This is a genomic window from Streptomyces sp. NPDC059832 (genome assembly GCF_042731715.1).
Lineage (GTDB): Bacteria > Actinomycetota > Actinomycetes > Streptomycetales > Streptomycetaceae > Streptomyces.
This window is the reverse complement of sequence record NZ_JBHWIY010000003.1, coordinates 248,148-298,279: the sequence shown is the minus strand read 5'-3', so window position 1 is coordinate 298,279 and position 50,132 is coordinate 248,148. Positions and strand designations below refer to the sequence as shown.

The following is a 50,132-nucleotide window of genomic DNA, read 5'->3' as shown; positions in this document are numbered from 1 at the left end:
GGAGGCCCTAGACCACAACGGCGGAGAAAAAACACCCCCACCGGTTTTGGCCCCTCCCTCCACGCCCCCGGGAACCCCCCCGGCCGACTGCTTGCGCCGTATCGTTGTGTGAGTACGCCGCAGACATCACCGTTCGATGCAGTCCGATGCAGAGAGGCGCCGCGCAATGGTGCAGATCAAGACCCCCGAGCAGATCGCGAAGATGCGTGAGGCGGGGCTGGTGGTCGCTGCCATTCACGCGGCCACCCGCGAGGCGGCGGTGCCCGGCGCCACCACGCTCGACCTGGACCAGGTCGCCCGCAAGGTGATCGCCGACCACGGTGCGAAGTCGAACTTCCTCGGGTACGGCGGGTTCCCCGCGACCATCTGCACCTCGGTCAACGAGGTCGTCGTCCACGGCATCCCGGACGACAAGACCGTCCTCAAGGACGGCGACATCATCTCCATCGACGCCGGCGCGATCGTCGACGGCTGGCACGGCGACGCCGCGTACACGGCCTTCGTCGGCACCGGTCACGCTCCGGAGCTGGTCGAGCTCTCCCGGGTGACCGAGGAGTCCATGTGGGCCGGTATCGCCGCGATGAAGGTGAACAACCGCCTCGTCGACATCTCGAAGGCGATCGAGTCCTACATCCGCCGCCAGCCCCGCCCCGCCACCGGCAAGTACGGGATCATCGAGGACTACGGCGGCCACGGCATCGGCACCGAGATGCACATGGACCCGCACCTGCTGAACTACGTCGCCCGCAAGCGGGGCAAGGGCATCAAGCTCGTCCCCGGCGTATGCCTGGCCATCGAGCCGATGGTCTCGCTCGGTACGGCACAGACCGAGGTGCTCCAGGACGACTGGACCGTCATCACCACGGACGGCACCTGGTCCTCCCACTGGGAGCACTCGATCGCCCTCACCGAGCAGGGTCCCCTGGTCCTGACCGCCCCCGACTGCGGCAAGGAGAAGCTGGCGCAGTACGGCATCGAGGCGGCTCCGGACCCGCTGGGCTGAGCGCGCACCGCCGGGCGGAGCCCGGCGCAGCCGGCCGAAGCCTGTGAGGCGCTCCGGCGCCGAGCCCGCGAGGGCTGTGGGGTGGAGGGGCCGGCATCGAGGCGGCTCCGGACCCGCTGGGCCGAGCCGGCGTACCGCGGCGCCGAGCCCGAGGGGGGATTTGGGCTGCTTGTGGAGGTCTAAGGATCTCCTCGGGTGGGCAAACTTGACGGATTCGTCTTTTGGGGTTCGCTGACGTAGACTGACTCGTCGGCTGTCGTGCATCAGTGTGTCCGCATGCGATGCCGAAAGTCGATCAAGGTAGCCGATTCGAAAGGCGAAGCGTGGCCAAGAAGCAAGGTGCCATCGAAATTGAGGGCACCGTGATCGAGTCCCTCCCGAACGCCATGTTCAAGGTGGAACTCCAGAACGGTCACAAGGTCCTCGCGCACATCAGCGGCAAGATGCGGATGCACTACATCCGAATCCTTCCGGATGACCGGGTCGTCGTGGAGCTCTCCCCGTACGACCTGACGCGTGGCCGGATCGTCTACCGCTACAAGTAGATCTTGCCTCCACCCCGCTTCCGCGCGGTGACGGCACTGACCCGGAGAACCTGACATCCCATGAAGGTCAAGCCGAGCGTCAAGAAGATCTGCGACAAGTGCAAGGTGATCCGCCGTCACGGTCGGGTCATGGTCATCTGCGACAACCTGCGCCACAAGCAGCGCCAGGGCTGACGCACGACCCCCTGCATCTCGCAGTACTTCGCGCGACGCACGTAAAACGTACATACGCAGAGTCCGTCCAAGCTTCGGCTGACGACACCTCCGGCGGGGGCCGGGGACCCGGGCGTACCACCTCTCGTCACGAGCGGTCGGCGATCGGGAGCGGCACTGCGGAAGACCCCCGAATTAACAACTGGAGCCATTGAATGGCACGCGTTTCAGGTGTTGACATCCCGCGCGAAAAGCGCGTGGAGGTTGCCCTCACCTACGTCTTCGGTATCGGGCGCACCCGGTCCAAGGAGATCCTCGCCACCACCGGCGTGAACCCGAACACCCGCGTTCGTGACCTGGCCGAAGAGGACCTGGTCAAGATCCGCGAGTACGTGGACGCCAACCTCCGCACCGAGGGTGACCTTCGCCGCGAGATCCAGGGCGACATCCGCCGCAAGATCGAGATCGGCTGCTACCAGGGCATCCGCCACCGTCGCGGTCTGCCGGTCCACGGCCAGCGCACCAGCACGAACGCTCGTACCCGCAAGGGCCCGCGTCGCGCGATCGCCGGCAAGAAGAAGCCGGGCAAGAAGTAGTCCTCAGCGGACGCACTGCGGGCGTCCGGGCCACCGGTCATCCGCAGCAACCAGCGGTCTTCGCTGTAGGACCGATCACCTCCCCTCTCCATCTGGAGTCAAGACATGCCCCCCAAGGGTCGTCAGGGCGCAGCCAAGAAGGTGCGTCGCAAGGAAAAGAAGAACGTCGCTCACGGCCACGCGCACATCAAGAGCACGTTCAACAACACCATCGTCTCGATCACGGACCCCTCGGGCAACGTGATCTCCTGGGCCTCCGCCGGCCACGTCGGCTTCAAGGGCTCGCGCAAGTCCACCCCCTTCGCCGCGCAGATGGCCGCCGAGTCGGCCGCCCGCCGCGCGCAGGAGCACGGCATGCGCAAGGTTGACGTCTTCGTCAAGGGTCCGGGCTCCGGCCGCGAGACCGCGATCCGTTCGCTCCAGGCCACCGGCCTGGAGGTCGGTTCGATCCAGGACGTCACCCCCACTCCGCACAACGGATGCCGGCCGCCCAAGCGTCGCCGCGTCTGATTCCGTCTGAAGCAACGGAGACAACTGGAAAATGGCGCGATACACCGGGGCCGACTGCAAGCGTTGCCGTCGGGAGAAGCAGAAGCTGTTCCTCAAGGGCAGCAAGTGCGAGAGCGCGAAGTGCCCGATCGAGATCCGTCCTTACCCCCCGGGTGAGCACGGACGCGGGCGCACCAAGGACAGCGAGTACCTGCTTCAGCTTCGTGAGAAGCAGAAGTGCTCGCGTATCTACGGTGTTCTTGAACGACAGTTCGTGAACTACTACAAGGAAGCGAACCAGAAGACCGGCAAGACCGGTGAGAACCTTCTGCGCATCCTTGAGACCCGCCTCGACAACGTGGTCTACCGGGCAGGCTTCGCCAAGTCCCGCGACCACGCCCGTCAGCTGGTGCGTCACGGACACATCGCTGTGAACGGCACGAAGACCGACATTCCGTCGGCCCGCGTCGCCGTGAACGACGTCATCGAGGTTCGTCAGAAGTCCAAGGCCCTGACCCCCTTCCAGGTGGCCCAGGCCGAGGCCGGCGAGCGCACCGTTCCGGCGTGGCTCGAAGCCGTGCCGTCGACGATGCGGATCCTCGTGCACTCCCTGCCCGAGCGCCAGGTGATCGACACCCAGGTGCAGGAGCAGTTGATCGTCGAGCTCTACTCCAAGTAGCAGCTCGTGGGTCCGGGCGGTACGGCTCTTCGGGGTCGTGCCGCCCGTACCCTTGTCGGTATCTGGGGGCGTCAAATAGTGGGCGCCCACGACTGAAGGAACGCAACATGCTTATCGCTCAGCGTCCGTCGCTGACCGAAGAGGTCGTTGACGAGTTCCGCTCCCGGTTCGTCATCGAGCCGCTGGAGCCGGGCTTCGGCTACACCCTCGGCAACTCTCTTCGCCGCACGCTCCTCTCCTCGATCCCCGGCGCTGCTGTCACCAGCATCCGGATCGACGGTGTCCTGCACGAGTTCACCACCGTGCCGGGCGTCAAGGAGGACGTCACCGACCTCATCCTCAACATCAAGCAGTTGGTCGTCTCCTCGGAGCACGACGAGCCGGTCGTGATGTACCTGCGCAAGCAGGGTCCCGGCCTGGTCACCGCTGCTGACATCGCCCCGCCGGCCGGTGTCGAGGTCCACAACCCGGACCTGGTCCTGGCCACGCTCAACGGCAAGGGCAAGCTGGAGATGGAGCTGACCGTCGAGCGCGGTCGCGGCTACGTCTCCGCCGTCCAGAACAAGCAGGTGGGCCAGGAGATCGGCCGTATCCCGGTCGACTCCATCTACTCGCCGGTGCTCAAGGTCACGTACAAGGTCGAGGCGACCCGTGTCGAGCAGCGCACCGACTTCGACAAGCTGATCGTCGATGTCGAGACCAAGCAGGCCATGCGTCCCCGTGACGCCATGGCTTCGGCCGGTAAGACCCTGGTCGAGCTGTTCGGTCTGGCGCGCGAGCTCAACATCGACGCCGAGGGCATCGACATGGGCCCGTCCCCGACGGACGCCGCGCTCGCCGCCGATCTGGCGCTGCCGATCGAGGAGCTTGAGCTCACGGTCCGTTCGTACAACTGCCTCAAGCGCGAGGGCATCCACTCCGTGGGTGAGCTCGTGGCTCGTTCCGAGGCCGACCTGCTCGACATCCGCAACTTCGGTGCGAAGTCGATCGACGAGGTCAAGGCGAAGCTGGCCGGTATGGGCCTCGCGCTGAAGGACTCGCCTCCCGGCTTCGACCCGACCGCCGCCGCCGATGCCTTTGGCGCCGACGACGACGCGGACGCCGGTTTCGTGGAGACCGAGCAGTACTGATCCGCCTCCGGCCGGGGTGCCCGGGATTTCTGGGCGCCCCGGACCGGGGTGAGGCTCTGGCCTCGATCGCCGGACGGGCTCGATTTTCGGGCTGAGGCCCGATGTCGGGTGAGTGCGGCAGACGAAGACTTCCGTGTGGCGTCCGCCGCGCGGGAACTGACACCGGTACCTGATACGGCCGGTGCAGCACACAAGGAGAAAAACCATGCCTCAGCCCGCCAAGGGTGCCCGTCTGGGCGGCAGCGCTGCGCACGAGAAGCTTCTTCTCAACAACCTCGCGAAGTCGCTGTTCGAGCACGGCCGCATCACCACGACCGAGGCCAAGGCCCGTCGCCTGCGTCCGGTCGCCGAGCGTTTCATCACCAAGGCGAAGAAGGGCGACATCCACAACCGTCGCCTGGTGCTGCAGTCGATCACGGACAAGGGCGTCGTGCACACGCTCTTCACCGAGATCGCCCCGCGGTACGAGAACCGCCCCGGTGGTTACACCCGCATCACCAAGATCGGCAACCGTCGTGGCGACAACGCCCCGATGGCGGTCATCGAGCTGGTCGAGGCGCTGACCGTGGCCCAGCAGGCCACCGGTGAGGCCGAGGCCGCCACGAAGCGTGCGGTCAAGGAAGACGCCCTCAAGAAGGACGAGGCTCCGGCCGAGGCCGTCGAGGACGCCAAGCCGGCCGACGACGCCGAGTCCAAGGACGCCTGAGCGTTCTGAGACCACTGGACGGGCCCGCATCACCCTTCGGGGCGGTGCGGGCCCGTTCCGTATGTACCTGCGAGTAGCTGCGGGAAAGGACCCTTGGGTGAGTGACGAAGTGGAGCCCGGCTTCGTACGGGTGCGGCTGGACCTGGCGTACGACGGCAAGGACTTCTCGGGCTGGGCGAAGCAGACTTCCAGGCGGACCGTCCAGGGGGAGATCGAGGACGCGCTGCGGACCGTGACGCGCTCCTCGCGGACGTACGACCTGACCGTCGCCGGGCGCACCGATGCCGGGGTGCACGCCCGGGGCCAGGTCGCGCATGTGGATCTGCCGGACGAGGTGTGGGCCGAGCACGCGGACAAGCTGCTGCGGCGGATGGCCGGGCGGATGGCGCCCGATGTACGGATCTGGCGGATCGCGCCGGCGCCCGCCGGTTTCAACGCGCGGTTCTCGGCGCTGTGGCGCCGGTACGCCTACCGCGTCTGCGATCGTCCCGGCGGGGTGGATCCGCTGTTGCGCGGTCATGTGCTGTGGCACGACCGGCCGTTGGACGTGGCGGCCATGAACGAGGCGGCGGCCCGGATGGTCGGGGAGCACGACTTCGCCGCGTACTGCAAGAAGCGCGAGGGCGCGACGACCATCCGTACGCTGCAGAAGCTGAGCTGGGTACGGGACGGGGCGACCGGGATCCTGACGGCGACCGTGCAGGCGGACGCGTTCTGCCACAACATGGTCCGCGCGCTGATCGGCGCGGCGCTCTTCGTCGGGGACGGGCGCCGTCCGGCCGAGTGGCCGGCCCAGGTACTGGCGGCCCGGGTGCGGGACCCCGGGGTGCACGTGGTGCGTCCGCACGGGCTGACGCTGGAGGAAGTGGCCTACCCGGCCGACGAGTTGCTGGCCACCCGCGCCGTGGAGGCGCGCAATGTGCGCACGCTCCCCGGGAGCGGTTGCTGCTGAGTCATCTACTCCCGGGCCGCTGCCGCCGCGGCGGTGTGTGCCCGCCGTTGGCGCCAGGCGCGCCTCAGGCCGGCCGCCGTGAACAGGGCCGCGAGCGTGTACGCCGTCGCGAGGGACGGGGTGATGTCGGGGGCCGCCCAGCCGTACACCGCGGCCGCGGTGAACAGCAGCAGGCTCAGTACGCGCAGCAGCCACCAGCGCGGCCGGCGGGGCTCGTACGCGTCCGGGGACGCCGGGTGCTCGCCGTCCTGGGTGGTCATCGTGGAGCGCATGCCGGCCAGCAGGCCCCGCCGGGTGAGCACCCGGGCGCCCGGCAGGGTGTCCAGGACGTCCGGGCGGTCACCGAAGCCCGGCGGGAGCGGGGGCAGGGCGAGGGCCGCCAGGAGGTCCGACTGGTGGCGGGGCGGGTTGCCGGTGGAGCGGAGTATGTGCGTCAGCGGGCGGGGGTCCGGGAGGGCGAAGGCGTGGGCCAGGGCCTCGGCCGTGGCGGTGACCGCGGCGTGGTCGGGGGCCGGGGACGTGGCGTTCCACTCGTGGGCGGCCAGCGGCCTGCCCTTGCGGAACAGCGTGAGCCCGCAGCGCTCGGGGGTGCGGCGCAGGACCAGCGTGGGCCACTTCTCGCCGGTGGTGAAGTTGTCGGCCGCCGTGGTCAGCGGGTCCTCCGTGGACAGAATCGAGCGCTTGGCGGGGCGTGCCCCGGCGACGGCCTCGACATAGGTGTGCCTGTCGGTCGCGGGGGCGGTGCGGAGCGAGACGCCGCACATCAGCGCCGCCTGCGCCACCTCCGCCGGGCGGGCCACCGCTATCGCCACCGCGCAGGGGGCGTCGGGGGCGGGGGCCGGCGCGGTGCGGGGCTGCGGGGGGCGGCCGAAGAAGGGGGTCAGGGACGCCAGTTGGATACGGGTGCCGGAACGGGTTTCGAGGAACTCCTGGCGCGGGTCGTCGCCGAAGTACGCCCAGGGGAACTCGGTGGCGTGGGTGCCGATGCTGCGGAAGGCGTCGAGGGCTTCGTCCCAGCGCTCCGTGCGCAGCAGCATCAGGGCCAGGCAGTTGCGGAAGCCGGCCGCCTCCTGGCTGCCCGGTCCGTACGCCTCCGAGAGCTCCAGGGCGCGGGTGACCGCGGCTGCGACGCGGGGCGCGTACGGGTCGGGGCCGGGCGGTGCGCCGGGGGACCGAACCACGTACTCCAGCGCCGCGAACAGCGGCAGCGCGTGCAGCTTCGAGCCGGGCGGGGCGGTGTCGGCCGCGCGCTCGGCGAAGTCGAACATCTCCGTGTGCGAGCCGTGCCATTTCGCGCAGAGGTAGGTGAGGGCGGCGGTGTGGCATCCGTAGTGGTGCGGGTCGCGGGCCAGGGCCTGCGCCCAGTATCCGTCGAAGACCTCGCGGGGGGCCTGGCTGCCCAGCGCGTGGGTCAGGGCGATGCGCCAGGGCACGGGGTCGGCGGGGTTGAGTTCGGCCGCTCTGCCGATCACCGGTGCGGCGTCCTCCAGCAGTGCGAAGAAGGCCCGGAACCGGTCGCGCGAGACCTGCCCGGCGCTTTCCGTGGAACGCATCTCCCACGCCTGGTGGATGCCGAGATCTGCCCTGACCAGGGCCGCGTCCGGGTCCTCGGGGTGTTCGGCCTGCCAGGCGTCCAGCCAGCCGGGGTTGTGCAGGGCGGCCCCGGCGAGCCGTGCCGCGTAGCCGTCCCTCAGCTCCCACTGCCTGTGCTCGCGGGTCCCGGCGAGCAGCTCCCGGGCGGGGCCGTGGTCGCCGTCGGCGGCCGAGGCCAGGGCGGCCCGGAGCGCGGGGTCCGGCGCGTCGACGGACACGGCCTCGTCCGGCGGCAGATCGGCGCCGATGGCCGCGCTGTGGCGCAGCACGCGGGGAAGGGCGAGCAGGAACGGAAGGCGCACGGATCCCCGGTACCCGTCAGCCGGTCTGCGCGGTGGCCGCGGCCGAGGCCTGGAGCTCGCCGCGGTGGCGGATCTGACGGAACGTGAAGTTCGTCAGGTCGTCACCGGTGGCGTAGGCGTTCTTGTCGGCCGTGGTGACGTTCTTGCCGTTGGTGTACCCGCTGATGGCGAAGTAGGCGTAACGGCCGTAGGAGTTGGCGGTACGGCGGCAGACCGATCCGGGCAGGCAGAAGGACGGCACGCCCGCGCCGCTCAGCGTGGCGATGCTGCCGCTCGCCTGCCGGGCCGCCTTCTTCGCCTGTGCTTCCGTCCGGAAGACCGCGAGGCCGACGGTGACGGCGACGCCGTCCTTGCTGTACGTGGCCCGGACGACCTGGTCGCAGCCGTTGTTCACGAGGATCGGGCCGAGGGCGCCCTTCGTGGTCGCGGCGCAGTTCTTCGTCTGCTGGGTCGCGCCCTTGACGTAGACCCGGTTGCCCATCGTCAGCTTCTTGCCGGGGAAGAACGCGTCGACGGTGATCGGCGCCCGGTCCTTCTTCGCGTCGGAGATGTAGTCCTTCGGGTCCGGCGGGGGCGGCGGGGCCACCGAGGAGAAGGACGGCTCGGGCTCGGCGGTGTCGTTCGGCAGATCGCTCGGCGCGGGCAGCTCGCTCGCGTTCTTGCCGGAGTTGTTGCTGTTGTTCTTGTTGGTCGAGATGACCGCCGTGGCCACGATCGCGCCGATCGCCGCGGTGGCGAGCACGCCGCCGCCGATCAGCAGCCACCTCTTGCGGCGGTTGCGCGCGGCGGACTCGTCGGCCAGCGCTGCCCAGTCCGGAGTCTGTGTGCCCCCGGGCCCCCCGGAGGGCCCCCCTTGCCCAAAGCTCATGCGGCGAATCCTAGAGGAGACGTAAACCGGTTGGGCCAGGGCTTCGCGGGCCGTGACAATGCTGTGCATGGGACATCTTGAAGCGGGCCACCTGGAGTACTACCTACCGGACGGGCGGGTGCTGCTCGGCGATGCTTCGTTCCGGGTGGCGGACGGGGCCGTGGTCGCCCTCGTGGGGGCCAACGGCGCCGGGAAGACGACGCTGCTCAGGCTGCTCGCCGGGGACCTCCAGCCGCACGGCGGTTCCGTCTCGGTGAGCGGCGGGCTCGGGGTGATGCAGCAGTTCGTGGGCTCCGTGCGCGACGAGCGCACCGTCCGGGACCTGCTCGTCTCCGTGTCCCAGCCGCGTATCCGGGAGGCGGCCCTGGCGGTCGACCGGGCCGAGGAGCTGATCCTCACCGTCGACGACGAGGCCGCGCAGATGAAGTACGCGCAGGCCCTGAGCGACTGGGCGGAGGCCCGCGGGTACGAGGCCGAGACCGTCTGGGACATGTGCACCACGGCCGCGCTCGGCGTCCCGTACGAGAAGGCGCAGTGGCGCGAGGTGCGCACGCTGTCCGGCGGTGAGCAGAAGCGCCTGGTGCTGGAGGCGCTGCTGCGCGGTCCCGACGAGGTGCTGCTGCTCGACGAGCCGGACAACTATCTCGACGTGCCCGGCAAGCGCTGGCTGGAGGAGAAGCTCAAGGAGACCCGTAAGACGGTCCTCTTCGTCTCCCACGACCGCGAGCTGCTGTCCAGGGCCGCCGAGAAGATCGTCAGCGTGGAGCCGAGCCCGGCCGGCAGCGACGTGTGGGTGCACGGCGCCGGCTTCGACACGTACCACCAGGCCCGCAAGGACCGGTTCGCCCGGTTCGAGGAGCTGCTGCGGCGCTGGGAGGAGGAGCACGCCCGGCTGAAGGCGCTGGTCCACCGGCTGCGGCAGCAGGCGGCGATCAGCCCCGACATGGCGTCCCGCTACCGGGCGATGCAGACCCGCTTCAAGAAGTTCGAGGACGCGGGCCCGCCGCCGGAGCCGCCGCGCGAGCAGGACATCAAGATGCGGCTGCGCGGCGGCCGGACCGGGGTACGGGCGGTGACCTGCAAGAACCTTGAGCTGACCGGGCTGATGAAGCCGTTCGACCTGGAGATCTTCTACGGGGAACGGGTCGCCGTCCTCGGCTCGAACGGTTCGGGGAAGTCGCACTTCCTGCGGCTCCTCGCGGGCGAGCAGGTCGCGCACACGGGGGAGTGGAAGCTCGGGGCACGCGTCGTACCCGGGCACTTCGCGCAGACCCACGCCCATCCGGAGCTGCTGGGCAAGACGCTGGTCGAGATCCTGTGGACGGAGCACGCCAAGGACCGGGGCGGCGCCATGTCCGTACTGCGCCGCTACGAGCTGGAACGGCAGGGCGACCAGCCCTTCGAGAAGCTGTCCGGCGGGCAGCAGGCGCGGTTCCAGATCCTGCTCCTGGAGCTGGCCGGCACGACCGCGCTGCTGCTGGACGAGCCGACGGACAACCTGGACCTGGAGTCGGCGGAGGCGCTGCAGGACGGTCTGGAGGCGTACGAGGGGACTGTGATGGCCGTCACGCACGACCGGTGGTTCGCGAAGTCCTTCGACCGCTATCTGGTGTTCGGCTCGGACGGCGTCGTACGCGAGACGACGGAGCCGGTGTGGGACGAGCGGCGGGTGGAACGGGCGCGGTAGCGCGCGGCGTGACCTGGGCGGGGTGCGCCTTGTCCGGGCGGGTGGGGGTGGTGCCCCTCCGGGGAGTCTTCCCGGAGGGACCCCGGACCCCCACCCGACGGCCCAAGGCGCACCCCCGCGGGGAACCCGCACCGACCAGCCCGTCCGGCGATTGAGGACGGAACCCCCGGCAGCGGGGCCGGCCAGGCCGGGGAACCCCGCTGCCGCCCGCCCGGGGGCCACGCGTTTTGACCCGTCCGGGGCGGGGCGGGTAGTCTCGTTGATTGTTATGCGTATTGGCTTCGTCGTTCTCACGCGTAGGGCCCTTACGTAGGTTCTCTGGAGCAGTTACCAGTGGCTCGCATACGGGCAGCGTCCCCGGCATTGTGAGCCCCAGCTGCATGATCGCTTCAGAGGTGCCATGTGTCTGGACCCCATCCACTGAAGAAGCGAAGGCTACGAAGTGCGTACGTACAGCCCCAAGCCCGGCGATGTGACGCGCCAGTGGCACATCATTGACGCGCAGGACATCGTCCTGGGCCGTCTGGCCACCACGGCTGCGAACCTCCTCCGCGGCAAGCACAAGGCGATCTACGCCCCCCACATGGACATGGGCGACTTCGTCATCATCATCAACGCCGAGAAGGTTCACCTCTCCGGCAACAAGAAGACCCAGAAGATGGCGTACCGCCACTCCGGGTTCCCGGGTGGTCTGCGCTCCGTCCGTTACGACGAGCTGCTCGCCAAGAGCCCCGAGAAGGCCGTCGAGAAGGCCATCAAGGGCATGATCCCCAAGAACAGCCTGGGCCGTCAGATGCTCTCGAAGCTCAAGGTCTACGCGGGCGACCAGCACCCGCACGCTGCTCAGCAGCCGGTCCCGTTCGAGATCACCCAGGTCGCGCAGTAGTTCCGGCCTCCCCCTAAGACCAAAAGAAAGATCTGAGGAGAATCGTGGCCGAGACCACTGTTGAGAACCCCGTCGAGGGCACCGAGGGCGAAGAGGTCTTCGCCGAGGTGACCACCTTCGAGTCCGAGGTTCCCGTCGAGGGCGAGTACACCAGCGAGTCGCTGGCCTCCCGCTTCGGCGACCCGCAGCCCGCCGCCGGCCTTGGCCGTCGGAAGAACGCCATCGCCCGCGTCCGGATCGTTCCGGGCACCGGCAAGTGGAAGATCAACGGTCGCACCCTTGAGGACTACTTCCCCAACAAGGTGCACCAGCAGGAAGTCAACGAGCCCTTCAAGGTGCTTGAGCTCGACAACCGCTACGACGTCATCGCCCGCATCTCGGGTGGCGGCGTCTCGGGTCAGGCCGGCGCCCTGCGTCTCGGCGTGGCCCGTGCGCTGAACGAGGCGGACGTGGACAACAACCGCGCCCCGCTGAAGAAGGCCGGCTTCCTCTCCCGTGACGACCGTGCGGTCGAGCGCAAGAAGGCCGGTCTCAAGAAGGCCCGCAAGGCCCCGCAGTACAGCAAGCGCTAATCCGCCTGCTCATCTGCTTTACACGTTCGCCCCGGCGGCACACCTCGTGCTGCCGGGGCGTTCGTTTATCGACACCCTCGGGCGTATAACGGCATAAGACGCTCATAGGCTTGTTGCGCTGCTTTGGTTGATTTGGTTTTGCGGTTTCGGAGCATCTTCGGAGGACACCAGTGGGACGACTCTTCGGCACGGACGGTGTGCGCGGTGTCGCCAATGCGGATCTGACGGCCGAGCTGGCGCTCGGTCTCTCGGTCGCTGCGGCGCATGTTCTCGCCGAGGGGAGCACTCTCGACGGGACCCGGCCGACAGCCGTGGTGGGCCGTGACCCACGCGCGTCCGGAGAGTTCCTGGAGGCCGCCGTCGTGGCCGGTCTCGCCAGCGCCGGCGTGGACGTCCTGCGCGTCGGTGTGCTGCCCACCCCGGCGGTGGCGTACCTCACCGGCGCGCTGGGCGCCGACCTCGGTGTGATGCTCTCCGCGAGCCACAACTCCATGCCGGACAACGGTGTCAAGTTCATCGCCCGCGGCGGTCACAAGCTCTCCGACGAGCTGGAGGACCGGATCGAGTCCATCTACCAGCAGCACCGCACCGGTGAGCCGTGGGAGCGCCCGACCGGGGCCGGTGTGGGACGCGTCACCGAGTACGCGGAGGGCTTCGACCGTTACGTGGCCCACCTCGTCGCGGTCCTGCCGAACCGGCTCGACGGGCTGAAGGTCGTGCTCGACGAGGCGCACGGGGCGGCTGCCCGGGTCTCGCCCGAGGCCTTCGCGCGGGCCGGTGCCGAGGTCGTCACGATCGGTGCCGACCCGAACGGCCTGAACATCAACGACGGCTGCGGCTCCACCCATCTGGAGCCGTTGAAGGCCGCCGTCGTGGAGCACGGCGCCCACTTCGGCATCGCGCACGACGGCGACGCCGACCGCTGCCTGGCCGTGGACGCCACGGGCGAGGAGGTCGACGGCGACCAGATCCTGGCCGTCCTCGCCCTCGCCATGCGCGAGGCCGGACAGCTGCGCAAGGACACCGTGGTCGGCACCGTCATGTCCAACCTCGGCTTCAAGATCGCGATGGAGCGGGAGGGCATCCAGCTCGTCCAGACCGCCGTCGGCGACCGCTACGTACTGGAGTCGATGAAGGCCGAGGGCTACGCACTGGGCGGCGAGCAGTCCGGCCATGTCATCGTCCTGGACCACGCCACGACCGGCGACGGCACGCTGACCGGCCTGCTGCTCGCGGCCCGGATGGCCGCCACCGGCCGTACGCTCGCCGATCTGGCCGGGGTCATGCAGCGGCTGCCGCAGCTGCTGATCAACGTCCGCGACGTCGACAAGTCCCGGGTCGCGACCTCCCCCGAGGTCGCCGAGGCCGTGGCCGAGGCCGAGCGCGAGCTGGGCTCCACCGGACGCGTGCTGCTGCGCCAGTCGGGCACGGAGCCGCTGGTGCGGGTCATGGTCGAGGCGGCCGACATCGAGCAGGCGCGGGCTGTCGCCGAGCGGCTGGCCGATGTGGTGAAGTCCGCGCTGGGATAGGACGGGCCCGCACGCGCCGTCAGGTGGACGGCGGCGCGGTCGCCACGCCCGGTCCACCGGACCGAAGCGCTCCACCCGGGGACGGCCGGGTGGGTGCCGGCGTCACCGGGCTCACGTACCCCTGAGGCGTTCCGGTCGTCCGGGCCTCAGCAGGTCTTGACCCGGTGGGGTTCCGGGGCCGGTGCGTTCGCACGGTGCTGCGGGTGGCCGCCCTTGGTGGGCCGTGGGCGGACCGGCCACCAGATGCTCCGGCCGAGGAGGGCGGCGAGGGCGGGGACCAGCACCAGCGAGAGGACGAGCGCGGAGAGCATGATGCCGAGCGTCATCGCGAAGGCGATCTGCTCGTTGCCCGGGGTCGTGGCGAGGGTGGCGAAGGAGCCGGCGAGCACCAGCCCGGCCGTCGCGATGGCCGGTGTCGTGTGCCGTACCGCGCGGGCCACGGCGGCGCGGGCCGGGCCCGGTCGCCGCATCTCCTCCCGGATCCGGTCGCTGATCAGGATGTTGTAGTCGGTGCCCAGGGCCACGACGAACAGGAACAGCACCAGGGGCAGGGTGAAGTCGACGCCCGGCCTGCCGAGGGCGTGCTGGAAGAGCAGGGTGGCGGCGCCGAGGGTGGCGGCGAAGCCGAGCCCGACGGAGAGCATCAGGACCACCGGTGCGAGCAGGCTGCGCAGGAGCAGCAGGAGGATCAGCGCGATCAGTGCGGCTGCGACCGGGAAGACGGTCTTCAGGTCGTGGTCGACGGCGGTGGAGATGTCGGCGTGGATTGCCGCCGTCCCGCCCACGTGTGTCGTCGTTCCGGCGGGTGTGTGCTGGGTGACCGCGGCCCGGATCGGTCCGGAGGCCAGGTCGCGGGCTTGTTGGCTCTGTGGGTCGGCGGTCGGGTAGAGGTCGATCCGGGCGGCGCGGTGGTCCTTGTTCAGGGCGGTCGGTGCGACCTTGCCCACGCCGTGGACCCGGGTGAGTGCCCGGGAGAGGCCGTCGAGCCGGCCGGTGGTGAGGGTGTCGCCGTCCTTGGCGGTGACGAAGACGCTCGTCGGGTCCGACACTCCGGCCGGCAGTGTGCGGGAGATCTCGGTCGCGGTGCTCGCGGCGGGGGTCGCGTCGTCGGAGCCGCCCCGGCCGTAGTCCATGCGGATGCCGGTCAGCCCGGCGGCCAGCGCGGCGAGCAGGGCGACGGAGGCCGTCAGCATCGTCAGCGGTCGTCGCGTGACCAGCGTGCCGAAGCGGGCGGCACGTCCTTCGCCCGGCTTGTGGCGAAGGGTTCGGGAGGGCCAGAACATCTTGCGCCCGGCGGCCGCGAGCAGCGCCGGCAGCAGGGTGAGGCTGCCGAGCAGCATCACCAGGACCGCGACGGCGATGGCGGGGCCCAGCGAGCGGAACTGCCCGAAGGTCGCCAGGCCCAGCGTGGCGAACGCGGCCACGATGGTCAGCGCCGCCGAGGTGATCGCGGTGCCCACCCGGCCCGAGACCTCCTCGGCCGCCTCGCGGGCGGACTGTTCGGGCCGGGCGCGCAGTTGCTCGCGGAAGCGGAACAGCAGGAACAGCAGGTAGTCGATGCCGATGCCGAGCAGGACCACGTTGATCAGCCCCGGGGTGCTCGCGTCGAGCTTGCGCCCGGTGAGCAGCGCCGCGCCCGCCACGGTTCCCGCCGCCACGGAGCCGATCATGGCGACCGCGAGCAGCGGCAGCAGGGCTGCCAGCACGCTGCGGAACACGAGCACGTTGAGCAGGATGATGAGCGCCGTGAGGAGGGCGCCCCCGACCTTCGCGGCGGTTTCGTGGGCGTCGGTGGTGTCGACGGTGTCGGCGAGGCTCCCGGTGAAGCCGGTGCGCATCCCCGCCTCGGAGAACTGTGTCCGGGCGGCGTCCCGGAAGGCCCGGTAGACGCCCTGGACCCCCTGGTCCGCGGGATTCCCCGTCAGCTGGACGGAGAGCAGTTCGAAGCTCCGGTCGGGTGCCGTCATCGACGGGGCGATGCGGGGTGTCTGGGAGCGGTCCGGGACCAGGAACCGAGGCATGTCGTCCTCCCTGGGCATGATCACCCGGTGCCGGCCCAGCTTCGCCGCCCCGGCCTCGACCCGCTTGTGGTCGGCGGCGCCGAGGGCCTTGCCGTCGGACCGGGCGACCAGCACGGTCACCGTGGTGGCGTCGGGGTTCACGCCGAACTGTTCTTCGGCGATCCGGAGCGCGGCGGCCGAGTCGTAGGAGCGGGGCAGGAAGTCCCCGGTCCGGTGCTGGGTGACGCGGCCGATCAGGGTCGGGATCAGGGCGCTCATCACGACCCCCAGCACCGCCCAGAGGGCGATGACCTTCCATGGGTGTCTGGTGGAATATCCGGTCAGGGCGCGGATCACGAGGTCCTCCGGCGGACGGACTTGAATGCGGACGGCTGCCGGGGGCTCCCGGCCGGTCTCCAGACCATCACCGCGAGGGGGCGCCGGGCGTCGTGGCAGCGGATGATCCGGATCGGGGCCCTGGGTCCCTCCCGAGCCCTTGACCAGGACCCTGGTCCCGGTCCTGGTCAAGGGCTCGGGAGTGCCACCGCCGGTGCTGTGCAACCCTGTCCCGGGGGGCCGGGAAGCCGGGAGGCCGAGATGCCGGACACAGGGGGGAACGGACATGCCCAGGAGCCGACACATCGCGCCCGACGATTCCCGGACGCCGCTGCACATCGACGGCGCCGAGCCGCCGTGGACCCGCAACGACGCGCTCGTGACCGGCGGGGCCTGCGCGATGAACCTGCTCAGCTACGTGTTCTTCAACGACCCCGACGGCCGGCACGACGTGAGCGTGGCGGGGTTCCTTCTCGTCGCCCTGGCGGCCATGCCGCTGCTCGCCCGGCGCAGCCACCCGGTGGCGGCGCTCGCCGCCGTGCTGGCACTCGACGCGACGGCCGCCCTGACCGTCCCACTGCCCAGCCACTTCGGCGCCGTCCTGGTGGTGGCCCTGTACACGGTCGCCAGGGCCTGTTCCGGCCGGGTGACGGCGGTCGCGGCTGTCGTGACGATGTCGCTGACACTGCTGAGCCAGAGCAACGGCCGGATTCCGCCCTGGCAGGAGGCGGTCACCCCGCCGCTCTCCACCTTGATCGTCGTCGGCACCGCCATGGCGGTCAACCGCTGGCAGCGGGAGGTGGCGGCCAACCGCAGACTCCTCGCCGACCGTGCGGTGGCCGACGAGCGCCGCCGCATCGCAAGGGAGTTGCACGACATCGTGGCCCACCACATCACCACCATGCAGCTGATGGCCGGCGGAGCCAGGGCCAACCTCGCCCGACCTGAGGTGGTCCTGGACGCCCTGGTCACCCTGGAGTCCTCCGGGCGGCTCGCGTTGCGCGAGATGCGCCAGCTCCTCGACGTGCTGCGGGCCGGTGACGAACCGGAGGCCGCGCCGTCGCTGCCCCAGCCCGGCGTCGAGGACCTCGACCGTCTGGTGGCCGAGTCCCGCCTCGCCGGACTGCCCACCGAGTTCGGCGTCCGGGGGCCGCGGCGCCCGCTGCCGCCGACCGTCGGCCTCACGGTGTTCAGGATCGCCCAGGAGGCCCTCACCAACACCCGCAAGTACGCGGGGGACGCCCGCGCGTCCGTGCGGCTGACGTACCACCAGGAGCGGATCACCGTCGAGGTGCGGGACGACGGCGGGGGCGCACCGCCGCGGGAGGGGGCGTCGGTGGACTCGGGCGGTTACGGCCTCATTGGCATGCGCGAGCGCGTCGCCCTGCACGGCGGCACCCTGACCGTCGGCCCGCAGGCCGATGGGGGGTTCGCCGTGGTGGCCGACCTGCCGCTGAGCACGGACGAGGCGGCCGAGGCGGCCGTCCAGCACGAAGGAGCACACCGATGAACGGGACCGGGCCGACGCCGCGGACGATCAGGGTGCTGATCGCGGACGACCAGCCGCTGGTCCGGCGAGGTCTGTCGCTGATCCTCTCCCCCGACCCGTCCTTCGAGGTGGTGGGCGAGGCCGAGGACGGCGCGCAGGCCGTCGCCCTCGCCCGCCGGCTGCGCCCCGACGTCGTGGTGATGGACATCCGGATGCCGGTCCTCGACGGGGTCGGCGCGACCGGGGAACTCGCCGTCACCGTGCCCGGCTGCCGGGTCCTGGCCCTCAGTACCTTCGACCTCGACGAGTACGTGGTGGGCGCCCTGCGCGCCGGGGCCTACGGGTTCCTGCCCAAGGACAGCTCCCCGGAGGACCTGAGCGCGGCGATCCACACCGTCCACGCGGGCGAGGCCGTCGTCGCGCCGCGCCTGCTCACCCGGCTGATCTCCACCCACGTACGGGCATCCCGCGCTGCGCGGCCGGTCCCCGCCGGCCCGACCGGCCCGGGTGAACTCACCCCCCGCGAGGTCGAGGTGTGGCGCCTGATGGCCACCGGCCTCGACAACACCGAGATCTCCCGCGCCCTGGACATCAGCCTCTCCACGGTCAAGAACTACATCACCAGCATCTTCGGCAAACTCGCCGTCCGCGACCGCGCCCAGGCGGTCATCGCGGCCTACGAATCGGGCCTGGTCACCGCCCGCGCGGACTGACTCCGCGCCGCCCGCGGGGCCTGGCGGACGATCAGGCGCAGATGCGGCACGTGGCCACTCCCGGGAGGCTCGCGGACTCAGAGTTTGCGCAGCGACAGCCGCTGGACCTTGTGGTCAGGGCCCTTGCGCAGCACCAGGGTGGCACGGCCCCGGGTGGGCGCGACATTCTCCACCAGGTTGGGCTTGTTGATGGTCCGCCACATCGTCGCCGCGTACTCCATGGCCTCCTCCTCGGAGACCTGGGTGTACTTGCGGAAGTACGAGAACGGGTTCTGGAACGCGGTCGCGCGCAGTTTCCGGAACCGGTTGAGATACCAGCTCTCGATGTCCTCGGTGCGCGCGTCCACGTACACGCTGAAGTCGAAGTAGTCGGCGAGACCGACCCTGGTCCGGCCGTCCTTGCCGGGCATCGCGGGCTGCAGCACGTTCAGCCCCTCGACGATCAGGATGTCGGGGCGGCGTACGGTGAGCCGCTCGTCCGGCACGATGTCGTAGATCAGGTGCGAGTAGACGGGCGCCGTCACCTCGTCCTTGCCCGCCTTGATGTCGGCGACGAAACGGGTCAGGGCGCGCCGGTCGTACGACTCGGGGAACCCCTTGCGCGACATCAGGCCGCGGGCCTGGAGCTCCTTCATCGGCAGCAGGAACCCGTCCGTGGTCACCAGCTCCACGCGCGGATGCTCGGGCCAACGGGCCAGCAGTGCCTGGAGGATGCGCGCGGTGGTGGACTTGCCGACCGCGACACTGCCCGCGACGCCTATGACGAACGGGGTGCCGCGCTGCTCGCCGTGGCCGTTCCCCGCGTCCCCGAGGAAGGTGTTCAGGGCGCCGCGCAGACCCGAGGTGGCCTGGACGTAGAGGTTGAGGAGCCGGGAGAGCGGCAGGTAGACGTCGCGTACCTCGTCGAGGTCGATGACGTCCCCGAGCCCGCGCAGCTGCTCGACCTCGTCGGCGGTCAGCGGCAGCGGCGTCTTGTCGCGCAGCGCGCTCCACTCGGCGCGGGACAGATCGACGTACGGCGTCGCCGCGTGCTCGGCGCGTCGGTGGGTGCTCCGTGGCGGCGAAGAGATCACGGGTTCATTGTTGCGGGAGTTCGAACGGAGTGGGGGGTGGGCTCGGTCACGTGGGGGAGGGCCGGGCCGGTGCCGCCGCCGTCGTTCACGGCTGTGCGCCCGCCTCCGTGCCCGCCTTCGTGCCGACGTCCGTGCTCACCTTCCTGAGCACGCAGAGCTCTCCGCTGTCGGGGTCGCCGATGAACGTCCACAGGACGGCGGAGTCGGTCTTCCCCCTGGCCGCGAGTTGGCCGGTGACCTTGCCGGGGGCGAATGCGACGGACAGTTCCGTCGCGCCCTCCTGGGTCGCGTACACGTCGGACTCCCAGGTGCCGGTCCCGGTCATGATGGACGGGAAGCCGAATCCGGAGCTGTCGCCGGTGGTGGCGTCCGTGTAGTCGCCGCAGACGTTCGTGGCGCTGAAGGTGCCGTCCTCGGCGAGGACGAGCCGGCCGCCGTGCTCGTCCTGCCAGGTGCCGCGCAGCTGACCTTGCGTCAGTACGAGCGGCGGGCCGTCGGGCTCCGGGGGGATGTTCACGTAGCGCAGGACGAACAGCAGGACGAACAGCCCCACGGGGACGAGCACGACGAGGACCGCCCCGATGCCCAGCCCCAGCACGACGGCGGCCTTGTTCGACATCCGGCGCTTCGGCCGCGGAGGGGGCACGGGGAACGGCCGGGAGGGCCGGAGATCCCGGGGTGGACGTTGCGACGACGTGACTGGCCCTTCGGCGCCGGACATGCGCCCCACCCCCCGGTTCTCGGCCGACCGGCCGGAATCGGTGCCGGTCGGCGGCGACGCCATGATGCACCCGGGGGCACCTGCCGCCGTCGGCAGGGTCCGGTGTCCGCACCCCTGTGGCGGACACCGGACCCGGTTCAGGGGCGCCCGGTGACGGCGGGGCGCCTCGCCCGCGGCCTCAGGGCTTCTCGCCCTTGGCGTCGACGACGGCGGCTTCGACCCGGGCTTCGCTCGTGAGGACCTGCCCGGCCTTGAACTTGATCGTCCGGCGCTTCACCTTGCCGTCGGAGAGCGCGTACTCGTAGTCCTCGGTGACCACGAAACGCAGACCGACGTAGCTGAAGTCGTGCGGGTCGAGCAGGATCTCCCGCTGCTCATGGAGGCCGTCCTCCTTCCGGGTGATGGCGATGGCCTCGCGCCCGGCGGCGTCCTTCACCAGGTGGTCGGTGACGTGCACGCCGGGGATGGTGGCCATGGCCCGGTAGATCCGGGCGAGGGCGGCCGGTGCGATCGGATACGCCTCGACCATCAGCCCCATCGCCCGGAAGCTGTGCTGCGCCTCGGCCTCGGGCGGGCTGTCGGCCGTGTTGCCGGTCGGATGGAACGAGCGGACCTTCGCCAGCAGCCGCGCCGGGTCGTCGGGCAGCGCCTCGGTGGCCCGGTAGACCTGGCGGGCCGTGCGGTAGTCGGAGTCCTTGCCGTTCTTGGCCGCGGCGGAGTTGTCGTACGGAACCCAGGCGTCGGGGTCGTACGTGACGCGGCCGGCGGCCATGCCGTTCTGGTCGCCCTGCGCGGCCTGCACCGTCCTGGTGTAGATCCACTGGTCGTCGCGCGGCTCCGGCCCGGCCGGCTGCTTCTCCAGCGCGTCGGCGGCCCGGTTCAGCACCTCGGCCGGGCTGTCCAGCCGCAGGGTCCCGGCGGTCGAGGCGGGTCCGGAGCGGTCGGGCGCCGCGGCGTCCCCGAGCTGGGTGCCGAGCACCGCCGCCACGGTGATCGCCGCGGCCGCGCCGACCGCGGCGACCCGCCAGTCCGCCCGCAGGCGGTGGACGCGACGACCCGGGGCCGCGGCCTCGGTGAGCCGCTGCCGGCCCGGGGCGAGCGCGCCGCGGTCGGGAACGGGCGCGTCCGCGCGGAGCTCGCGCAGCTGGGTCATTTCGTCCATGACGGGGTCAGCTCCATGGCGTCGGGCGTGAACGAGGGGTCCATGCAGAGGGCCTCGCGGACCTTGCGGCGGGCGCGATTGAGCCGGGACCGCACGGTGCCGAGCGGGATGCCCAGCGCCGCGGCGACCTCCTGGTACCCGAGGTCGGCCCAGGCGACGAGCAGCAGCACATGCCGGTCGCCGGGCGAGAGCGCGGCGAGCGCCACCGCCAGGGGTGCCTGGGCGGCGATCCGGTCGTCGGAACGCTCGCTCCAGGAGGCGGCCACCGGGTCCTGGCCGGTACGGGCCAGGGCCCGCAGCCCCCGCTCCTCGCTGCGCCGGTGCTTGCCGATGAGGTTGGCCGCGATGCCGTACAGCCAGGGGCGGGCGCTGCGGTGGGAGCGGTCGTAGCGGCGCCGGGAGCGGAAGGCGATGAGGAAGGTCTCCGCCGTGATGTCGTCCGCCGCGCCCTCCCCGAGGCGGCGGGCGGCATAGCGGTGGATGTCCGGTGCGTGACGGTCGTAGAGCCCGGCGAAGATCTCGGGCTCCTCCAGCGACTGCGCGATGACCTCGGCATCGTCGTCGGGGCTGGCCGGCGGTCCGGTCACATCGGCTCCTGGGGCTCGGCGGGTGAGTGTGTCACCCCTTGTTCCCCGCTGGGGCCGGAAAGGTTCACAGGGTATGCGGGGCGGCCACCCCCGATGCCGCCCCGCGCGCACCGGGCGGCTCGCCCCCCGGGGCGCCGTCCTCCCTGCCGCCCCGTTCCCCTTCTGCGACGATGCGAAGAAGAGGGGCGGGTGACCACGAAGGGAACGATATGTGCGGAATCGTCGGTTACGTCGGTGGACAGTCGGCCCAGGACGTCGTCGTCGCGGGTCTCAAGCGCCTTGAGTACCGGGGCTACGACTCGGCGGGCCTCGCCGTGCTCGCGGACGGCGGTCTGGCCGCCGCCAAGAAGGCCGGCAAGCTCGTCAATCTGGAGAAGGCCCTGGCCGAGGCGCCGCTCCCGGCCGGGACCACCGGGATCGGACACACCCGCTGGGCCACCCACGGCGCCCCCACCGACACCAACGCCCACCCGCACCTCGACAACGCGGGCCGCGTCGCCGTCGTGCACAACGGAATCATCGAGAACTTCGCCGCCCTGCGCGCCGAACTCGCCGAGCGCGGCCACGACCTGGCCTCCGAGACCGACACGGAGGTCGTCGCCCATCTGCTCGCCGAGGCGTTCTCCTCCTGCGCCGACCCGGCGGAGGCGATGCGGCAGGTCTGCCGCCGGCTGGAGGGCGCCTTCACCCTCGTCGCCGTGCACGCGGACGCCCCCGGCACGGTGGTCGGGGCCCGGCGCAACTCACCGCTCGTGGTGGGGGTGGGGGAGGGGGAGTCGTTCCTGGCCTCCGACGTCGCCGCGTTCATCGCGCACACCCGCTCCGCGATCGAGCTGGGCCAGGACCAGGTGGTCGAGCTGCGCCGCGAGGGGGTCACCGTCACCGACTTCGACGGGCGGCCCGCCGAGGTCCGCGCGTACCACGTGGACTGGGACGTCTCCGCCGCCGAGAAGGGCGGCCACGACTACTTCATGCTCAAGGAGATCGCCGAACAGCCCAAGGCCGTCGCCGACACCCTCCTCGGACGGATCGACGGCTCGGGCTCGCTCCGCCTCGACGAGGTACGCATCCCGCCGTACGAACTGCGCGAGGTCGACAAGGTCGTCATCGTGGCCTGCGGCACCGCCTTCCACTCCGGGATGATCGCCAAGTACGCCATCGAGCACTGGACCCGCATCCCCTGCGAGACCGAGCTGGCCAGCGAGTTCCGCTACCGCGACCCGATCCTCGACCACCGCACCCTGGTCGTCGCGATCTCGCAGTCCGGCGAGACGATGGACACCCTGATGGCCCTGCGGCACGCCCGCGAACAGGGCGCGAAGGTCCTCGCCATCTGCAACACGAACGGCTCCACCATCCCCCGGGAGTCCGACGCCGTGCTCTACACGCACGCCGGCCCCGAGGTCGCCGTCGCCTCCACCAAGGCCTTCCTCACCCAGCTGGTCGCCTGCTACCTCGTCGCCCTGTATCTCGGACAGGCCCGCGGGACGAAGTGGGGCGACGAGATCCGCACCGTCATCCGCCAGCTCTCCGAGATCTCCGGCGCGGTCGAACGGGTCCTGGAGACCATGGAGCCGGTACGCGAACTCGCCCGCTCCCTCGCCGGTCACGACACCGTGCTCTTCCTGGGCCGCCATGTCGGCTATCCCGTGGCCCTGGAAGGCGCGTTGAAGCTCAAGGAGCTCGCGTACATGCACGCCGAGGGCTTCGCCGCCGGTGAGCTCAAGCACGGCCCGATCGCGCTCATCGAGGACGGCCTCCCGGTCGTCGTGGTGGTGCCGTCGCCGCGCGGCCGGTCGTTGCTGCACGACAAGGTCGTGTCGAACATCCAGGAGATCAGGGCCCGCGGTGCCCGCACCATCGTCATCGCCGAGGAGGGTGACGAGGCGGTCGTCCCGTACGCCGACCACCTGATCCGGATCCCCATTACGCCTACGCTGCTCCAGCCGCTGGTGTCGACCGTGCCGCTGCAGGTATTCGCCTGCGAACTGGCCACGGCCCGCGGCAACGACGTGGACCAGCCGCGCAATCTGGCGAAGTCCGTGACCGTGGAGTAGCGAGGGATGAGGGAATACGCGTGATCATCGGGGTCGGGATCGACGTGGCCGAGATCGAACGGTTCGACGCGGCGCTGGAACGCACGCCGCAGATGGCCGAACGGCTCTTTCTGGAACGGGAGTTGCTGCTGCCCAGCGGCGAGCGGCGCGGTATCGCCTCGCTCGCCGCCAGGTTCGCCGCGAAGGAGGCCCTCGCGAAGGCGCTCGGCGCGCCCGGCGGACTGCACTGGACGGACGCCGAGGTGTACGTCGAGGACAGCGGACAGCCCCGGCTGCGGGTCAGCGGCACCGTCGCCGCCCGCGCCGCCGAGCTGGGCGTACGGCATTGGCACGTGTCGCTCAGCCACGACGCGGGGGTGGCGTCCGCCGTGGTGATCGCGGAGGGTTGAGCACATGCGTACCGCCTACAGCGTTCAGACCGTACGGGCCGCCGAGCGGGCCCTGATGGCCCGGCTGCCCGAGGGCGCGCTGATGCAGCGCGCCGCCGCGGGACTCGCGGCGGCCTGCGCCGATGTGCTGCGGCGGCGCGGCCGGGTGTACGGGGCCCGGGTCGTCCTCCTCGTCGGCAGCGGCGACAACGGGGGCGACGCGCTGTACGCGGGCGCCCGGCTCGCCCGCCGGGGCGCCGGCGTGCGCGCCGTGCTCACCTCGCCGGACCGCGCCCACGAGGGCGGCCTCGCGGCCCTGCTCGCGGCCGGCGGGCGGGTCGCGGAGGGCGCGGACGCCTGGGGCGGCCACATCGATCTCGTGGTGGACGGGATCACCGGCATCGGCGGCCGGGGCGGGCTGCGTCCGGGCGCCGCCGGGCTGGTGCGGGCCTTCGCGGCGACCGGCGCGCCCCTGGTCGCCGTCGACCTGCCCAGCGGGGTCGAGGCCGACACCGGTGAGGTGCCCGGCGAGGCGGTGCGCGCCGACGCGACCGTCACCTTCGGCACGTACAAGCCGGGCCTGCTCGTCGACCCGGCCGCCGAACGGGCCGGCGCGCTGCGCCTCGTCGACATCGGGCTCGGGCCCGAACTGCCGGACGTACCCGACCTGGAGGCGCTCCAGTACGCGGACGTCGCCGCGTTGCTGCCCGTCCCCGGCGCCGAGAGCGACAAGTACCGGCGCGGGGTCGTCGGCATCGTCGCCGGTTCCGCGCGGTACCCGGGCGCGGCGGTGCTGGCCGTCTCCGGGGCGCTGCGGGGCGGCGCGGGGGCCGTGCGGTACGTCGGTCCGGGCGCGGGCGCGGTGATCGCCCGTCATCCGGAGACGCTGGTCCACGCGGGGCCGCCGTCGAAGGCGGGGCGGGTGCAGGCCTGGGTCGTCGGGCCCGGACTCGGTGACGGCGCGGAGGCCGCCGAGGGGGTCCGGGACGTGCTGGCGGCGGACGTCGCGGTGCTGGTGGACGCGGACGGGCTGCGGCTGCTGGACGCCGGTGTCGTACGCGCCCGCACCGCGCCGACCGTGCTCACCCCGCACGCCGGTGAGGCCGCCGCGCTGCTCGGCGTGGCGCGCGAGGAGGTCGAGGCGGGGCGGCTCGCCGCCGTACGGGAGCTGGCCGCCCGCTACCGCGCCACGGTTCTGCTCAAGGGGTCGACGACCCTGGTCGCCACCGACGACCCGGACACTCCCGTACGGGTCAATCCGACCGGCACCTCCTGGCTGGCCACGGCCGGCAGCGGCGACGTCCTCTCCGGACTGACCGGCTCCCTGCTGGCCGCGGGCCTCGCCCCGCGTGACGCCGCGTCGGCCGGCGCCCATCTGCACGGACTCGCCGCCCGCCACGCCTCCGACGGCTCGCCCGTCGCCGCCCAGGACGTCGCGGAGGCGATCCCGGCGGCGTGGCGGGACGTACGGGCCTGAGCGATCCTGGGCCCAGGCAGCAGCCGACCGCAGCCGACAGGAGGGCCGACCGTGGGCAGCAGCGAGGTACGCGTACGCCGGGTGTACGAGCCGAAGGAGGACGGCGACGGCACCCGCGTCCTCGTCGACCGGCTCTGGCCGCGCGGCGAGTCCAGGGAGAAGGCCGCGATCGACAAGTGGCTCAAGGACATCACCCCGTCGAACGAGCTCCGCGACTGGTACCACGAGGACCGCACCGCCACCCGCTACGACGAGTTCGTCGACCGCTACCGCGCCGAACTGGCCGACCCCGTCCACACGGCGGCCGTCCGGGAACTGGTCGAACTGGTCCGGGAGGGCGGCCCGGTGACACTGATCACGGCGGTCAAGGACGTACCCCACAGCCATGTCCCGGTCATCGTCGACCATCTGGAACACGAGCTGCGCCATCACTGAGGTGCGCACCCGGCACCGGGCGGACGCCCCCTGCGGCGGGCCCCTTCCGACCCGCCGCCCGAAGGCCCTGCCGTACGCCTCTGAGAGACTGGGCGCGATGAACGAGACAGCGTCCTTGAGAGCCCGTGCCGAGATCGACCTCGCCGCGCTGCGCGCCAACGTGCGGGTGCTGCGCGCGCGGGCGGGCGGCGCGCAACTCATGGCCGTCGTCAAATCCGACGCGTACGGGCACGGGGCGGTGCCCTGCGCCCGCGCCGCGCTGGAGGCCGGGGCGACCTGGCTGGGCACCGCGACGCCGCAGGAGGCGCTCGCCCTGCGGGCCGCCGGACTCGGCGGCCGGGTGATGTGCTGGCTGTGGACCCCGGGTGGTCCCTGGCGCGAGGCGATCGAGGCCGACATCGACGTGTCGGTGAGCGGGATGTGGGCCCTGCGCGAGGTCGTCGCCGCGGCCACGGACGCGGGCGTCCCGGCCCGGATCCAGCTCAAGGCGGACACCGGCCTCGGGCGCAACGGCTGCCAGCCCGCCGACTGGCCGGAGCTGGTCGCCGCCGCCCGCGCCGCCGAGGACGCGGGCACCGTCCGGATCACCGGCCTGTGGTCCCACTTCGCCTGCGCCGACGAGCCCGGCCACCCCTCCATCGCCGCCCAGCTGGCCGTGTTCCGGGACATGGTGGCGCATGCCGAGAAGGAGGGCGTCGAACCCGAGGTGCGGCACATGGCCAACTCCCCGGCGACGCTGACCCTCCCCGAGGCGCACTTCGACCTCGTACGGACCGGGATCGCGATGTACGGCATCTCGCCCAGTCCCGAGCTGGGCACCCCGGCCGACTTCGGGCTGCGCCCCGTCATGACGCTCATCGCGTCGATCGCCCTGGTCAAGCAGGTGCCGGCCGGTCACGGCATCAGCTACGGCCACCACTACACGACCTCCGCCGAGACCACTCTGGGCCTGGTGCCGGTCGGCTACGCGGACGGCGTCCCGCGCCACGCCTCCGGCCGGGCGCCCGTCCTGGTCGGCGGCGTCACCCGGCGGATCGCCGGCCGGGTGGCCATGGACCAGTTCGTCGTCGACCTCGACGGGGACGAGATCGAGGTGGGCAGCGAGGCGGTGCTCTTCGGCCCGGGGGACCGGGGCGAGCCGAGCGCCGAGGACTGGGCGCAGGCCGCCGACACGATCGCGTACGAGATCGTCACCCGGATCGGCACCCGCGTACCGCGTGTGCACCTGCACGTGACCCCGGCCGAGTCCTGACCGATCATGCGCCCCTGACCAGGCACGATCTGATCACGACCGGAACAGACCGGCCCTGACCTGACGGATACGACCGACGAGGAGCGCGGCACGGTGAGCGAGATCAGCGCGGGGGACGCGGTGACGACGGCCGCTACGGCGGTCGGCTGGCGCCGGGCGGGTATCGCGGGAGCCGCCATAGGTGTGATCGCGGCGGGCGCGGCCGCCGGTGTCGCGGTCGAGCGGCTCACGGTCGGCCGGGGCATGCGCAGAAGGGCCAGGCTGGCCCTGGACGCCACCGGGCCGTACGGCTCGCTGCGCGGGCTGCCGGGCCGGGCCACCGCCGACGACGGCACCGAGCTGTACTACGAGGTCGACGAGGTCGAACCGGACGGCGGCACGGGCGGCTCCGCGGGCAGCGGGGGCGCCGCCGCCGGCTCCGGCACGCGCCGCCGTCGGCTCTTCGGCCGCAAGGACCCCGCGCCCGTCACCGTGGTCTTCAGCCATGGCTACTGCCTCAGCCAGGACTCCTGGCACTTCCAGCGGGCGGCGCTGCGCGGTCTGGTCCGCACCGTCCACTGGGACCAGCGCAGCCACGGCCGTTCCGAGCGGGGCCGGGACCAGGCAGAGGGCGTCCCGGTCGGCATCGACCAGCTCGGCCGCGATCTGATGGCCGTGATCGAAGCGGCTGCCCCCGAGGGGCGGCTGGTGCTCGTGGGGCACTCGATGGGCGGCATGACGATGATGGCGCTCGCCGACCGGTACCCCCGGCTGATCCGGGACCGGGTCGCCGCCGTCGCCTTCGTCGGCACATCGAGCGGGAAGCTCGGCGAGGTCAACTTCGGGCTGCCGATCGCGGGCGTGAACGCGGTGCGGCGGGTGCTGCCCGGGGTGCTCCGGGCGCTCGGCTCCCAGGCGGAGCTGGTGGAACGGGGCCGCCGGGCGACCGCCGATCTCTTCGCCGGGCTGATCAAGCGGTACTCGTTCGGTTCGCGGGACGTCGATCCGGCGGTCGAGCGGTTCGCCGAGCGGCTCATCGAGTCCACCCCGATCGATGTGGTCGCCGAGTTCTATCCGGCCTTCACCGAACACGACAAGAGCGGCGCGCTGCCCGCCTTCCTCGACGTCCCGGTGCTGATCCTGGCGGGCGACAAGGACCTGGTGACGCCCAGCTCGCACAGCGAGACCATCGCGGACCAGCTCCCGGACGCGGAGCTGGTCATCGTCCCGGACGCCGGCCACCTGGTGATGCTGGAGCACCCGGAGACGGTCACGGACCGGCTGGCGGACCTGCTGGTACGCATCGGAGCCGTGCCGTCAGCGGCTAACGTTGGCGGACATGGAAGCACCGCACAACAGCCTGGCGACTGAGGCCACCGAGGGCGCCGCGCCGGGCGCCGTCACCCTGGGCCTGGCCGTCGAATCCCCCGAACAGATGCAGGCGCTCGGCCGCCGGATCGCCGCGGTCCTGCGGCCCGGCGACCTCGTGATGCTCACCGGCGAACTCGGCGCCGGGAAGACGACGCTGACCCGGGGCCTCGGCGAGGGCCTCGGCGTGCGTGGCGCGGTCACGTCCCCCACCTTCGTGATCGCCCGCGTCCACCCGTCGCTGACCGGCGGTCCGGCCCTGGTCCACGTCGACGCGTACCGCCTGGGCGGCGGGCTCGACGAGATGGAGGACCTGGACCTCGACGTGTCGCTGCCGGACTCGGTGGTGGTCGTGGAGTGGGGCGACGGCAAGGTCGAGGAGCTGTCCGACGACCGGCTGCAGGTGGTGATCGACCGCGCGGTCGGCGACACGGACGACGAGCGGCGCGAGGTGACGCTGGTGGGGATCGGCGCGCGCTGGGCGGGACTGCGCGAGATCTGAGCGCGGGGCCGGATTCCGACAGGCTGTCGGCAAATTGTTGCGCCGGGCGGTGCGGGCGTGGTCACATGGATGACGAGAGCTGGTTAGGTCTGCCTAACCACGCCTTCCACCGGAGCCTCAGGAGGCATCCATGACGACGTCCGCAGAACGTGAAGTGCCGCCGCCGCCATCGATGAAGGACCTGCTGGCGGCCTGTGCCGCGGCCACGGCGGTCTCCACCCCGCCGCCGTCCGCGGACGAGGACGACGGAACCGGCGACGGAGCTCCGGCCGCACCCGCGCCCCGTTCCGAGCCGGACCTCGAACGCCGGGCGGGCTGAAAAGCCGGGCGGGGCGAAACAAGAGCCGGACGAAACGACGGCCGGGCCGAAACGCCGGCCGGGGGCGTCCTAGCGGACGACGACCACCTTCGTGCCCACCAGCGCGAAGTCCCACATCGCGTCCCCGTCGGCCCGGGACATCCGCACGCCACCCGTCTTCAGCGTCGGGTCCGGGCTCTCCATCGAGCCGTCGACCGCCGCGCTGAAGCCCACGGCCACGTCGTCCACCATCGCGAACCGCACCACGTGCTCGATCATCACGCCGTCCGAGCCCTTGGAAGGGGCTCCCGAGCGCGGGGTGTTCACCCGGTAGGTGCCGGGGAGCGGATTCAGCGCGCTCGGCATGACCTCGAAGGTCCGGGTCACCTTCCCGTCCCCGTCGACGAGCCACACCCGGCGGTCGGCCAGGGCGTACACGACCCGCGTCCCGGTGCCGGAGCCCTTGGGGAGCGCGGCCGGGCGCGACTTCTCCTTCGGCTTCGCGTGCTCGGTGGCGGTGGCGGAAGCCTTCGGTTTGGGGGCAGCGAGGTTGTCGGGGGCGTTCGCCGATGCCTGGAAGGCCAGGACGCCGACCGCGACGAGCGCCGCCGCAGTGAGCCCGGCCACGATTCCCGAGCTGCCCCTAGACACCGTGCGCGCCCCTTTCGCTTCCGTATGTCGTACAAGCGTTTAGCGTTTACGTCGTACCCGCGTGAACACGCTGACGGTAGCAGCCGGGACCGGTCGCACCGGGACGCCGTACGGGGCGCCGTGCCTCCCTCGGCGGAGCCGTAGGCTGTTTGCGTGCTCTTGCTCGCCGTGGATACCGCAACCCCCGCCGTCACCGTCGCCCTTCATGACGGGACCTCCGTCGTCGCCGAGTCCGGACAGGTCGACGCCCGAAGGCACGGGGAGCTGCTGCTGCCCGCTGTCGACCGGGTCCTCGCCGAGGCCGGTGTGAGACTCGACGCCGTGACGGACGTGGTCGTCGGCGTGGGCCCCGGACCGTACACCGGGCTCCGGGTCGGCCTGGTCACCGCCGCGACCTTCGGCTCCGCCCTCTCCGTACCCGTGCACGGGCTGTGCACCCTGGACGGTCTCGCGTACGCCGCGGGCCGGGCCGGTCTTGAGGGCCCGTTCGCCGTCGCGACGGACGCCCGCCGCAAGGAGGTCTACTGGGCGCGGTACGACGACCCGCGCACCCGGGTCACCGAGCCCGCCGTCGACCGGCCCGCCGACATCGCCGGACAGCTCGCCGGACTCCCCGTCGTCGGCGCGGGCGCGGTGCTCTACCCCGAGGCGTTCCCGGACGCCCGGGAGCCCGAGCACGTCAGCGCCGGAGCGCTGGCCGCCCTCGCCGCCGAGCGGCTCGCCGCGGGCGCGGAGCTGCTGCCGCCGCAGCCGCTCTACCTCCGCAGGCCCGACGCCCAGGTGCCGAAGAACTACAAGGTGGTCACTCCGAAGTGACGACCACGACTGCCGTTCTGCGCGAGATGCGCTGGTGGGACATCGACCCGGTGCTGGAGCTCGAAGGCGAGCTGTTCCCGGACGACGCCTGGTCGGCCGGCATGTTCTGGTCCGAGCTGGCGCACTCCCGCGGCCCGCGGGCCACCCGCCGCTATGTCGTCGCCGAGGACCCCGTCACCGGCCGGATCGTCGGCTACGCGGGCCTCGCCGCGGCCGGTGACCTCGCCGACGTGCAGACGATCGGGGTCACCCGCGACCACTGGGGCGGCGGCCTCGGCTCCGAACTCCTCACCGACCTGCTGAAGCACGCCACGGCCTTCGAGTGCGCCGAGGTGCTCCTCGAAGTCCGCGTCGACAACACCCGGGCCCAGAAGCTCTACGAACGCTTCGGCTTCGAGCCGATCGGCTTCCGCCGCGGCTACTACCAGCCGGGCAACATCGACGCACTCGTCATGCGCCTCCACGTACAAGAACACGTACAAGAAACAGAGACTGACTGATGGCTGACGAACCGCTCGTACTCGGCATCGAGACCTCCTGCGACGAGACCGGCGTCGGCATCGTCCGGGGTACGACGCTGCTCGCCGACGCCGTCGCGTCCAGCGTCGACACGCACGCCCGCTTCGGCGGCGTCGTCCCGGAGATCGCCTCCCGCGCGCATCTGGAGGCGATGGTCCCCACCATCGAGCGCGCCCTGAAGGAGGCCGGGATCAGCGCCCGCGACCTCGACGGCATCTCCGTCACCGCGGGCCCCGGGCTCGCGGGCGCGCTGCTCGTCGGCGTCTCGGCGGCGAAGGCGTACGCGTACGCGCTGAACAAGCCGCTCTACGGGGTGAACCACCTCGCCTCGCACATCTGCGTGGACCAGCTGGAGCACGGCCCGCTGCCCGAGCCGACGATGGCGCTGCTGGTCAGCGGCGGGCACTCCTCGCTGCTGCTCGCGCCGGACATCACCAATGACGTACGGCCGCTGGGCGCCACCATCGACGACGCGGCGGGCGAGGCCTTCGACAAGATCGCCCGGGTGCTGAACCTCGGCTTCCCCGGTGGCCCGGTCATCGACCGGCTGGCGAAGGAGGGCGACCCGAAGGCGATCGCGTTCCCGCGCGGTCTGACCGGCTCGCGCGACCCCGTCTACGACTTCTCCTTCTCCGGCCTGAAGACCTCGGTGGCCCGCTGGATCGAGGCCAAGCGCGCGGCGGGCGAGGAGGTGCCGGTACGGGACGTGGCGGCGTCCTTCCAGGAGGCCGTGGTGGACGTGCTCACCCGCAAGGCCGTCCGGGCCTGCAAGGACGAGGGCGTCGACCACCTGATGATCGGCGGCGGAGTCGCGGCCAACTCGCGGCTGCGGGCACTGGCCGAGGAGCGGTGCGAGCGGGCCGGCATCCGGCTGCGGGTGCCGCGCCCCGGGCTGTGCACGGACAACGGCGCGATGGTCGCGGCGCTGGGCGCGGAGATGGTCGCCCGGGGCCGCCCGGCCTCGGACCTGGAGCTGTCGGCGGACTCCTCGCTGCCGGTGACCGACCCCCATGTGCCCGGCGCCCATGCGCACGATCACGACCACGTCCACGAGATCAGCAAGGACAACCTCTACTCATGACCGTAGCCCTCATGTGGGAGGCCCGTGCCGTGGCCGGCCGGGGCGCCGAACTCCTGGAGTGGGCGCGGGCCCGTTCGGCCGAGCTGGCCCGCGAGCCGCTCCGCCGCGAGCTGCTGCGCGCCCCGCAGGACCGGGTCCTGGTCATCACCTGGTGGGCGGGCGCGTACGGCGACGAGCTGCCCGAACTCCCCGAACCGGACGCCGAGTTGATCACCCGCCCGGTGCACCGCTGGCGCTTCGAGTCCCTGGGGGACGCCGGACCCGACGCCGGCTGACCGGCCCTCGGCCGGGGCGGGCTCCCCGGTCGGCCGGTCCCTCAGCCGGTGGCGGTTCCCCGGTCGATCAGCCCCCGGATGATCGCGTCGAGTTCGTCCGCCGCCTCGTAGTCGGCGGCGTACGCGCGCCACTCGTCCTTGATCGCGGCGAGCCGGGGCAGCGTCGCCGCGTCCTCCTCGGTCACCATCTCGGGGAAGTAGCGCCTGCCCGGCGGGTTCTGCGCGCGGCGTTCGGCCGCCCGGCGGAAGATCAGGTCGCCGTAGACGTAACTCCAGATCGTCCGGTACGCGCGTACCGCCTGGGCGGGGGAGAGGCCGCAGGCGAGCGCCGAGTCGATGATCTCCTCGACCATCCAGAGCGCGTTCCGGTCGGTTACTTCGCCCAGCGCCAGGATGTCCAGCACCCACGGGAGCCGGCCCAGGATGTCGTGCATGTGCACGGCCACGGCGAGCAGCCGCTCGCGCGGGTCCTCGGGCAGCTCGGGGCGCGGGAAGGCGGCGGCGGTGCCCGACAGGGTGAGCATCAGCAGCTCGTCCTTGTCCTGCACGTAGTGGTAGAGCGCCATCGGAGTGGAGCCGAGCTCCTTCGCCACCCGCCGCATGCTCAGGGCGTCCACGCCCTCTTCCTCGATGATGCGGCGCGCGGTGGCGACCATCGCGTCCGGATCGAGCCGGCGCGGCCGTCCGACGGATCGTTTCGCCGGGGCCTGTTTCCTCGCCGGTGCCCGCTTCTCCGCCGGCACCTGTTTCTTCGCGGGCGCCTGCTTCTCTGCCGGTGCCCGCTTCTTCGGTGGCACCTGTTTCTCCGTCGGCACCTGCTTCTTCTCTGTCCCTGACACCCCGGCATTGTCCCCGTTCCGCTGTTCCCGCGCCGTCCCGGGCCCCCTCGCCATTAATTTCTATACGCGTATAGTAATAGCTCGACCGGATGACCGCGAGGGAAGGGAACGTCGTGGACGAACAGTCACGGCACACACGTTGGCTGCTGGTGGTGGCTCTCACCGTGCAATTCATGGTGGCGTTGGACATGTCGGTGGTGAACGTCGCGCTGCCGGACATGCGCAGTGATCTCGGCTTCACGCCCCAGGGGCTGCTGTGGGTGGTGAACGCCTACGCGCTGGCCTTCGGCGGCCTGCTGATGCTCGGCGGGCGGCTCGCCGATCTGCTCGGCAGCCGCGTGATCCTGACGGCGGGCCTGGTGCTGTTCGGCGCGGCGAGCCTGGCCGGCGGGCTCGCCTGGTCGCCCGGCGGGCTGATCGCCGCGCGGGCGGTGCAGGGGATCGGTGCCGCCGCGCTCGCCCCGGTCGCCTTCGCCCTGATCGCCCTGGCCTTCCCGGCCGGGCCCGCCCGCTCCCGCGCCCTGGGGCTGTGGGGCATGGCGGGCGCGGCGGGCGGCGCGGTCGGCGTGCTCGCGGGCGGGGTGCTCACCGATGCGGCGGGCTGGCGCGCGGTGATGCTGGTGAATGTGCCGATCGTGGGGTTCGCGCTGGTGGGGGCCTTGCGCAGTGGACTGCGGGGCGGCGCGGCCCGGACCGGTGCCCGGCTCGACGTGGCGGGAGCGCTGCTGGCCACCGCGGGCACGACGCTGCTGGTCCTCGGACTCGTACGCACATCGACCGACGCATGGGGGTCGGCCCGGACGCTGGGCACGCTCGGCGCCGCCGTACTGCTGCTGATCGCCTTCGTCGTCGTCGAGCTGCGGACCCGCACCCCGCTGCTCCGTCCCGGTCTGCTGACGGGGCGGCCGGTCCTGACCGCGAATCTCTTCTGCCTGCTGCTGAGCTCCGGGCAGTTCGCCGCGTTCTACTTCGTCTCGCTCTACATGCAGCAGGTGCTCGACTACGGGCCGACCGCCGCCGGTATCGCCTTCCTGCCGTTCTCGGCGGGCGTCGTCGCCGGTTCGATCGTCGCCACCCGTACGGTCGCGTCGCTCGGCACCGGACGGCTGCTGGCACTCGGCGGCTTCCTGGCCGCGCTCGGCCTGGCCGGATTCGCGGCGACGGCGCGGGCCGACGGCGGCTTCCTCTACTCGATCCTCGGCCCGTCCCTGGTCTGCAGCATCGGCATCGGGATGTGCTTCGTACCGCTCGGTACGGCGGCCACGACCGATGTGGCGCCCGACGAGACGGGCATGGCCTCCGGGCTGCTGAACAGCGCCCGTCAGGTGGGCGGCTCGCTGGGGCTCGCCGTCCTGGTCACCGTCGCCGCCCGGGTCACCGGTGACGGGGGCCGTCCGGCCGACCTGGCGGCCGGGTACTCGGCGGCGTTCTGGGTCTGCGCCGGGCTGCTCGCGGTCGCGGCGCTGGTGGCCCTGGTGCTGCTCCCGGGACGTGGGCGGACGGCTGCGGCGGGGGCTCCGGAGACCGTCCCGGAGGCCGCTCCGGTGGCCGGGCCGGAAAATTCTCAGAAGAATCTCCGGGGAACTGTCGATCCGGCCGGGTCCCGTTCGACGCAGGGGTGAGAGGCGGGGGAAAGCCCCCGCCCGTCAGACCTAGGAGTCACCATGCCGCGCTTCATGTCGCTGATCCGCATCGACGAGCAGAACCCCTTCGACGCCCCGGACCCCGAGTTCGAGAAGCGCATGGGCGCCCTGTTCGAGGAGATCACCAAGGCCGGCGTCATGCTGGAGACGGCCGGGCTCACCCCGACCTCCCAGGGGACCAGGGTCACCTGGTCCGGCGGGAAGCTCAGCCAGACCGACGGGCCCTTCACCGAGACCAAGGAGGTCGTCGGCGGCTACGCCATCCTCCAGGTCAAGGACAAGGAGGAGGCCCTGGAATGGACCAGGCGGTTCCTGCAGTCCCACCCGGAGAACTGGACCGTGACCTCCGAGGTCCGCCAGATCGACGAGGCCACCTTGGGAGCCTGACCGGCCCCGCTTGCCGCGACCCGGCACGGCTGCTGTGATGAGTGACCGTGACGGCAGCAAGCACGACGGCGGCGGCGGTCGAAGCGGTCTTCAGGATCGAGTCCGCGCGGATCATCGCAGGTGTCACCCGCATCGTGCGGGACGTGGGCATCGCCGAGGAACTCGCGCAGGACGCCCTGGTGGCCGCACTGGAACAGTGGCCGGAGTCAGGTGTCCCGGACCGGCCGGGCGCCTGGCTCATGGCCACCGCCAGACACCGCGCGATCGACCTCGTACGCCGCAAGGAGACGTACGCGCGCAAGCTGGCCGAGGTGGGGCGGGCCCTGGAGGACGTGCCGCCGCCCGAGCCGGCCGAGGCGGACGACATCGACGACGATCTGCTCCGGCTGATCTTCACCGCCTGCCATCCGGTGCTCTCCACCGGGGCCCGGATCGCGCTCACCCTGCGGCTGCTCGGCGGCCTCACCACCGACGAGATCGCCCGCGCGTTCCTGGCCCCCGAACCGACCGTCGCCCAGCGCATCGTCCGGGCGAAACGGACCCTGGGCCGCGAGGGCATCCCCTTCGAGGTGCCCGACGGACCGGAGCGCGCCGCCCGCCTCGGTTCCGTGCTCGAAGTGATCTACCTGATCTTCAACGAGGGGTACGCGGCGACCGCGGGCGACGACTGGCTGCGCCCGGCGCTCTGCGAGGACGCGCTGCGGCTGGCCCGGGTGCTCGCCGGCCTGATGGAGCAGGAGCCCGAGGTCCACGGACTGGCCGCACTGCTGGAGCTCCAGGCCTCGCGCACCGCCGCCAGGACCGGGCCGGACGGTGCGCCGGTGCTGCTCGCCGACCAGAACCGGGCCCGCTGGGACCGCCTGCTGATCCGGCGCGGAATCGCCGCCCTGGAGCGGGCCGTGGCGGCGACCGAGGAGGGCGCCGGGCTCGGCCCGTACACCGTGCAGGCCGCTGTTGCCGCGTGCCACGCGCGGGCGGTGACGTACGAGGACACCGACTGGACCACCATCTCCGCCCTCTACGACCGCCTCGCCGCGATCACGCCGTCCCCGGTCGTCCAACTGAACCGGGCCGTGGCGGTCTCGATGGCGCGGGGCCCGGAAGCCGGCCTCGCCCTGGTCGACGCGCTGGCGGACGACCCGGCGCTCAAGGACTACCACCTGCTGCCCAGCGTCCGCGGGGACCTGCTGGCCAGGACGGGGCGCACGGACGAGGCGCGGGCGGAGTTCGTACGGGCGGCCGGGCTGACCCGCAACGAACGGGAACGGGCGATGCTCCTGGACCGCGCCGGGCATCCGGACCGCGACGGCCGATGAGTTCCGGCCGCCGGACAGGTCTACCCTGCACAGCCTTCCGCGCCACCCGACAGGAGCAGACCATGCAGAAGATCACGACCTTCCTGTGGTTCGACACCCAGGCCGAGGAAGCCGCGAAGTACTACGTGTCCGTCTTCGGCGGCGACTCGAAGGTGCTGAGGACGACGTACTACCCCGAGGCCGCGCCGGGCAGGACGGGATCGGTCATGACCGTCCAGTTCCGGCTGGCCGGCCAGGAGTACACCGCGCTCAACGGCGGCCCGCAGTTCCCCTTCACCGAGGCGATCTCGCTGTCGGTGGACTGCGCCTCGCAGGAGGAGGTGGACACCCTGTGGGACGAGTTCACCAAGGACGGTGAGGAGGGGCAGTGCGGCTGGCTCAAGGACAGGTACGGCCTGTCCTGGCAGCTCGTTCCCCACGGGTTCGACGAGGCGCTGTCCGACCCGGACCCGGCCAGGGCCGCGCGGGCCATGAAGGCGATGATGGGCATGCGCAAGCTGGACCTGGAGGCGCTGCGCAACGCATGAGCCGGCCCGCGCGGTCGGTAGGGTCTGTTCCATGTCCCGCCGCTCACAACTGCCGCCACCGCCACCGCCCGTGGAGATACGTTCCTGGCCCGACCGGGAGGCCCTGCTGACCGACCGGGCCGCGGTCCTCGGCTCGTTGGTGAAGGCGCATGTCTCACCGGGCCGGCTGGCGATGCTGTGGCTCTGGGGAGCGCTCTGCGCGCTCGGCTGGCTGCTGCTGGGCACGGCGCTGATCACCTTCGAGGAGTCGTACGACGTCATCAGCGCCGCGATCGGTGTGGTCCTCGCCGCCATGGGCGTCGGCTGCGTGGTGCCCGCGGTCGTCCTCGTCGTCATGGGCCTGCGCCGCGACCGCAGGATCCGCCGGCTGCTCGACGCCTGGGGCGGCTTGGACCGCGATCCGGTACGCGACGCGGCACTGCGGATGCCGGGCGCCTCCCTCGCCTGGCTGCTGATGTCCTTCGCGCTCTGCGCGGCCGGGCTGTACACCTGCTTCGCCGTCCCGGCCAGTGGCGTGCTGGACGGAAACGCCTACGGCCTGGCCGTCCTGGTCATGGGGCTCGGGCTGACCGGCTGGATCGTCGGACTGATCGGCCTCGTCAAGGCGTTCGCCCACCGGCGCTGGGTGCTGCGCGTACTGGCCGGGGCGCGCGCCCCGGAACCGCTGTTCTCCGTCGGAGGCGGCGCCCACCGCTGACCCCGGACCTATCCTGACCCGATACATGGGTCACGCAGGGGGAGGGCGACATGGAGTGGTACTGGTGGGTGCTCATCATCTTCTGGACGGGCGGCTTCGGATGGGCCGTCGACAACGTCCGTACGGCGCTGCGCAATCGGCACGACCGCAAGCTGGAACTGCTTGAGGCGTCCAAGCGGGAGCGGCTGGCCCTCGACGCGGCGAACAGGCCGCCGGAGCCGGTCTGCGGCTGCACGCACCATCTCGCCAAGCACGACAAGCAGGGCAAGTGCCATGAGCGGATCGAGGTGCCGACGGCCTGGGACGAGACCAAGAAGCCGGTCCGCTTCGAGTCCGGGCAGTGCAACTGCCAGCAGTACGTGGGCCCTCAGCCCCTCTCGCAGGTGTACGCGGACGACCTGACCGACCTCGCCTGACGGCCGTCGGCCAGGTCAGGCCGGGCCGGTCAGCGGGTGGCCGATCAGCATCGTCGGTGCTCCGGCCACCCGGGTCAGGAAGACCGTCGCGGAGTTCGGCCCCTGGAGCTTCATCCGGCGGCGCAACTCCTCCGGTTCGACCGCCGAACCGCGCTTCTTGACGGTCAGGACGCCCACCTTCCGCTCCCGCAGCAGCGCCTTCAGCTTCTTCATGTTGAACGGCAGCCGGTCGGTGATCTCGTACCCGGAGGTGTACGGGGACTCGTACCGCCGGTCGCTCGTGACGTACGCGATGGTCTCGTCGACCAGCCGGCCCTCGCACCGCGCGACGATGTCGGCGACCAGATGGGCGCGGATGACGGCGCCGTCCGGCTCGTACAGATAGCGGCCGACCGGGCCGACGGGCGGGGCGGGCAGCGGGGCCCCGGACCACAGCGTGGCCCCGGCCGGGAGCACGGTGGCGCGGTACGAACCGGCCGCGAAGCCCTCGCCGAACCAGAGCACCGCCTCCTTCACGTCGCCGCCGTCCGAGATCCACTCCGCCTCCGCCTGCGCCGGGATCGCCTCGTGCGGGATGCCCGGAGCGATCTTCAGCGCGGCGCGGGGGGCCGCGAGCGCGGCGCCGGTCGCCCAGGAGAGCGGCGGCGAGTACGCCTCGGGGTCGAAGATCCTGCCCCTGCCGCCGCGCCGGGCCGGGTCGACGAAGACCGCGTCGTAGGGCGAGGTGTCGATGTCGGCGACATCGGCGCACCGCACCTCGATCAGACCGTCCAGGCCCAGCGCGGCGGCGTTGGCGCGGGCCACCTCGGCGGTCAGCGGGTCGCGGTCCACGGCGAGCACGGAGATGCCCGCCCGTGCGAGCGCGATGGCGTCGCCGCCGATCCCGCAGCAGAGGTCGGCGACGCCGCGCACCCCGCCCGCCTCCGCGAACCGCCGCGCGCGATGGGTGGCCACCGAGGTGCGGGTCGCCTGCTCGACGCCGTTCGGCGTGAAGAACATCCGGTACGCGTCCTCGGCGCCGAACTTCGCCACCGCCCGCTGCCGCAGCCGCGCCTGTCCCAGCGCCGCGGACACCAGGGCGGCCGGGTGGCTGCGGCGCAGCCGGGTGGCGGTGGCGAGTTCCTGGGCGGGGTCGTACGACCGCAGCTCCTCCAGGAGCGCGGCGCCCTCGGGGGTGCGCAGGGCCAGGAAGGCGGCGAGCGGGTCGGGGGCGTCGGACCGGTCGTCGGCGGCGGACGGGTCGTTCGGGGCGAGAGCGTTCACCCGCCCCATTGTGAGCCAGCCGGGTAGACCGGCGGGCCCGGTGGCGGTGTCGGGCCGGGAGGCCGATCACGTGCTGGCAGGATGCGACGCCATGCAGCTTGTACGGCAAAAGGGAAAAATGACCACGAAGTGGCGTGGATCGGGTATGCCTCATCCCGAACGGAGACGTGGCCCCGGCGGGCACCGGCCCGCCTGTGCCGTCCTGGCTGCGCTCCTGGTCGCCGCGGTCGGCTCCGGCTGTGCCTCCGGGTCCGGCGGGCAGGCGGGCGGTGGGGCCGAGCACCGGGAGTGGCCCGCTGCCGGGAACCCGGGCCCGGAGGCGGGCACGAACCCCGCCGCCGGACACCCGGGCGGCTCCGGACCGGGCGCCGGCCTGGCCCGCGTACCCGGTGACGCCCATGAGAACGCGAAGCTCGGCCCGGCCGTGCGGGCGAGGCTCGCCAAGAAGTGGGGGCTGGACAGGCCGCCGCTGATCGCACCGCGGCCGCCCGCCGTGAAGCCGCGCATCACCACCCGCGAGGGCTTCGAGGTGAAGGGTGGCGACGACTCGCTGCCGCCGGTCTTCACCACCGTCCCGACCAAGGACCGCGTCGTCTTCCTGACGATGGACGACGGTTCCGAGAAGGACCCCGAGCTGTTGCAGATGATGGACGAGCTGGACATCCCGTACAGCGCGTTCCTCAGCGACTACGAGGTGAGCGACAACTACGGGTACTTCGGCGAGGCGCAGCGGCTGGGCGTCACCCTCAACAACCACACGCTCAACCATCCCTATCTGCCGGGCCTCTCGTACGCCGAGCAGAAGCGCGAGATCTGCGACGAGCAGGACATCATCGAGAAGCAGTTCGGGAAGCGGCCCAGGCTCTTCCGCCCGCCGTACGGCAACTACAACGGGGACACGCTCCGCATCGCGAAGTCCTGCGGGATCGAGGCCGTGCCCCTCTGGAACGCCGAGGCGTTCCCGGACCACATGGAGTGGCGCGAGGAGGACCAGGACCTGCACCCGGGCGACATCGTCCTCACGCACTTCCGCGGCCGTGCGGAATGGGACGGCAGTATGGCCGACCTGGTCCGGGCGGTCATGAAGACCGTCACGGACCGGGGCTACGCCGTGGCCCGGCTGGAGGACTACGTATGAGCAAGGCGCGCCGGCTGCTGGCCGGACTGCTGGCAGCCGGTGCGCTCCTCATCACCACCGGCTGCGCACAGTCGGTGGACCCGATCGAACGGCTGGGCCGCAAGGCCGCGCAGCGGGTGCACCACCCGCCGCGGACGCCCGTGGCGGGCCCGACGGCGCGCGGTGATCACGGCGAGCCGGGGTCGATGGTCGTGATCTCGTGCCGTCAGCCGCCGGAGTCCAGGCACTCGCGGTTGTCGCCGCCGCTGAGGCACTGGTGGCCGGCGCGGCCGGGATCGTCCGAGGGGGCGGGCGCGGGCGCCGGGTGCGAGCGGCCGTAGTCCGCGTGCCCGACCAGCACCGCAACCACGCACAGCAGCAGCGCCGCCAGCAGCTGGATCGCCCCCGCCCAGGGCCGGTTCGCGCGGATCAGCACGACGGCGAACAGGCCGACCACCGCGGCGATCCCGCCGAGGACGAGGACGGGTGTCCAGTCCATCGGCGGCGGGCCCGTCGTCTCCGGGCCGTCGAGGTCCGTTCGCGAAAAGGCCGGTTGGACGGCGGCGACCGCGCAGATCGGCCCCTCCAGGAGAACGAGCAGCAGCCCGAGCACCACATCGAGGCAGCCGTTCACGGCACGCGACTCGTACGGCGCCGTCCGGAGCCCGGGTCCGGCCGCGGGTGCGGAGACGGGGCGGGTCATGTCCACACGGTCGTACGGAACGGTCCGGTCCGTCCGGACGTTGTCCCCATGTCGTCCGGACTGTTGTCCGGACCGTGCCCCGATCGTCGTGTCCGGCGCCGCGGCGGCGACGCCACGATCGCTCGAATTGGCACTCCGCTTGACCGAGTGCTAATCCCGGTCATAGTCTCGGTGCTGGCACTCACCACTGGAGAGTGCCAGCAGTACTGTGCGACTGGCAGGTCCGGCACCCGCGACGACGGATCGACCTGGTCGCCACCCCAAGACTGTTACCCCGTGAGATCTCCGAAGGGGGAGACCGGATCGTGTCGACCGCCAGCACCAAGGTTGCGATCAAGCCGCTCGAGGACCGCATTGTGGTCCAGCCGCTCGACGCCGAGCAGACCACGGCCTCCGGCCTGGTCATTCCGGACACCGCCAAGGAGAAGCCCCAGGAGGGCGTCGTCCTGGCCGTGGGACCGGGCCGCTTCGAGAACGGCGAGCGCCTTCCGCTCGACGTCAAGACCGGCGACGTCGTGCTGTACAGCAAGTACGGCGGCACCGAGGTGAAGTACAACGGCGAGGAGTACCTCGTCCTCTCGGCTCGCGACGTGCTCGCGATCATCGAGAAGTAATTCACCCACGTTTGCTTCTGTTCTGCGCCCCTGGCCCCCGCGAATAACCAGCCGGGTGGTCGGGGGCGCAGTTCGTTCGAGAGGAAAGCTCAGCTCCCATGGCGAAGATCCTGAAGTTCGACGAGGACGCCCGTCGCGCCCTTGAGCGCGGCGTCAACAAGCTTGCCGACACGGTCAAGGTGACGATCGGCCCCAAGGGCCGCAACGTCGTCATCGACAAGAAGTTCGGCGCTCCCACCATCACCAACGACGGTGTCACCATCGCGCGCGAGGTCGAGCTCGACGACCCGTACGAGAACCTCGGTGCCCAGCTGGTGAAGGAGGTGGCGACCAAGACCAACGACGTCGCGGGTGACGGTACGACCACCGCCACCGTGCTCGCCCAGGCGCTCGTCCGCGAGGGTCTGCGCAACGTCGCCGCCGGTGCCTCCCCGGCCGCCCTCAAGAAGGGCATCGACGCCGCGGTCAAGGCCGTGTCCGAGGAGCTCCTCGCGACCGCCCGCCCGATCGACGACAAGACCGACATCGCCGCCGTGGCCGCGCTCTCCGCGCAGGACCCGCAGGTCGGCGAGCTCATCGCGGACGCGATGGACAAGGTCGGCAAGGACGGCGTCATCACCGTCGAGGAGTCCAACACCTTCGGTCTGGACCTCGACTTCACCGAGGGCATGGCCTTCGACAAGGGCTACCTGTCCCCGTACATGGTGACCGACCAGGAGCGTATGGAGGCCGTCCTCGACGACCCGTACATCCTGATCCACCAGGGCAAGATCGGCTCGATCCAGGAGCTGCTCCCGCTGCTGGAGAAGGTCATCCAGGCCGGTGGCTCCAAGCCGCTGCTGATCATCGCCGAGGACGTCGAGGGCGAGGCGCTGTCGACCCTCGTCGTCAACAAGATCCGTGGCACCTTCAACGCCGTCGCGGTGAAGGCCCCGGGCTTCGGCGACCGCCGCAAGGCCATGCTCGGCGACATCGCCACCCTCACCGGTGCGACCGTCATCGCCGAGGAGGTCGGCCTCAAGCTCGACCAGGCCGGTCTGGACGTGCTGGGCACCGCCCGCCGCGTCACCGTCTCCAAGGACGACACGACGATCGTGGACGGCGGCGGCGAGCCCGGCGACGTCAAGGGCCGGGTCAACCAGATCAAGGCCGAGATCGACGCCACGGACTCCGACTGGGACCGTGAGAAGCTCCAGGAGCGCCTCGCGAAGCTGGCCGGCGGCGTGTGCGTGATCCGTGTCGGTGCCGCCACCGAGGTGGAGCTCAAGGAGAAGAAGCACCGTCTGGAGGACGCCATCTCCGCGACCCGCGCCGCGGTCGAGGAGGGCATCGTCTCCGGTGGTGGCTCCGCTCTGGTCCACGCCGTCAAGGTCCTGGAGGGCAACCTCGACAAGACCGGCGACGAGGCCACCGGTGTCGCGGTCGTGCGCCGCGCCGCCGTCGAGCCGCTGCGCTGGATCGCCGAGAACGCCGGCCTCGAGGGCTACGTCATCACCTCGAAGGTCTCCGAGCTCGACAAGGGCCAGGGCTTCAACGCCGCGACCGGCGAGTACGGCGACCTGGTGAAGGCCGGCGTCATCGACCCGGTCAAGGTCACCCGCTCCGCGCTGGAGAACGCCGCGTCCATCGCGTCGCTGCTGCTCACGACCGAGACCCTGGTCGTCGAGAAGCCGGCCGAGGAAGAGGCCGAGGCCGCCCACGGCGGTCACGGTCACTCGCACTGACGCCTGACCGCTCAGGGCGCACAGCCGCAGAAGGCCCCCTGTCCCACCGCTCGGCGGTGGGACAGGGGGCCTTCGGGCGTTTCAGGCCGAGTGGCTCAGACTTCCGGAGTGCACGGGGTCCGCGAAGGGCAGACCGGCCGCGAAGCGCTCCATCTCGTCCAGCGCCTGGTCGGCCATCCGGTGCAGCTCGTCGCCCAGCGAACCCGCCACGTGCGGGGTGAGCAGCACATTGGGCAGGGTGTACAACGGCGAGTGCGCAGGCGGGAGTTCGGGGTCCGTCACATCCAGCACCGCTTGCAGCCGGCCGGCCGTCAGCTCGGGCAGCAGCGCCTCCTCGTCGACCAGCGAACCCCGCGCCGTGTTGATCAGCGTCGTCCCGGTCGCCATGGCGGACAGTTGCGCCGCACCGATCAGATGGTGCGTCTCCGGGAGCTGGGGCGCGTGCACCGAGACGACGGAGCTGCTCGCGCAGAGCTCGTCGAGCGAGGTGAGCCGTACCCCGAGCCGCGCCGCCTCCGCGCCGTCCACGTACGGGTCGTACAGCAGCACATCCAGGTCGAAGGGGCGCAGCAGCTCGATCACGCGCCGGCCGATCCGGGAGGCGCCGACGATGCCGACCGTACGGCGGTAGTTGCCGGCCCCGTCGAGCTCCGCGAGCCAGTCGTGGCCGGCGCGCAGATCGCGGTAGCGGTGCGCGGTGTGCAGGACCCGCTTGCCGGCGAACAGGATCGTGGCGAGGGTGAATTCGGCGACCGGCAGGGCGTTGGCGCCGGCTGCCGATGTGACGGCGATGCCGCGTTCCCAGCAGGCGTCGGTGATGTGGTGCTTCACGGAACCCGCGGCGTGCACGACGGCCCGCAGCCGGGGCGCGGACGCCAGTACCCCGGCGGTGAGCGGTGTCGCTCCCCAGCAGGTGAACAGCACCTCGGCCTCGGCGAGCGCGGCGGCCACCTCGGGCGTCGGGTCGGCCAGGTCGTGGGCGACGAAGTCCGGGTCGGTACGGGTGAGGGCGGCCAGCCGGGTGCGGTGTCGGTCGGCGAGAAGGCGGTCGGCGATGCCGGGCCCCATCGCGAGCAGGGCCGTCGGCCGGTTGTCAGTGGCGTGGGGCATGGTGGAACTCGTACTCCTCAGGGCTCGCGGTGAGAGTCACTTGACGCTGCCGGCGGTCAGTCCGGCCTTCCAGTGCCGCTGCAGCGAGACGAAGGCGACGATCAGGGGGATGACGGCGAGGAGGGAGCCGGTGACGACGAGCGGATAGAAGCTCGGCTCGCCGTGGGTGTTGGTGTTCCAGGAGTACAGCCCGAGGCTCAGCGGGAAGAGCTTGCGGTCCGAGAGCATCACGAGGGGGAGGAAGAAGTTGTTCCAGATCGCTGTGAACTGGAAGAGGAAGACCGTCACGAAGCCCGGCATGACCATGCGCAGTCCGATCGACCAGAAGACGCGCAGCTCGCCGGCCCCGTCGATACGGGCGGCCTCCAGGGCCTCGTTCGGTATGTAGCCGGTGCTGAACACCCGGGCGAGATACACGCCGAACGGGTTGACCAGCACCGGGATCAGCACGGACCAGTAGGTGTTGACCAGGCCGGTCTTGGAGGCCAGGAGATACATCGGCAGGGCCAGCGCCGTGGTGGGCACGAGCACACCCATCAGCACGAGGCCGAACAGCTTCTCCTTGCCCCGGAATTCGTACTTGTCGAAGGCGTATCCCGCGGCGACGCAGATCAGCGAGCAGACGATCGCCCCGCCGCCCGCGTACATGAGGCTGTTGAGGTACCAGCGGAAGTAGATGCCGTCGCCGTAGGAGGCCAGGTTCGACAGGTTCTCACCGAGGTTGAAGCCCTCGAAGGAGAACGCGTTGCCCGCGAGCAGGCCGCCGGTGTCCTTCGTGGCGGCGGTGACCAGCCAGACGAGGGGGAAGAGCATGTAGACGACGGCGAGCAGAAGGAAGCCGTTGACGGCGGTCTTCGACATCCAGCGGCCGCGGGAGGCGGGGGAGTTCATGCTTTCTTGCCCTTCCGGCCGGTGAAGCGGGTGACGACGAAGGACAGCAGCGCGGCCGTGAGCGCCAGCAGGATGGAGGCGGCCGCGGCGAGACCGTAGTCGTTGCGCTCGAAGGCCGCGGTGTACGCGTACATGTTCGGCGTCCAGGTGGAGGAGACGGCGGAGCCGGTCCCCTTGTTGAGGATCAGCGGCTCGGTGAACAGCTGGAGCGAACCGATGACCGTGAACAGCGCGACCATCACGAGGGAGGAGCGGATCAGCGGGACCTTGATGCTGAGCGCGGTGCGCCAGGCACCGGCCCCGTCGACCGTGGCCGCTTCGAGCACGGAGCGGTCGATGGCCTGCAACGCGGCGTAGAAGATCACCATGTTGTAGCCGAGCCACTCCCACAGGGCGATGTTGACGATGGAGGGAAGGGCGCCCTCGGGGGAGAAGAAGTCGAAGCCGATTCCGCCGGACTCCATGGCGCTGACCACCGGGCTGAGCTGCGGGGTGTAGAGGTACACCCAGATCAGCGCGGCGATGATGCCGGGCACGGCGTGCGGCAGGAAGAGCGCGAGCTGGAAGAACCGGCGGGCGCGGGCCAGCGTGGAGTCCAGCAGCAGGGCGAGGGCGAGGGCCCCGATGAGCAGCAGCGGAATGTAGAACAGGCAGTATCCGAGGAGTACGCCGAAGCCCTCGCGGAACGCCCGGTCGCCCAGGGCCGCCGTGTAGTTGTCGAGTCCGCTGAAGACGGTCTCGGTGCCGCCGAAGCCCAGTCCGGACTGCTTCTCGGTGAACAGGCTGAGCCAGACCGCGTAGCCGATCGGCAGCACCATGACCACGGTGAACAGTACGAAGAAGGGCCCCAGCAGGATGGCGGCGGCTCTGGTCGTCCGGGCGCGCTTCATCAGCCTGCGTCCTCGACCTTCAGACCGCGCTTCTTCAGCTCGGCGACCGTGGCGTCGTGCCCGGCCTTCACGGCGTCCTTGATGGTGGTGCCACCGCTCGCGACCTTGCCGAACTGGTCCTTCATGGTGGTGTTCGTCGTGCCGGTCGTCGGGCCCCAGTTCCAGTTCGGGCCGATCGACGTCGCGGCGCCCTCGAACACCTGGTAGATGTCCTCGCCGCCGTAGAAGTCGGCGTCGAAGGACTTCTTGGCCACCGGGCGCAGCGCCGCCGCGGCCGGGAAGGCGCTCGACGTACCGGACTCGATGCGGGCCTTGATGCCTGCCTCGGTGGTCGACATCCAGGTGGCGAACTCGACCGCGGCCTCGGCCTTCTTGCTGGTCCTGGTCACCGCGAACGTGGAGCCGCCGAGCATGCCGCTGGCCGGCTTGCCGTCCCAGCTGGGCATCGGGGCGACGGCCCACTTGCCGCTCTGCTCGGGCAGCGTGCCCTTGAGGACACCCGCGCCCCAGGCCGCGCCGAGGTAGCCGACGGTGCCGCCGTTCTTGAGGGAGTTGGTCCACTCGGGGCTGAACGAGGCGTTGGCGCGGATCAGGTCGTCGTCGAGCAGACCCTGCCAGTAGTCGGCGACCTTGTTGGTGGCCGCGTCGGCGGTGCTGACCTTCCAGGTGTCGCCCTCGGGCTTGTACCACTGGGCGCCGGCCTGCCAGGCCATCGCCTGGAACGTGGTCGGGTCATCGGGGAAGAAGGTGCCGATCCGGGCCTTCTTGTCGGCCTTCTTGATCTTCTCGGCGGCCTTGCGGAACTCGTCCCAGGTCTTGGGGACCTCGACGCCGTACTTCTCGAACAGGTCCTTGCGGTAGTAGAAGGACTGCGGCGAGGCGTCGAACGGAACGGCCCAGTTCTTGCCGCCGAGCGTCGTCAGCTCGACCGCCTGCGGCAGCAGCTTCTTCTTGATGTCGTCGGTGAAGTACTGGCCGATGTCCTGGAGCGCGCCCTGACTGACGTACTCCGGAAGCTGCGGGTACTCGATGGAGACCAGGTCGGGGGCGTTGCCCGCCTTCACCGCGTTGGAGATCTTGGCGTATCCGCCCGCGTTGCCGGACGGGATCTCCTCGTACACCACCTTGATGTTCTTGTGCGAGGCGTTGAACGCGTCAACGACCTCCTTGGACCCCTTGGCCCAGCCCCAGAAGGTGATGCTGACGGGCTTGCCGTCGCTTCCGGCGGAGGCATCGTCGTCGCCGCTGCCGCCACAGGCCGTGAGGAGGGCGAGGGCGGTGGCGGTGCCGACTACGGCGAGGGACGTTCTGCTCGGACTGCGGCTCACAGCGAGGCTCCTGAACTGGCGGCGACATTGGCGTTGGCCGTGATCCTTGGACCAGTTGTGACCGAAGTCAAGAGCGAAAGATCGATTGATCGAAAAAAGATCAGATAAGTTACGTACGGAAGTGCAAGGCGTACGCTGTGGAACCGGGCGCGGGGGCTGCGGGAACGCCTGCGCCGGGATCTGCCCCCGGGCCTGCGGGACAGCCCTCAGAGGAGGCGCGCCCCGCACGAGTCCCTGACCCTCAGCTGCGGCAGCAGCGTCAGATGGCGCCGGGGTGCGCCCGCGCTCTGGCCCAGCCGCTCCACCAGCAGTTCCGTCGCGTGCCGGCCCACCTCGCGCTTGGGCGGTGCCACCGCCGTGAGCGGTGTGTCGGCGAGCGCCGCCACCTCGTCGTCGTAGGCGATCAGGGCCAGGTCCTCCGGCACCCGCACGCCCAGTTCGGCCAGCCGCTGCACCACCTGGATCGCGTCCACGTCGTTGTGGATCAGCGCCGCCGTCGCCACCCCCGAGAGGACCGCCTCGCGCAGCGCCCGCACGGCCTGTTCGAAGGCGTCCGGGGCGAGTTCGGCCGGTACGGAATCGATCACGTCCTGCGGTGCGCGCAGCCCGAGCACGGCCAGGGCCTCCGCGTACCCGGACCGCACCGCGACGGCGGTCGGGGAGTCCGCGCGGGCCATCAGCAGCGGCGCCCCGTGCCCGAGATCCACCAGGTGGCGCACGGCCAGCAGCACGCCGTGCGCATGGTCCGAGCAGACCCGGTCCAGGCCGTCCAGCGGGGAGCCCGCGGTGGGCCTGCGCTCCAGCAGCACGGTCGGCACGGGCAGCGAGGCGATCCAGTCGCCGAACGCGGCGGGGTCGCCCGGGTCCTGCCAGCCGGGCGCGACCAGTAGTCCTTCGGCGCCCGCGGAGAGCAGCCCCTCGGTGCGGGCGTGGTCCTCCTGGGGCCGGTAGTCGGAGATCCGCAGGATGAGCCTGGCCCCGGCCCTGGCGGCGGCCTCGTGGGCGCCGCGGATGACCTCGGCGAAGTAGTAGGTCGACGAGGGCGCGAGCATGCCGAGGACCAGGCCGCTGCCCGCGGAGCCGGGTCCGGCGGCCGTGCCCGGGGCGGCGTCCTGCGGCCAGGAAACCGATCCGTGCACCCGGTCCAGGAGGCCGCGGCCTGCCAGTTCCTCCACGTCGCGGCGGGCCGTCACGGGCGAGACGCCGAGCTGCGAGGCCAGGTCCGAGACCCGGGCCGAACCCCGTTCCCGTACCAGTCCGAGCAGGCGGTCATGACGTTCAGCAGCACTTTCGCGCACGGCAGCAGTCCCCTCGCAGTGTGTGGCCCGGCCCCCGGTCCGTCCGGCGCCGGGGCCGTTGTCCGACCCTAGGGTCTTTCGTTCGGACCGGACCGGGCTCGCGGGGCCTGGTGTGCACGCTCCGGCTCCGCTCCCTGAGCCGGCCTGATCCAAACAGAAGACCCTAGACCAACGTGATCGAACGATGGGAGTTTCGATCATTCAAACGCAATCCATTGACGTTCGATCAATCCAAGTCCAGGATTCCGGCGATGCGGACTCGTCCCGCCCCCACCCCGACTGTTCGTCCCGACCCTGACCGTTCGTACGGAGGAATTGTGAGACATCGCGTCACTGCTGCGGCGCTCGCGGCCCTGACGGCCGCCGGCGGCCTGACCGTCGTGGGCCAGACCGCCGCACAAGCCGCACCCACCGGCCGTACCTTCCACGTCGACTGCGCCGCGGACCCGGCCGGCGCCTCCGGCAGCAAGCAGCACCCCTGGACCTCGCTCGCCGAGGCCAACGCGCACACCTACGGCCC

At 71.4% G+C, this 50,132-nt stretch carries 53 protein-coding genes (1 of these 53 only partly in view); 37 read left to right on the top strand and 16 right to left on the bottom strand.

Going from position 1 to position 50,132, the window contains the following annotated elements; genetic code table 11:
• Positions 1-166: 166 nt before the first annotated feature.
• The 9 genes from map to truA all read left to right on the top strand — a co-directional run bounded on the left by map (position 167) and on the right by truA (position 6,253).
• Positions 167-1,003 carry a type I methionyl aminopeptidase gene (gene map, locus ACFV8T_RS06520; protein ID WP_266415460.1) on the top strand — a complete coding sequence of 279 codons (837 nt, stop codon included), beginning with the start codon at positions 167-169 and terminating at the stop codon, positions 1,001-1,003.
• Between the two features lie 323 nt (positions 1,004-1,326).
• On the top strand, positions 1,327-1,548 hold the full coding sequence (infA, locus tag ACFV8T_RS06515) for a translation initiation factor IF-1 (protein WP_003956442.1): 222 nt from the start codon (positions 1,327-1,329) through the stop codon (positions 1,546-1,548).
• 60 nt (positions 1,549-1,608) lie between these two features.
• Entirely contained in the window at positions 1,609-1,722 is a 114-nt protein-coding gene (gene rpmJ / locus ACFV8T_RS06510; RefSeq protein WP_003956441.1) for a 50S ribosomal protein L36, read from the top strand.
• A 194-nt stretch (positions 1,723-1,916) separates the two neighbouring features.
• A complete protein-coding gene (gene rpsM, locus ACFV8T_RS06505; RefSeq protein ID WP_014047799.1) occupies positions 1,917-2,297 on the top strand; it encodes a 30S ribosomal protein S13 in 381 nt (126 codons plus the stop codon).
• Between the two features lie 105 nt (positions 2,298-2,402).
• Positions 2,403-2,807: a 30S ribosomal protein S11 gene (gene rpsK, locus ACFV8T_RS06500; RefSeq protein ID WP_003956432.1), complete on the top strand. Its 405-nt coding sequence runs from the start codon at positions 2,403-2,405 to the stop codon at positions 2,805-2,807.
• A gap of 31 nt (positions 2,808-2,838) precedes the next feature.
• Positions 2,839-3,465: a 30S ribosomal protein S4 gene (rpsD, locus tag ACFV8T_RS06495; protein WP_093897256.1), complete on the top strand. Its 627-nt coding sequence runs from the start codon at positions 2,839-2,841 to the stop codon at positions 3,463-3,465.
• Positions 3,466-3,572: 107 nt separating this feature from the next.
• On the top strand, positions 3,573-4,595 hold the full coding sequence (locus tag ACFV8T_RS06490) for a DNA-directed RNA polymerase subunit alpha (protein ID WP_003966937.1): 1,023 nt from the start codon (positions 3,573-3,575) through the stop codon (positions 4,593-4,595).
• A 205-nt stretch (positions 4,596-4,800) separates the two neighbouring features.
• Complete coding sequence (gene rplQ / locus ACFV8T_RS06485) at positions 4,801-5,301, top strand: 50S ribosomal protein L17 (protein ID WP_124716932.1); 501 nt, start codon at positions 4,801-4,803, stop codon at positions 5,299-5,301.
• 97 nt (positions 5,302-5,398) lie between these two features.
• A complete protein-coding gene (gene truA / locus ACFV8T_RS06480) occupies positions 5,399-6,253 on the top strand; it encodes a tRNA pseudouridine(38-40) synthase TruA (RefSeq protein ID WP_385325236.1) in 855 nt (284 codons plus the stop codon).
• Positions 6,254-6,258: 5 nt separating this feature from the next.
• On the opposite strand, the gene ACFV8T_RS06475 is transcribed toward truA, so the two are convergent.
• Together ACFV8T_RS06475 and ACFV8T_RS06470 are read right to left on the bottom strand one after the other, a co-directional pair.
• Entirely contained in the window at positions 6,259-8,148 is a 1,890-nt protein-coding gene (locus tag ACFV8T_RS06475) for a hypothetical protein (protein ID WP_385325235.1), read from the bottom strand.
• 16 nt (positions 8,149-8,164) lie between these two features.
• On the bottom strand, positions 8,165-9,016 hold the full coding sequence (locus ACFV8T_RS06470) for a hypothetical protein (RefSeq protein WP_385325234.1): 852 nt from the start codon (positions 9,014-9,016) through the stop codon (positions 8,165-8,167).
• Positions 9,017-9,074: 58 nt separating this feature from the next.
• On the opposite strand from ACFV8T_RS06470, the gene ACFV8T_RS06465 reads away from it, so the two are divergent.
• From ACFV8T_RS06465 to glmM, 4 genes are all read left to right on the top strand, one after another.
• Positions 9,075-10,703, top strand: coding sequence for an ABC-F family ATP-binding cassette domain-containing protein (locus tag ACFV8T_RS06465; RefSeq protein WP_385325554.1), 1,629 nt, complete (start codon positions 9,075-9,077; stop codon positions 10,701-10,703).
• Positions 10,704-11,145: 442 nt separating this feature from the next.
• On the top strand, positions 11,146-11,589 hold the full coding sequence (gene rplM / locus ACFV8T_RS06460) for a 50S ribosomal protein L13 (RefSeq protein ID WP_072486702.1): 444 nt from the start codon (positions 11,146-11,148) through the stop codon (positions 11,587-11,589).
• A gap of 44 nt (positions 11,590-11,633) precedes the next feature.
• Positions 11,634-12,161 (top strand): 30S ribosomal protein S9, encoded by a 528-nt coding sequence (rpsI, locus tag ACFV8T_RS06455; protein ID WP_030914197.1) that lies wholly within the window; start codon positions 11,634-11,636, stop codon positions 12,159-12,161.
• A 170-nt stretch (positions 12,162-12,331) separates the two neighbouring features.
• Positions 12,332-13,690 carry a phosphoglucosamine mutase gene (gene glmM / locus ACFV8T_RS06450; protein ID WP_385325233.1) on the top strand — a complete coding sequence of 453 codons (1,359 nt, stop codon included), beginning with the start codon at positions 12,332-12,334 and terminating at the stop codon, positions 13,688-13,690.
• A 146-nt stretch (positions 13,691-13,836) separates the two neighbouring features.
• Here glmM and ACFV8T_RS06445 read toward each other — a convergent pair whose 3' ends face one another.
• Positions 13,837-16,047, bottom strand: a complete 2,211-nt coding sequence (locus tag ACFV8T_RS06445) for an MMPL family transporter (protein ID WP_385325231.1) — start codon at positions 16,045-16,047, stop codon at positions 13,837-13,839.
• A 265-nt stretch (positions 16,048-16,312) separates the two neighbouring features.
• Here ACFV8T_RS06445 and ACFV8T_RS06440 point away from each other — a divergent pair, with 265 nt between their 5' ends.
• Together ACFV8T_RS06440 and ACFV8T_RS06435 are read left to right on the top strand one after the other, a co-directional pair.
• Positions 16,313-17,536 carry a sensor histidine kinase gene (locus ACFV8T_RS06440; protein ID WP_385325229.1) on the top strand — a complete coding sequence of 408 codons (1,224 nt, stop codon included), beginning with the start codon at positions 16,313-16,315 and terminating at the stop codon, positions 17,534-17,536.
• Positions 17,533-18,228, top strand: coding sequence for a response regulator (locus tag ACFV8T_RS06435; protein ID WP_385325228.1), 696 nt, complete (start codon positions 17,533-17,535; stop codon positions 18,226-18,228). The genes ACFV8T_RS06440 and ACFV8T_RS06435 overlap by 4 nt, the downstream gene beginning before the upstream one ends.
• 77 nt (positions 18,229-18,305) lie before the next feature.
• On the opposite strand, the gene coaA is transcribed toward ACFV8T_RS06435, so the two are convergent.
• The 4 genes from coaA to ACFV8T_RS06415 form a co-directional block, all read right to left on the bottom strand.
• Positions 18,306-19,301 carry a type I pantothenate kinase gene (gene coaA / locus ACFV8T_RS06430; protein ID WP_385325226.1) on the bottom strand — a complete coding sequence of 332 codons (996 nt, stop codon included), beginning with the start codon at positions 19,299-19,301 and terminating at the stop codon, positions 18,306-18,308.
• An 85-nt stretch (positions 19,302-19,386) separates the two neighbouring features.
• The gene (locus ACFV8T_RS06425; protein ID WP_385325224.1) at positions 19,387-19,920 is read right to left on the bottom strand and encodes a hypothetical protein; all 534 of its coding nucleotides are present in this window, start codon (positions 19,918-19,920) and stop codon (positions 19,387-19,389) included.
• A gap of 280 nt (positions 19,921-20,200) precedes the next feature.
• Positions 20,201-21,184: a CU044_5270 family protein gene (locus ACFV8T_RS06420; protein WP_385325222.1), complete on the bottom strand. Its 984-nt coding sequence runs from the start codon at positions 21,182-21,184 to the stop codon at positions 20,201-20,203.
• The gene (locus tag ACFV8T_RS06415; protein WP_385325221.1) at positions 21,172-21,771 is read right to left on the bottom strand and encodes an RNA polymerase sigma factor; all 600 of its coding nucleotides are present in this window, start codon (positions 21,769-21,771) and stop codon (positions 21,172-21,174) included. The genes ACFV8T_RS06420 and ACFV8T_RS06415 overlap by 13 nt, the downstream gene beginning before the upstream one ends.
• A gap of 209 nt (positions 21,772-21,980) precedes the next feature.
• On the opposite strand from ACFV8T_RS06415, the gene glmS reads away from it, so the two are divergent.
• From glmS to ACFV8T_RS06375, 8 genes are all read left to right on the top strand, one after another.
• On the top strand, positions 21,981-23,828 hold the full coding sequence (gene glmS, locus ACFV8T_RS06410) for a glutamine--fructose-6-phosphate transaminase (isomerizing) (protein ID WP_385325219.1): 1,848 nt from the start codon (positions 21,981-21,983) through the stop codon (positions 23,826-23,828).
• A gap of 20 nt (positions 23,829-23,848) precedes the next feature.
• Complete coding sequence (locus ACFV8T_RS06405) at positions 23,849-24,217, top strand: holo-ACP synthase (protein ID WP_385325217.1); 369 nt, start codon at positions 23,849-23,851, stop codon at positions 24,215-24,217.
• 4 nt (positions 24,218-24,221) lie between these two features.
• On the top strand, positions 24,222-25,673 hold the full coding sequence (locus ACFV8T_RS06400) for an NAD(P)H-hydrate dehydratase (RefSeq protein ID WP_385325215.1): 1,452 nt from the start codon (positions 24,222-24,224) through the stop codon (positions 25,671-25,673).
• 51 nt (positions 25,674-25,724) lie between these two features.
• Positions 25,725-26,108: a DUF488 domain-containing protein gene (locus ACFV8T_RS06395; RefSeq protein WP_385325213.1), complete on the top strand. Its 384-nt coding sequence runs from the start codon at positions 25,725-25,727 to the stop codon at positions 26,106-26,108.
• 97 nt (positions 26,109-26,205) lie between these two features.
• Positions 26,206-27,360: an alanine racemase gene (alr, locus tag ACFV8T_RS06390; protein WP_385325211.1), complete on the top strand. Its 1,155-nt coding sequence runs from the start codon at positions 26,206-26,208 to the stop codon at positions 27,358-27,360.
• Positions 27,361-27,453: 93 nt separating this feature from the next.
• On the top strand, positions 27,454-28,710 hold the full coding sequence (locus ACFV8T_RS06385) for an alpha/beta fold hydrolase (protein WP_385325209.1): 1,257 nt from the start codon (positions 27,454-27,456) through the stop codon (positions 28,708-28,710).
• Complete coding sequence (tsaE, locus tag ACFV8T_RS06380; RefSeq protein ID WP_385325208.1) at positions 28,679-29,209, top strand: tRNA (adenosine(37)-N6)-threonylcarbamoyltransferase complex ATPase subunit type 1 TsaE; 531 nt, start codon at positions 28,679-28,681, stop codon at positions 29,207-29,209. Before ACFV8T_RS06385 ends, tsaE begins: the two co-directional genes overlap by 32 nt.
• Positions 29,210-29,339: 130 nt before the next feature.
• Positions 29,340-29,528 carry a hypothetical protein gene (locus tag ACFV8T_RS06375; RefSeq protein WP_385325206.1) on the top strand — a complete coding sequence of 63 codons (189 nt, stop codon included), beginning with the start codon at positions 29,340-29,342 and terminating at the stop codon, positions 29,526-29,528.
• Between the two features lie 69 nt (positions 29,529-29,597).
• Here the strand turns inward: ACFV8T_RS06375 and ACFV8T_RS06370 are convergent, their stop codons facing one another.
• The gene (locus tag ACFV8T_RS06370; RefSeq protein WP_385325204.1) at positions 29,598-30,158 is read right to left on the bottom strand and encodes a L,D-transpeptidase; all 561 of its coding nucleotides are present in this window, start codon (positions 30,156-30,158) and stop codon (positions 29,598-29,600) included.
• A gap of 153 nt (positions 30,159-30,311) precedes the next feature.
• Between ACFV8T_RS06370 and tsaB the strand changes: the two genes are divergently transcribed.
• Genes tsaB through ACFV8T_RS06350 form a run of 4 tightly spaced genes read left to right on the top strand, consistent with a single transcriptional unit; the run spans position 30,312 to position 32,849 of the window.
• Positions 30,312-30,974: a tRNA (adenosine(37)-N6)-threonylcarbamoyltransferase complex dimerization subunit type 1 TsaB gene (gene tsaB / locus ACFV8T_RS06365; RefSeq protein ID WP_385325202.1), complete on the top strand. Its 663-nt coding sequence runs from the start codon at positions 30,312-30,314 to the stop codon at positions 30,972-30,974.
• Positions 30,971-31,474, top strand: coding sequence for a ribosomal protein S18-alanine N-acetyltransferase (gene rimI / locus ACFV8T_RS06360; RefSeq protein WP_385325201.1), 504 nt, complete (start codon positions 30,971-30,973; stop codon positions 31,472-31,474). Before tsaB ends, rimI begins: the two co-directional genes overlap by 4 nt.
• Positions 31,474-32,574 (top strand): tRNA (adenosine(37)-N6)-threonylcarbamoyltransferase complex transferase subunit TsaD, encoded by a 1,101-nt coding sequence (gene tsaD, locus ACFV8T_RS06355; protein ID WP_385325199.1) that lies wholly within the window; start codon positions 31,474-31,476, stop codon positions 32,572-32,574. The genes rimI and tsaD overlap by 1 nt, the downstream gene beginning before the upstream one ends.
• On the top strand, positions 32,571-32,849 hold the full coding sequence (locus tag ACFV8T_RS06350) for a hypothetical protein (protein ID WP_266415407.1): 279 nt from the start codon (positions 32,571-32,573) through the stop codon (positions 32,847-32,849). The genes tsaD and ACFV8T_RS06350 overlap by 4 nt, the downstream gene beginning before the upstream one ends.
• A 41-nt stretch (positions 32,850-32,890) precedes the next feature.
• Here the strand turns inward: ACFV8T_RS06350 and ACFV8T_RS06345 are convergent, their stop codons facing one another.
• Complete coding sequence (locus tag ACFV8T_RS06345) at positions 32,891-33,592, bottom strand: TetR/AcrR family transcriptional regulator (protein ID WP_385325553.1); 702 nt, start codon at positions 33,590-33,592, stop codon at positions 32,891-32,893.
• A 185-nt stretch (positions 33,593-33,777) separates the two neighbouring features.
• Here ACFV8T_RS06345 and ACFV8T_RS06340 point away from each other — a divergent pair, with 185 nt between their 5' ends.
• The 6 genes from ACFV8T_RS06340 (at position 33,778) to ACFV8T_RS06315 (ending at position 38,674) form a co-directional block, all read left to right on the top strand.
• The gene (locus ACFV8T_RS06340; protein ID WP_385325197.1) at positions 33,778-35,310 is read left to right on the top strand and encodes an MFS transporter; all 1,533 of its coding nucleotides are present in this window, start codon (positions 33,778-33,780) and stop codon (positions 35,308-35,310) included.
• Positions 35,311-35,352: 42 nt separating this feature from the next.
• Complete coding sequence (locus tag ACFV8T_RS06335; RefSeq protein WP_385325196.1) at positions 35,353-35,718, top strand: YciI family protein; 366 nt, start codon at positions 35,353-35,355, stop codon at positions 35,716-35,718.
• A 41-nt stretch (positions 35,719-35,759) separates the two neighbouring features.
• On the top strand, positions 35,760-37,034 hold the full coding sequence (locus ACFV8T_RS06330; RefSeq protein ID WP_385325195.1) for an RNA polymerase sigma factor: 1,275 nt from the start codon (positions 35,760-35,762) through the stop codon (positions 37,032-37,034).
• 62 nt (positions 37,035-37,096) lie between these two features.
• On the top strand, positions 37,097-37,561 hold the full coding sequence (locus ACFV8T_RS06325) for a VOC family protein (protein ID WP_385325193.1): 465 nt from the start codon (positions 37,097-37,099) through the stop codon (positions 37,559-37,561).
• A gap of 31 nt (positions 37,562-37,592) precedes the next feature.
• Complete coding sequence (locus ACFV8T_RS06320; protein ID WP_385325191.1) at positions 37,593-38,258, top strand: hypothetical protein; 666 nt, start codon at positions 37,593-37,595, stop codon at positions 38,256-38,258.
• A 50-nt stretch (positions 38,259-38,308) separates the two neighbouring features.
• Positions 38,309-38,674 carry a hypothetical protein gene (locus tag ACFV8T_RS06315; protein ID WP_385325190.1) on the top strand — a complete coding sequence of 122 codons (366 nt, stop codon included), beginning with the start codon at positions 38,309-38,311 and terminating at the stop codon, positions 38,672-38,674.
• 15 nt (positions 38,675-38,689) lie between these two features.
• Here ACFV8T_RS06315 and ACFV8T_RS06310 read toward each other — a convergent pair whose 3' ends face one another.
• Positions 38,690-39,946 carry a methyltransferase domain-containing protein gene (locus tag ACFV8T_RS06310; RefSeq protein ID WP_385325189.1) on the bottom strand — a complete coding sequence of 419 codons (1,257 nt, stop codon included), beginning with the start codon at positions 39,944-39,946 and terminating at the stop codon, positions 38,690-38,692.
• A gap of 136 nt (positions 39,947-40,082) precedes the next feature.
• Between ACFV8T_RS06310 and ACFV8T_RS06305 the strand changes: the two genes are divergently transcribed.
• Positions 40,083-41,075, top strand: a complete 993-nt coding sequence (locus ACFV8T_RS06305) for a polysaccharide deacetylase family protein (RefSeq protein ID WP_385325187.1) — start codon at positions 40,083-40,085, stop codon at positions 41,073-41,075.
• Between the two features lie 205 nt (positions 41,076-41,280).
• Here ACFV8T_RS06305 and ACFV8T_RS06300 read toward each other — a convergent pair whose 3' ends face one another.
• Positions 41,281-41,757 (bottom strand): DUF6234 family protein, encoded by a 477-nt coding sequence (locus ACFV8T_RS06300; protein ID WP_385325186.1) that lies wholly within the window; start codon positions 41,755-41,757, stop codon positions 41,281-41,283.
• Positions 41,758-42,062: 305 nt separating this feature from the next.
• Between ACFV8T_RS06300 and groES the strand changes: the two genes are divergently transcribed.
• Positions 42,063-42,371 (top strand): co-chaperone GroES, encoded by a 309-nt coding sequence (gene groES / locus ACFV8T_RS06295; RefSeq protein WP_093540722.1) that lies wholly within the window; start codon positions 42,063-42,065, stop codon positions 42,369-42,371.
• A gap of 98 nt (positions 42,372-42,469) precedes the next feature.
• On the top strand, positions 42,470-44,095 hold the full coding sequence (gene groL, locus ACFV8T_RS06290; protein WP_093540721.1) for a chaperonin GroEL: 1,626 nt from the start codon (positions 42,470-42,472) through the stop codon (positions 44,093-44,095).
• Positions 44,096-44,176: 81 nt separating this feature from the next.
• Here groL and ACFV8T_RS06285 read toward each other — a convergent pair whose 3' ends face one another.
• The 5 genes from ACFV8T_RS06285 to ACFV8T_RS06265 all read right to left on the bottom strand — a co-directional run bounded on the left by ACFV8T_RS06285 (position 44,177) and on the right by ACFV8T_RS06265 (position 49,612).
• Positions 44,177-45,205: a hydroxyacid dehydrogenase gene (locus ACFV8T_RS06285; RefSeq protein ID WP_385325184.1), complete on the bottom strand. Its 1,029-nt coding sequence runs from the start codon at positions 45,203-45,205 to the stop codon at positions 44,177-44,179.
• 36 nt (positions 45,206-45,241) lie between these two features.
• Positions 45,242-46,096, bottom strand: a complete 855-nt coding sequence (locus tag ACFV8T_RS06280) for a carbohydrate ABC transporter permease (RefSeq protein ID WP_266415381.1) — start codon at positions 46,094-46,096, stop codon at positions 45,242-45,244.
• The gene (locus ACFV8T_RS06275; RefSeq protein WP_385325183.1) at positions 46,093-46,986 is read right to left on the bottom strand and encodes a carbohydrate ABC transporter permease; all 894 of its coding nucleotides are present in this window, start codon (positions 46,984-46,986) and stop codon (positions 46,093-46,095) included. Before ACFV8T_RS06275 ends, ACFV8T_RS06280 begins: the two co-directional genes overlap by 4 nt.
• Entirely contained in the window at positions 46,986-48,314 is a 1,329-nt protein-coding gene (locus ACFV8T_RS06270; protein ID WP_385325181.1) for an ABC transporter substrate-binding protein, read from the bottom strand. The genes ACFV8T_RS06275 and ACFV8T_RS06270 overlap by 1 nt, the downstream gene beginning before the upstream one ends.
• A gap of 206 nt (positions 48,315-48,520) precedes the next feature.
• Positions 48,521-49,612, bottom strand: a complete 1,092-nt coding sequence (locus ACFV8T_RS06265) for a substrate-binding domain-containing protein (RefSeq protein ID WP_385325179.1) — start codon at positions 49,610-49,612, stop codon at positions 48,521-48,523.
• 317 nt (positions 49,613-49,929) lie between these two features.
• Between ACFV8T_RS06265 and ACFV8T_RS06260 the strand changes: the two genes are divergently transcribed.
• Positions 49,930-50,132: the start of a right-handed parallel beta-helix repeat-containing protein gene (locus ACFV8T_RS06260; RefSeq protein ID WP_385325178.1), read on the top strand. The gene runs 1,327 nt beyond the window's last position; the window shows 203 of its 1,530 coding nt (coding positions 1-203); it begins with the start codon at positions 49,930-49,932; its stop codon lies off the right edge, out of view.

What these genes read in the sequence shown, in the direction of transcription:
- map (WP_266415460.1), top strand. Translation starts at nt 167, where the DNA reads ATGGTGCAGATCAAGACCCCCGAGCAGATCGCGAAGATGCGTGAGGCG.
- rpmJ (WP_003956441.1), top strand. Translation starts at nt 1,609, where the DNA reads ATGAAGGTCAAGCCGAGCGTCAAGAAGATCTGCGACAAGTGCAAGGTG.
- rpsM (WP_014047799.1), top strand. Translation starts at nt 1,917, where the DNA reads ATGGCACGCGTTTCAGGTGTTGACATCCCGCGCGAAAAGCGCGTGGAG.
- rpsK (WP_003956432.1), top strand. Translation starts at nt 2,403, where the DNA reads ATGCCCCCCAAGGGTCGTCAGGGCGCAGCCAAGAAGGTGCGTCGCAAG.
- rpsD (WP_093897256.1), top strand. Translation starts at nt 2,839, where the DNA reads ATGGCGCGATACACCGGGGCCGACTGCAAGCGTTGCCGTCGGGAGAAG.
- ACFV8T_RS06490 (WP_003966937.1), top strand. Translation starts at nt 3,573, where the DNA reads ATGCTTATCGCTCAGCGTCCGTCGCTGACCGAAGAGGTCGTTGACGAG.
- rplQ (WP_124716932.1), top strand. Translation starts at nt 4,801, where the DNA reads ATGCCTCAGCCCGCCAAGGGTGCCCGTCTGGGCGGCAGCGCTGCGCAC.
- ACFV8T_RS06470 (WP_385325234.1), bottom strand. Translation starts at nt 9,016, where the DNA reads ATGAGCTTTGGGCAAGGGGGGCCCTCCGGGGGGCCCGGGGGCACACAG.
- ACFV8T_RS06465 (WP_385325554.1), top strand. Translation starts at nt 9,075, where the DNA reads ATGCTGTGCATGGGACATCTTGAAGCGGGCCACCTGGAGTACTACCTA.
- ACFV8T_RS06440 (WP_385325229.1), top strand. Translation starts at nt 16,313, where the DNA reads ATGCCCAGGAGCCGACACATCGCGCCCGACGATTCCCGGACGCCGCTG.
- ACFV8T_RS06435 (WP_385325228.1), top strand. Translation starts at nt 17,533, where the DNA reads ATGAACGGGACCGGGCCGACGCCGCGGACGATCAGGGTGCTGATCGCG.
- ACFV8T_RS06425 (WP_385325224.1), bottom strand. Translation starts at nt 19,920, where the DNA reads ATGTCGAACAAGGCCGCCGTCGTGCTGGGGCTGGGCATCGGGGCGGTC.
- ACFV8T_RS06420 (WP_385325222.1), bottom strand. Translation starts at nt 21,184, where the DNA reads ATGGACGAAATGACCCAGCTGCGCGAGCTCCGCGCGGACGCGCCCGTT.
- glmS (WP_385325219.1), top strand. Translation starts at nt 21,981, where the DNA reads ATGTGCGGAATCGTCGGTTACGTCGGTGGACAGTCGGCCCAGGACGTC.
- ACFV8T_RS06400 (WP_385325215.1), top strand. Translation starts at nt 24,222, where the DNA reads ATGCGTACCGCCTACAGCGTTCAGACCGTACGGGCCGCCGAGCGGGCC.
- alr (WP_385325211.1), top strand. Translation starts at nt 26,206, where the DNA reads ATGAACGAGACAGCGTCCTTGAGAGCCCGTGCCGAGATCGACCTCGCC.
- tsaE (WP_385325208.1), top strand. Translation starts at nt 28,679, where the DNA reads ATGGAAGCACCGCACAACAGCCTGGCGACTGAGGCCACCGAGGGCGCC.
- ACFV8T_RS06375 (WP_385325206.1), top strand. Translation starts at nt 29,340, where the DNA reads ATGACGACGTCCGCAGAACGTGAAGTGCCGCCGCCGCCATCGATGAAG.
- tsaD (WP_385325199.1), top strand. Translation starts at nt 31,474, where the DNA reads ATGGCTGACGAACCGCTCGTACTCGGCATCGAGACCTCCTGCGACGAG.
- ACFV8T_RS06350 (WP_266415407.1), top strand. Translation starts at nt 32,571, where the DNA reads ATGACCGTAGCCCTCATGTGGGAGGCCCGTGCCGTGGCCGGCCGGGGC.
- ACFV8T_RS06340 (WP_385325197.1), top strand. Translation starts at nt 33,778, where the DNA reads ATGACCGCGAGGGAAGGGAACGTCGTGGACGAACAGTCACGGCACACA.
- ACFV8T_RS06335 (WP_385325196.1), top strand. Translation starts at nt 35,353, where the DNA reads ATGCCGCGCTTCATGTCGCTGATCCGCATCGACGAGCAGAACCCCTTC.
- ACFV8T_RS06325 (WP_385325193.1), top strand. Translation starts at nt 37,097, where the DNA reads ATGCAGAAGATCACGACCTTCCTGTGGTTCGACACCCAGGCCGAGGAA.
- ACFV8T_RS06320 (WP_385325191.1), top strand. Translation starts at nt 37,593, where the DNA reads ATGTCCCGCCGCTCACAACTGCCGCCACCGCCACCGCCCGTGGAGATA.
- ACFV8T_RS06315 (WP_385325190.1), top strand. Translation starts at nt 38,309, where the DNA reads ATGGAGTGGTACTGGTGGGTGCTCATCATCTTCTGGACGGGCGGCTTC.
- ACFV8T_RS06310 (WP_385325189.1), bottom strand. Translation starts at nt 39,946, where the DNA reads ATGGGGCGGGTGAACGCTCTCGCCCCGAACGACCCGTCCGCCGCCGAC.
- ACFV8T_RS06305 (WP_385325187.1), top strand. Translation starts at nt 40,083, where the DNA reads ATGCCTCATCCCGAACGGAGACGTGGCCCCGGCGGGCACCGGCCCGCC.
- ACFV8T_RS06300 (WP_385325186.1), bottom strand. Translation starts at nt 41,757, where the DNA reads ATGACCCGCCCCGTCTCCGCACCCGCGGCCGGACCCGGGCTCCGGACG.
- groL (WP_093540721.1), top strand. Translation starts at nt 42,470, where the DNA reads ATGGCGAAGATCCTGAAGTTCGACGAGGACGCCCGTCGCGCCCTTGAG.
- ACFV8T_RS06285 (WP_385325184.1), bottom strand. Translation starts at nt 45,205, where the DNA reads ATGCCCCACGCCACTGACAACCGGCCGACGGCCCTGCTCGCGATGGGG.
- ACFV8T_RS06280 (WP_266415381.1), bottom strand. Translation starts at nt 46,096, where the DNA reads ATGAACTCCCCCGCCTCCCGCGGCCGCTGGATGTCGAAGACCGCCGTC.
- ACFV8T_RS06275 (WP_385325183.1), bottom strand. Translation starts at nt 46,986, where the DNA reads ATGAAGCGCGCCCGGACGACCAGAGCCGCCGCCATCCTGCTGGGGCCC.